This window comes from Allomuricauda sp. CAU 1633 (assembly GCF_017313225.1).
Taxonomy (GTDB): Bacteria; Bacteroidota; Bacteroidia; order Flavobacteriales; family Flavobacteriaceae; genus Flagellimonas.
Map to the genome: position 1 here is coordinate 115,343 of NZ_JAFLNE010000002.1, position 55,283 is coordinate 170,625.

The 55,283-nt window shown below is 42.1% G+C and carries 68 protein-coding genes (2 of these 68 running past the window's edge); 47 read left to right on the forward strand and 21 right to left on the reverse strand.

Translation table 11 applies throughout. The features are described from left to right. From rplD to J0X14_RS05565, 31 genes are all read left to right on the forward strand, one after another. On the forward strand, positions 1-583 hold the 3' portion of the coding sequence (gene rplD, locus J0X14_RS05415; RefSeq protein WP_207096763.1) for a 50S ribosomal protein L4. It extends 47 nt beyond the left edge of the window; 583 of the gene's 630 nt are visible here — the last part of the coding sequence; its start codon lies beyond the left edge, outside the window; its stop codon occupies positions 581-583. A gap of 7 nt (positions 584-590) precedes the next feature. Then, positions 591-881, forward strand: coding sequence for a 50S ribosomal protein L23 (rplW, locus tag J0X14_RS05420; protein WP_207096764.1), 291 nt, complete (start codon positions 591-593; stop codon positions 879-881). A 9-nt stretch (positions 882-890) separates the two neighbouring features. Then, complete coding sequence (gene rplB, locus J0X14_RS05425; RefSeq protein WP_207096765.1) at positions 891-1,715, forward strand: 50S ribosomal protein L2; 825 nt, start codon at positions 891-893, stop codon at positions 1,713-1,715. Positions 1,716-1,727: 12 nt separating this feature from the next. Further along, positions 1,728-2,006, forward strand: a complete 279-nt coding sequence (gene rpsS, locus J0X14_RS05430) for a 30S ribosomal protein S19 (protein WP_090293755.1) — start codon at positions 1,728-1,730, stop codon at positions 2,004-2,006. Between the two features lie 7 nt (positions 2,007-2,013). Continuing rightward, the gene (gene rplV / locus J0X14_RS05435) at positions 2,014-2,421 is read left to right on the forward strand and encodes a 50S ribosomal protein L22 (RefSeq protein WP_207096766.1); all 408 of its coding nucleotides are present in this window, start codon (positions 2,014-2,016) and stop codon (positions 2,419-2,421) included. A gap of 10 nt (positions 2,422-2,431) precedes the next feature. Next, positions 2,432-3,151, forward strand: coding sequence for a 30S ribosomal protein S3 (gene rpsC / locus J0X14_RS05440; RefSeq protein ID WP_207096767.1), 720 nt, complete (start codon positions 2,432-2,434; stop codon positions 3,149-3,151). Between the two features lie 19 nt (positions 3,152-3,170). Beyond that, a complete protein-coding gene (gene rplP, locus J0X14_RS05445) occupies positions 3,171-3,590 on the forward strand; it encodes a 50S ribosomal protein L16 (RefSeq protein ID WP_207096768.1) in 420 nt (139 codons plus the stop codon). Positions 3,591-3,609: 19 nt separating this feature from the next. Continuing rightward, positions 3,610-3,801 carry a 50S ribosomal protein L29 gene (gene rpmC / locus J0X14_RS05450; RefSeq protein WP_207096769.1) on the forward strand — a complete coding sequence of 64 codons (192 nt, stop codon included), beginning with the start codon at positions 3,610-3,612 and terminating at the stop codon, positions 3,799-3,801. Between the two features lie 13 nt (positions 3,802-3,814). Then, positions 3,815-4,072, forward strand: coding sequence for a 30S ribosomal protein S17 (gene rpsQ / locus J0X14_RS05455; RefSeq protein WP_014032003.1), 258 nt, complete (start codon positions 3,815-3,817; stop codon positions 4,070-4,072). Positions 4,073-4,074: 2 nt separating this feature from the next. After that, positions 4,075-4,443 (forward strand): 50S ribosomal protein L14, encoded by a 369-nt coding sequence (gene rplN, locus J0X14_RS05460; protein ID WP_036379836.1) that lies wholly within the window; start codon positions 4,075-4,077, stop codon positions 4,441-4,443. Between the two features lie 16 nt (positions 4,444-4,459). Next, complete coding sequence (gene rplX, locus J0X14_RS05465) at positions 4,460-4,771, forward strand: 50S ribosomal protein L24 (protein WP_242527933.1); 312 nt, start codon at positions 4,460-4,462, stop codon at positions 4,769-4,771. Positions 4,772-4,773: 2 nt separating this feature from the next. Then, positions 4,774-5,325: a 50S ribosomal protein L5 gene (gene rplE / locus J0X14_RS05470; RefSeq protein ID WP_207096770.1), complete on the forward strand. Its 552-nt coding sequence runs from the start codon at positions 4,774-4,776 to the stop codon at positions 5,323-5,325. A 1-nt stretch (position 5,326) separates the two neighbouring features. Next, positions 5,327-5,596 (forward strand): 30S ribosomal protein S14, encoded by a 270-nt coding sequence (gene rpsN / locus J0X14_RS05475; RefSeq protein WP_207096771.1) that lies wholly within the window; start codon positions 5,327-5,329, stop codon positions 5,594-5,596. An 18-nt stretch (positions 5,597-5,614) separates the two neighbouring features. Next, complete coding sequence (gene rpsH, locus J0X14_RS05480) at positions 5,615-6,013, forward strand: 30S ribosomal protein S8 (RefSeq protein WP_207096772.1); 399 nt, start codon at positions 5,615-5,617, stop codon at positions 6,011-6,013. Between the two features lie 19 nt (positions 6,014-6,032). Next, entirely contained in the window at positions 6,033-6,575 is a 543-nt protein-coding gene (gene rplF / locus J0X14_RS05485) for a 50S ribosomal protein L6 (protein WP_207096773.1), read from the forward strand. An 11-nt stretch (positions 6,576-6,586) separates the two neighbouring features. Continuing rightward, on the forward strand, positions 6,587-6,940 hold the full coding sequence (rplR, locus tag J0X14_RS05490) for a 50S ribosomal protein L18 (RefSeq protein ID WP_207096774.1): 354 nt from the start codon (positions 6,587-6,589) through the stop codon (positions 6,938-6,940). Between the two features lie 7 nt (positions 6,941-6,947). Beyond that, a complete protein-coding gene (gene rpsE / locus J0X14_RS05495; RefSeq protein ID WP_207096775.1) occupies positions 6,948-7,472 on the forward strand; it encodes a 30S ribosomal protein S5 in 525 nt (174 codons plus the stop codon). 43 nt (positions 7,473-7,515) lie between these two features. After that, positions 7,516-7,695 carry a 50S ribosomal protein L30 gene (rpmD, locus tag J0X14_RS05500; protein WP_067029297.1) on the forward strand — a complete coding sequence of 60 codons (180 nt, stop codon included), beginning with the start codon at positions 7,516-7,518 and terminating at the stop codon, positions 7,693-7,695. A 14-nt stretch (positions 7,696-7,709) separates the two neighbouring features. Then, positions 7,710-8,162, forward strand: coding sequence for a 50S ribosomal protein L15 (rplO, locus tag J0X14_RS05505; RefSeq protein ID WP_207096776.1), 453 nt, complete (start codon positions 7,710-7,712; stop codon positions 8,160-8,162). Positions 8,163-8,177: 15 nt separating this feature from the next. Then, positions 8,178-9,521 (forward strand): preprotein translocase subunit SecY, encoded by a 1,344-nt coding sequence (gene secY / locus J0X14_RS05510; RefSeq protein WP_207096777.1) that lies wholly within the window; start codon positions 8,178-8,180, stop codon positions 9,519-9,521. 3 nt (positions 9,522-9,524) lie between these two features. Next, positions 9,525-9,740: a translation initiation factor IF-1 gene (gene infA / locus J0X14_RS05515; protein ID WP_014031991.1), complete on the forward strand. Its 216-nt coding sequence runs from the start codon at positions 9,525-9,527 to the stop codon at positions 9,738-9,740. Between the two features lie 5 nt (positions 9,741-9,745). Continuing rightward, positions 9,746-9,862, forward strand: a complete 117-nt coding sequence (ykgO, locus tag J0X14_RS05520; RefSeq protein WP_010519235.1) for a type B 50S ribosomal protein L36 — start codon at positions 9,746-9,748, stop codon at positions 9,860-9,862. A gap of 2 nt (positions 9,863-9,864) precedes the next feature. Next, positions 9,865-10,239: a 30S ribosomal protein S13 gene (gene rpsM / locus J0X14_RS05525; protein WP_207096778.1), complete on the forward strand. Its 375-nt coding sequence runs from the start codon at positions 9,865-9,867 to the stop codon at positions 10,237-10,239. A 101-nt stretch (positions 10,240-10,340) separates the two neighbouring features. Next, positions 10,341-10,733, forward strand: a complete 393-nt coding sequence (gene rpsK / locus J0X14_RS05530; RefSeq protein WP_207096779.1) for a 30S ribosomal protein S11 — start codon at positions 10,341-10,343, stop codon at positions 10,731-10,733. 108 nt (positions 10,734-10,841) lie between these two features. Beyond that, positions 10,842-11,447 (forward strand): 30S ribosomal protein S4, encoded by a 606-nt coding sequence (gene rpsD / locus J0X14_RS05535; protein ID WP_036379802.1) that lies wholly within the window; start codon positions 10,842-10,844, stop codon positions 11,445-11,447. A 20-nt stretch (positions 11,448-11,467) separates the two neighbouring features. Next, complete coding sequence (locus J0X14_RS05540) at positions 11,468-12,460, forward strand: DNA-directed RNA polymerase subunit alpha (protein ID WP_067029307.1); 993 nt, start codon at positions 11,468-11,470, stop codon at positions 12,458-12,460. A 60-nt stretch (positions 12,461-12,520) separates the two neighbouring features. Further along, complete coding sequence (gene rplQ / locus J0X14_RS05545; protein ID WP_207096780.1) at positions 12,521-13,021, forward strand: 50S ribosomal protein L17; 501 nt, start codon at positions 12,521-12,523, stop codon at positions 13,019-13,021. 97 nt (positions 13,022-13,118) lie between these two features. Beyond that, the gene (carA, locus tag J0X14_RS05550; protein WP_207096781.1) at positions 13,119-14,231 is read left to right on the forward strand and encodes a glutamine-hydrolyzing carbamoyl-phosphate synthase small subunit; all 1,113 of its coding nucleotides are present in this window, start codon (positions 13,119-13,121) and stop codon (positions 14,229-14,231) included. 119 nt (positions 14,232-14,350) lie between these two features. Continuing rightward, on the forward strand, positions 14,351-15,643 hold the full coding sequence (gene eno, locus J0X14_RS05555; RefSeq protein WP_207096782.1) for a phosphopyruvate hydratase: 1,293 nt from the start codon (positions 14,351-14,353) through the stop codon (positions 15,641-15,643). A 121-nt stretch (positions 15,644-15,764) separates the two neighbouring features. Then, positions 15,765-17,303 (forward strand): glycogen synthase, encoded by a 1,539-nt coding sequence (locus J0X14_RS05560; protein ID WP_207096783.1) that lies wholly within the window; start codon positions 15,765-15,767, stop codon positions 17,301-17,303. Positions 17,304-17,429: 126 nt separating this feature from the next. Continuing rightward, entirely contained in the window at positions 17,430-18,713 is a 1,284-nt protein-coding gene (locus tag J0X14_RS05565) for a citrate synthase (RefSeq protein ID WP_207096784.1), read from the forward strand. Positions 18,714-18,768: 55 nt separating this feature from the next. On the opposite strand, the gene J0X14_RS05570 is transcribed toward J0X14_RS05565, so the two are convergent. Then, the gene (locus J0X14_RS05570) at positions 18,769-19,236 is read right to left on the reverse strand and encodes a hypothetical protein (RefSeq protein WP_207096785.1); all 468 of its coding nucleotides are present in this window, start codon (positions 19,234-19,236) and stop codon (positions 18,769-18,771) included. Between the two features lie 273 nt (positions 19,237-19,509). Between J0X14_RS05570 and J0X14_RS05575 the strand changes: the two genes are divergently transcribed. Both J0X14_RS05575 and ctlX read left to right on the forward strand, forming a co-directional pair. Next, a complete protein-coding gene (locus tag J0X14_RS05575) occupies positions 19,510-20,424 on the forward strand; it encodes a dimethylarginine dimethylaminohydrolase family protein (protein ID WP_207096786.1) in 915 nt (304 codons plus the stop codon). Between the two features lie 67 nt (positions 20,425-20,491). Beyond that, a complete protein-coding gene (ctlX, locus tag J0X14_RS05580; protein ID WP_207097496.1) occupies positions 20,492-21,397 on the forward strand; it encodes a citrulline utilization hydrolase CtlX in 906 nt (301 codons plus the stop codon). 207 nt (positions 21,398-21,604) lie between these two features. On the opposite strand, the gene J0X14_RS05585 is transcribed toward ctlX, so the two are convergent. The 3 genes from J0X14_RS05585 to J0X14_RS05595 all read right to left on the reverse strand — a co-directional run bounded on the left by J0X14_RS05585 (position 21,605) and on the right by J0X14_RS05595 (position 25,789). Continuing rightward, positions 21,605-23,071 (reverse strand): BCCT family transporter, encoded by a 1,467-nt coding sequence (locus tag J0X14_RS05585; protein ID WP_207096787.1) that lies wholly within the window; start codon positions 23,069-23,071, stop codon positions 21,605-21,607. A 134-nt stretch (positions 23,072-23,205) separates the two neighbouring features. Beyond that, a complete protein-coding gene (locus J0X14_RS05590; RefSeq protein ID WP_207096788.1) occupies positions 23,206-25,419 on the reverse strand; it encodes an Ig-like domain-containing protein in 2,214 nt (737 codons plus the stop codon). Positions 25,420-25,597: 178 nt separating this feature from the next. Next, a complete protein-coding gene (locus J0X14_RS05595) occupies positions 25,598-25,789 on the reverse strand; it encodes a hypothetical protein (protein ID WP_207096789.1) in 192 nt (63 codons plus the stop codon). 89 nt (positions 25,790-25,878) lie between these two features. Between J0X14_RS05595 and J0X14_RS05600 the strand changes: the two genes are divergently transcribed. After that, positions 25,879-26,418, forward strand: coding sequence for an RDD family protein (locus tag J0X14_RS05600; protein WP_207096790.1), 540 nt, complete (start codon positions 25,879-25,881; stop codon positions 26,416-26,418). Between the two features lie 32 nt (positions 26,419-26,450). Here the strand turns inward: J0X14_RS05600 and J0X14_RS05605 are convergent, their stop codons facing one another. The 3 genes from J0X14_RS05605 to J0X14_RS05615 all read right to left on the reverse strand — a co-directional run bounded on the left by J0X14_RS05605 (position 26,451) and on the right by J0X14_RS05615 (position 29,300). Next, positions 26,451-27,956, reverse strand: a complete 1,506-nt coding sequence (locus tag J0X14_RS05605; protein ID WP_207096791.1) for a carboxypeptidase-like regulatory domain-containing protein — start codon at positions 27,954-27,956, stop codon at positions 26,451-26,453. Between the two features lie 403 nt (positions 27,957-28,359). After that, positions 28,360-28,878: a DUF1648 domain-containing protein gene (locus J0X14_RS05610; protein WP_207096792.1), complete on the reverse strand. Its 519-nt coding sequence runs from the start codon at positions 28,876-28,878 to the stop codon at positions 28,360-28,362. Then, entirely contained in the window at positions 28,875-29,300 is a 426-nt protein-coding gene (locus tag J0X14_RS05615) for a hypothetical protein (protein WP_207096793.1), read from the reverse strand. Before J0X14_RS05615 ends, J0X14_RS05610 begins: the two co-directional genes overlap by 4 nt. A gap of 105 nt (positions 29,301-29,405) precedes the next feature. Here J0X14_RS05615 and argS point away from each other — a divergent pair, with 105 nt between their 5' ends. Continuing rightward, entirely contained in the window at positions 29,406-31,184 is a 1,779-nt protein-coding gene (gene argS, locus J0X14_RS05620; protein ID WP_207096794.1) for an arginine--tRNA ligase, read from the forward strand. A 27-nt stretch (positions 31,185-31,211) separates the two neighbouring features. Here argS and J0X14_RS05625 read toward each other — a convergent pair whose 3' ends face one another. The 4 genes from J0X14_RS05625 to J0X14_RS05640 form a co-directional block, all read right to left on the reverse strand. Beyond that, on the reverse strand, positions 31,212-31,613 hold the full coding sequence (locus J0X14_RS05625) for an endonuclease domain-containing protein (protein ID WP_207096795.1): 402 nt from the start codon (positions 31,611-31,613) through the stop codon (positions 31,212-31,214). A gap of 87 nt (positions 31,614-31,700) precedes the next feature. Beyond that, the gene (locus tag J0X14_RS05630) at positions 31,701-34,265 is read right to left on the reverse strand and encodes a carboxypeptidase-like regulatory domain-containing protein (RefSeq protein ID WP_207096796.1); all 2,565 of its coding nucleotides are present in this window, start codon (positions 34,263-34,265) and stop codon (positions 31,701-31,703) included. After that, entirely contained in the window at positions 34,243-35,157 is a 915-nt protein-coding gene (locus J0X14_RS05635; RefSeq protein ID WP_207096797.1) for a FecR family protein, read from the reverse strand. The genes J0X14_RS05630 and J0X14_RS05635 overlap by 23 nt, the downstream gene beginning before the upstream one ends. Before the next feature lie 146 nt (positions 35,158-35,303). Further along, the gene (locus J0X14_RS05640) at positions 35,304-35,804 is read right to left on the reverse strand and encodes an RNA polymerase sigma factor (protein ID WP_207096798.1); all 501 of its coding nucleotides are present in this window, start codon (positions 35,802-35,804) and stop codon (positions 35,304-35,306) included. A gap of 113 nt (positions 35,805-35,917) precedes the next feature. On the opposite strand from J0X14_RS05640, the gene J0X14_RS05645 reads away from it, so the two are divergent. The 3 genes from J0X14_RS05645 (at position 35,918) to folD (ending at position 40,085) form a co-directional block, all read left to right on the forward strand. After that, a complete protein-coding gene (locus J0X14_RS05645; RefSeq protein ID WP_207096799.1) occupies positions 35,918-37,684 on the forward strand; it encodes a hypothetical protein in 1,767 nt (588 codons plus the stop codon). Positions 37,685-37,792: 108 nt separating this feature from the next. Further along, a complete protein-coding gene (gene ffh, locus J0X14_RS05650) occupies positions 37,793-39,121 on the forward strand; it encodes a signal recognition particle protein (protein WP_207096800.1) in 1,329 nt (442 codons plus the stop codon). A gap of 76 nt (positions 39,122-39,197) precedes the next feature. Then, positions 39,198-40,085, forward strand: coding sequence for a bifunctional methylenetetrahydrofolate dehydrogenase/methenyltetrahydrofolate cyclohydrolase FolD (gene folD, locus J0X14_RS05655; RefSeq protein WP_207096801.1), 888 nt, complete (start codon positions 39,198-39,200; stop codon positions 40,083-40,085). Here folD and J0X14_RS05660 read toward each other — a convergent pair. Then, positions 40,082-40,240 carry a hypothetical protein gene (locus J0X14_RS05660; RefSeq protein ID WP_207096802.1) on the reverse strand — a complete coding sequence of 53 codons (159 nt, stop codon included), beginning with the start codon at positions 40,238-40,240 and terminating at the stop codon, positions 40,082-40,084. The two genes, folD and J0X14_RS05660, sit on opposite strands and share 4 nt — an antisense overlap. A gap of 118 nt (positions 40,241-40,358) precedes the next feature. On the opposite strand from J0X14_RS05660, the gene J0X14_RS05665 reads away from it, so the two are divergent. Further along, positions 40,359-40,985 (forward strand): DUF2306 domain-containing protein, encoded by a 627-nt coding sequence (locus J0X14_RS05665; RefSeq protein ID WP_207096803.1) that lies wholly within the window; start codon positions 40,359-40,361, stop codon positions 40,983-40,985. Position 40,986: 1 nt separating this feature from the next. Here J0X14_RS05665 and J0X14_RS05670 read toward each other — a convergent pair whose 3' ends face one another. Continuing rightward, a complete protein-coding gene (locus tag J0X14_RS05670) occupies positions 40,987-41,409 on the reverse strand; it encodes a VOC family protein (protein ID WP_207096804.1) in 423 nt (140 codons plus the stop codon). A gap of 33 nt (positions 41,410-41,442) precedes the next feature. Further along, on the reverse strand, positions 41,443-42,282 hold the full coding sequence (locus tag J0X14_RS05675) for an alpha/beta fold hydrolase (RefSeq protein WP_207096805.1): 840 nt from the start codon (positions 42,280-42,282) through the stop codon (positions 41,443-41,445). 97 nt (positions 42,283-42,379) lie between these two features. Between J0X14_RS05675 and J0X14_RS05680 the strand changes: the two genes are divergently transcribed. Further along, positions 42,380-42,802, forward strand: coding sequence for a winged helix-turn-helix transcriptional regulator (locus J0X14_RS05680; RefSeq protein ID WP_207096806.1), 423 nt, complete (start codon positions 42,380-42,382; stop codon positions 42,800-42,802). Here J0X14_RS05680 and J0X14_RS05685 read toward each other — a convergent pair. From J0X14_RS05685 to J0X14_RS05695, 3 genes are all read right to left on the reverse strand, one after another. Further along, entirely contained in the window at positions 42,799-43,266 is a 468-nt protein-coding gene (locus J0X14_RS05685) for a YybH family protein (RefSeq protein WP_207096807.1), read from the reverse strand. The two genes, J0X14_RS05680 and J0X14_RS05685, sit on opposite strands and share 4 nt — an antisense overlap. Before the next feature lie 71 nt (positions 43,267-43,337). Next, positions 43,338-43,889, reverse strand: coding sequence for a hypothetical protein (locus J0X14_RS05690; protein WP_207096808.1), 552 nt, complete (start codon positions 43,887-43,889; stop codon positions 43,338-43,340). 7 nt (positions 43,890-43,896) lie between these two features. Beyond that, positions 43,897-45,405: a helicase HerA-like domain-containing protein gene (locus J0X14_RS05695; RefSeq protein ID WP_207096809.1), complete on the reverse strand. Its 1,509-nt coding sequence runs from the start codon at positions 45,403-45,405 to the stop codon at positions 43,897-43,899. Between the two features lie 55 nt (positions 45,406-45,460). Here J0X14_RS05695 and J0X14_RS05700 point away from each other — a divergent pair, with 55 nt between their 5' ends. After that, positions 45,461-45,913 carry a Rid family detoxifying hydrolase gene (locus J0X14_RS05700; protein WP_207096810.1) on the forward strand — a complete coding sequence of 151 codons (453 nt, stop codon included), beginning with the start codon at positions 45,461-45,463 and terminating at the stop codon, positions 45,911-45,913. Between the two features lie 21 nt (positions 45,914-45,934). Here J0X14_RS05700 and J0X14_RS05705 read toward each other — a convergent pair whose 3' ends face one another. Then, the gene (locus J0X14_RS05705; RefSeq protein WP_207096811.1) at positions 45,935-46,621 is read right to left on the reverse strand and encodes a DUF4386 domain-containing protein; all 687 of its coding nucleotides are present in this window, start codon (positions 46,619-46,621) and stop codon (positions 45,935-45,937) included. Positions 46,622-46,730: 109 nt separating this feature from the next. On the opposite strand from J0X14_RS05705, the gene J0X14_RS05710 reads away from it, so the two are divergent. Next, positions 46,731-47,363, forward strand: coding sequence for a 7-carboxy-7-deazaguanine synthase QueE (locus J0X14_RS05710; RefSeq protein ID WP_207096812.1), 633 nt, complete (start codon positions 46,731-46,733; stop codon positions 47,361-47,363). Positions 47,364-47,371: 8 nt separating this feature from the next. On the opposite strand, the gene J0X14_RS05715 is transcribed toward J0X14_RS05710, so the two are convergent. Beyond that, the gene (locus J0X14_RS05715) at positions 47,372-48,172 is read right to left on the reverse strand and encodes a hypothetical protein (protein ID WP_207096813.1); all 801 of its coding nucleotides are present in this window, start codon (positions 48,170-48,172) and stop codon (positions 47,372-47,374) included. 43 nt (positions 48,173-48,215) lie between these two features. Then, positions 48,216-48,923: a class I SAM-dependent methyltransferase gene (locus J0X14_RS05720; RefSeq protein WP_207096814.1), complete on the reverse strand. Its 708-nt coding sequence runs from the start codon at positions 48,921-48,923 to the stop codon at positions 48,216-48,218. Positions 48,924-49,009: 86 nt separating this feature from the next. Between J0X14_RS05720 and J0X14_RS05725 the strand changes: the two genes are divergently transcribed. Both J0X14_RS05725 and J0X14_RS05730 read left to right on the forward strand, forming a co-directional pair. Beyond that, positions 49,010-49,504, forward strand: coding sequence for a YkgJ family cysteine cluster protein (locus J0X14_RS05725; RefSeq protein ID WP_207096815.1), 495 nt, complete (start codon positions 49,010-49,012; stop codon positions 49,502-49,504). Between the two features lie 21 nt (positions 49,505-49,525). Continuing rightward, positions 49,526-50,356: a sterol desaturase family protein gene (locus tag J0X14_RS05730; RefSeq protein ID WP_207096816.1), complete on the forward strand. Its 831-nt coding sequence runs from the start codon at positions 49,526-49,528 to the stop codon at positions 50,354-50,356. On the opposite strand, the gene J0X14_RS05735 is transcribed toward J0X14_RS05730, so the two are convergent. Next, a complete protein-coding gene (locus tag J0X14_RS05735) occupies positions 50,353-51,579 on the reverse strand; it encodes an exo-beta-N-acetylmuramidase NamZ domain-containing protein (RefSeq protein WP_207096817.1) in 1,227 nt (408 codons plus the stop codon). The two genes, J0X14_RS05730 and J0X14_RS05735, sit on opposite strands and share 4 nt — an antisense overlap. A gap of 3 nt (positions 51,580-51,582) precedes the next feature. Between J0X14_RS05735 and J0X14_RS05740 the strand changes: the two genes are divergently transcribed. The 3 genes from J0X14_RS05740 to J0X14_RS05750 all read left to right on the forward strand — a co-directional run. Continuing rightward, positions 51,583-52,824 (forward strand): ABC transporter permease, encoded by a 1,242-nt coding sequence (locus tag J0X14_RS05740; protein WP_207096818.1) that lies wholly within the window; start codon positions 51,583-51,585, stop codon positions 52,822-52,824. A gap of 84 nt (positions 52,825-52,908) precedes the next feature. After that, the gene (locus tag J0X14_RS05745) at positions 52,909-53,889 is read left to right on the forward strand and encodes a PLP-dependent cysteine synthase family protein (RefSeq protein WP_207096819.1); all 981 of its coding nucleotides are present in this window, start codon (positions 52,909-52,911) and stop codon (positions 53,887-53,889) included. A gap of 216 nt (positions 53,890-54,105) precedes the next feature. Then, positions 54,106-55,283, forward strand: partial view of a M20/M25/M40 family metallo-hydrolase gene (locus J0X14_RS05750; RefSeq protein WP_207096820.1) — the 5' portion only. 124 nt of this gene lie beyond the right edge of the window; only the first 1,178 of its 1,302 coding nucleotides appear in the window; its start codon is at positions 54,106-54,108; the stop codon falls past the right edge of the window.

Sequence of the window (55,283 nt, forward strand, 5' to 3'; positions counted from 1 at the left end):
GGTAGACCTTTCTGACGATGTTTTTGCGATAGAGCCCAATGAGCATGCCATCTATTTGGATGTGAAGCAATACTTGGCCCATCAAAGACAAGGTACGCACAAGGCAAAGGAAAGAGCTGAGATTGCTGGTAGTACCCGTAAGATCAAAAAACAAAAGGGAACCGGTACCGCAAGAGCAGGTAGCATTAAGTCTCCCGTGTTTAGAGGTGGTGGTAGAATCTTCGGTCCAAGACCTAAGGATTACACCCAGAAATTGAACAAAAACGTAAAGCGATTGGCCCGTAAATCGGCCTTGAGCCTTAAATCCAAAGACAAAGCTTTAGTAGTTGTTGAGGACTTTAATTTTGAAGCTCCAAAGACTAAGGATTTTGTTGCTTTCTTGACCTCTTTGGGCCTTGAAAACAAAAAGTCTCTTATTGTGTTGGGTGATACAAATAATAACGTATATTTGTCGTCGCGTAATTTGGAACGCTCCGAAGTTGTAACTGGCTCACAATTAAATACTTACAAAATAGTTAACGCTAACAGTTTAGTATTGACCGAAAGCGCTTTGGAAGGAATTGAATCGAATCTAAAGAAATAAGAATATCATGAGTGTGTTGATAAGACCGATAATTACGGAGAAAATGACCGCTGATAGCGAGCTTTTCAATCGTTATGGTTTCTATGTTGACCCAAAGGCCAACAAATTGGAGATCAAAGACGCAGTTGAAGCCACTTATGGTGTTTCTGTTGAAAAGGTAAGAACCATGAACTATGGTCCAACCCGTAAGAGTCGCTATACAAAAACCGGAATCCAACACGGTAAAACAAATGCCATGAAGAAGGCAATTGTTGATGTGGCCGAAGGTGATATAATTGATTTTTACAGTAATCTATAAAGACGAGAAATGTCAGTTAGAAAATTAAAACCGATAACCCCTGGACAGCGTTTTAGAGTAGTAAACGGATTTGACGCGATTACTACTGATAAGCCGGAAAAAAGCTTGCTTGCTCCGTTAAAAAAGTCAGGTGGTAGGAACAGTCAAGGAAAAATGACCATGCGTCACAGAGGTGGTGGTCATAAGAGAAGATATCGAATCATCGATTTCAAAAGGGACAAACAGGGAGAGGATGCCACTGTGGTTTCCATCCAGTACGATCCCAATAGAACTGCATTTATCGCCTTGGTAGAGTACAAGGATGGTGAAAAAAGATATGTAGTGGCCCAAAATGGCATGCAGGTCGGTCAGAAAATTAAGTCTGGTGCCGGAGCTGCTCCTGAAATTGGAAATGCACTTCCTTTGAGTGAAATTCCATTGGGTACCATTATCTCTTGCATAGAGTTAAGACCTGGTCAAGGAGCGATCATGGCGCGTAGTGCCGGTACTTTCGCACAGTTGATGGCAAAAGACGGTAAGTTCGTGACTATTAAGTTGCCTTCTGGTGAAACCCGTATGATTTTGGCCACGTGTTTGGCTACCATCGGAGCGGTTTCCAACTCAGACCACCAATTGTTGGTGTCTGGTAAAGCAGGTAGAAGCAGATGGTTGGGTAGAAGACCAAGAACTAGACCAGTAGCCATGAACCCTGTTGATCACCCAATGGGTGGTGGTGAAGGAAGGGCTTCTGGAGGTCATCCAAGATCTAGAAACGGTATTCCTGCAAAAGGATTTAGAACCCGTTCCAAGACCAAGGACACCAATAGATATATCATAGAACGTAGAAAGAAATAAAAGAAAAAGTAAATGGCACGTTCGTTAAAAAAAGGACCATACGTTCATTTTAGTTTGGAGAAAAAAGTCCAAGCCAATATAGAATCAGGAAAAAAATCGGTTATCAAGACATGGTCAAGAGCCTCAATGATAACCCCGGATTTTGTGGGACAGACCATCGCAGTACATAACGGGAGACAATTTGTTCCTGTGTATGTAACCGAGAACATGGTAGGTCACAAACTTGGAGAATTTTCACCTACGCGATCTTTTAGGGGTCATGCAGGGGCTAAAAACAAAGGTAAAAAGTAAGTAAGCTATGGGAGTTCGTAAAAGACAAATGGCCGAAAGGTTAAAGGAAGAGAAAAAGCAACTTGCTATTGCAAAGCTTAACAATTGCCCAACGTCTCCAAGAAAGATGCGTTTGGTAGCTGATTTGGTACGAGGAAAACAAGTAGAAATGGCTTTGGCTATTTTGAAGTTCAACCAAAAGGAAGCCTCAAGAAAGTTGGAAAAGCTTTTGCTTTCCGCTATCGCCAATTGGGAAGCCAAGAATGAGGAAGCCAATATTGAAGAGGCTGATCTATACATCAAGGAAATCCGTGTGGACGGAGGAACTATGTTGAAGCGTTTGAGACCAGCTCCCCAAGGTAGGGCTCACAGAATCAGAAAGCGTTCCAATCATGTTACCATGATCTTGGAAGCCAATAACAACGTTCAAAGCTAGAAAATAGAATATGGGACAAAAGACCAATCCAATAGGAAATCGCTTAGGAATTATCAGAGGATGGGAATCCAACTGGTACGGAGGAAACGATTACGGCGATAAGCTGGCTGAGGATGATAAAATAAGAAAGTACGTGCATGCACGTTTGGCCAAGGCCAGTGTATCACGAGTGATCATAGAACGTACTTTGAAATTGATCACCATTACCATTACCACGGCTCGTCCAGGTATCATCATTGGTAAAGGAGGTCAAGAGGTTGATAAACTTAAGGAAGAGCTTAAGAAAATCACCAACAAGGAAGTTCAGATTAATATTCACGAGATCAAGAGACCTGAGCTTGATGCCAATTTGGTTGCTGCGAGTGTTGCAAGACAGATTGAAAGCAGGATTTCATACCGTAGAGCCATTAAAATGGCCATTGCAGCAGCAATGCGTATGAATGCAGAGGGTATCAAGATTCAGATTTCTGGACGTTTGAACGGAGCTGAAATGGCACGTTCCGAGTCCTACAAAGAAGGAAGAATTCCATTGTCTACCTTCCGTGCCGATGTAGATTATGCCTTGCACGAAGCCCACACTACCTATGGTAGATTGGGTATCAAGGTATGGATCATGAAGGGAGAAGTTTACGGAAAAAGAGAACTTTCCCCATTGGTAGGATTGAGCAAGAGTCAAGGAGCAAAAGGCGGTAAACAAGATGGTGGTAAAAAACCACGCCGTAGAAAGTAATAAGATAAAGTAAGGTAAGATGTTACAGCCAAAAAGAACGAAATTTCGTAAGACCCAGAAGGGGCGTATGAAAGGAATCTCACAAAGAGGACACCAACTTTCCAATGGAATGTTCGGTATCAAGTCCATGGATTCACACTTCATTACTTCCCGTCAAATAGAGGCTGCGCGTATCGCTGCAACAAGATACATGAAGAGACAGGGGCAGTTGTGGATCAAGATTTTTCCAGACAAGCCTATCACCAAAAAACCTCTTGAGGTTCGTATGGGTAAAGGTAAAGGTGCTCCAGAATACTGGGTAGCTGTTGTAAAACCGGGAAGAATCATGTTCGAGGTTGCCGGAGTTCCCTTGGATGTTGCCAAGGAAGCTTTGAGACTAGCGGCTCAGAAATTGCCGGTAAAGACCAAGTTTATCGTAGCTAGGGATTATTCCGCTTAATTTTTAATTGAGAAGAAAGATGAGACAATCAGAAATAAAAGAACTTTCAATTGAAGAGCTAAAGGAGCGATTGGGCGAGTTCAAAAAGCAACACGCCGATCTTAAAATGGCACATGCCGTTACTCCTTTGGAAAATCCTTTACAGATCAGAAAAGTGAGAAGGACGGTGGCAAGACTTGCAACAGAATTAACTAAAAGGGAATTACAATAATTGGTTCTGCCTTATGGAAAACAGAAATTTAAGAAAAGAAAGAATAGGCGTTGTTACCAGCAACAAAATGGAGAAATCAATTGTGGTTTCTGAGGTAAAACGAGTGAAACACCCCATGTACGGGAAGTTCGTTTTGAAGACCAAGAAATATGTTGCCCATGACGAAAAGAACGATTGCAACGAAGGTGATACCGTCAAAATAATGGAAACCCGTCCCTTGAGCAAAACAAAATGCTGGAGGTTGGTTGAAATCCTTGAAAGAGCTAAATAATTATGGTACAGCAAGAATCAAGATTAAAGGTTGCGGACAATACTGGTGCAAAAGAAGTTTTGACCATCCGCGTATTGGGAGGAACAAAAAGAAGATATGCTTCCTTGGGTGACAAAATTGTGGTTACCGTAAAAGAAGCTACTCCAAACGGTACTGTAAAAAAAGGTTCTGTATCAACAGCAGTGGTTGTTCGTACCAAGAAGGAAGTAAGAAGACCAGATGGTTCTTACATCCGTTTTGATGACAATGCCTGTGTATTGTTGAACCCAACCGGCGAAATGAGGGGAACCCGTGTTTTTGGACCGGTTGCCAGAGAGCTTAGGGACAGACAGTTCATGAAGATTGTTTCATTGGCACCTGAAGTGCTGTAAAAGACATATCAGAGAGATGAAGTTGAAAATAAAAACAGGGGATACGGTAAGAGTCATTGCGGGAGACCACAAAGGCAGCGAAGGTAAAGTACTTCGCGTAGACCGTGAAAAGAACAAGGCCATCGTGGAAGGTGTCAATGAGGTGTCCAAACACGAAAAGCCAAGTGCCCAAAATCCTCAAGGAGGCATAACAAAGAAGGAAGCGCCTATCCATATTTCTAACCTATCGTTGATCGATCCAAAATCTGGTGACGCCACACGTGTTGGTTACGAAGTACGCGATGGAAAGAAAGTTAGGGTTTCCAAAAAATCCAATGAAGTACTATAGTCATGAGCTACATTCCAAGATTAAAGCAAGAATATAAAGAGCGCGTGATAAAGGCGCTTACCGATGAGTTCGGTTATAAAAACGTAATGCAGGTTCCAAAGTTGCAGAAGATCGTAGTGAGCCGTGGAGTTGGAGCTGCAGTATCTGACAAGAAGCTTATTGATCATGCTGTGGACGAATTGACCAACATTACAGGTCAAAAAGCAGTGGCCACCCTTTCCAAGAAGGACGTTGCAACCTTTAAATTGAGAAAAGGGATGCCCATTGGTGCCAAAGTAACCTTGAGAGGAGAGCGCATGTATGAGTTTTTGGACAGATTGATCACCAGTGCCCTTCCAAGGGTACGTGATTTCCAAGGAGTTCGTGCTACCGGATTTGATGGTAGAGGAAACTACAACTTGGGAGTTCAAGAACAGATCATCTTTCCAGAGATCAATATTGACAGAATCAACAGAATCAACGGAATGGACATCACATTTGTGACTTCCGCTGAAACTGATAAAGAAGCAAAATCATTGTTAACCGAATTGGGAGTACCCTTTAAAAAGAACTAGTATGGCCAAGGAATCAATGAAAGCCCGTGAGAGAAAAAGGGCGAAAATGGTTGAGAAATACGCCGAGAAGAGAAAAGCTTTAAAAGAGGCCGGAGATTATGAGGCTTTGCAAAAGCTTCCTAAGAATGCGTCTCCAGTGCGTATGCGAAACCGTTGCAAATTGACCGGAAGACCAAGAGGGTACATGAGAACCTTCGGTGTCTCTAGGGTGATGTTCAGGGAAATGGCCAACAAAGGCTTGATTCCAGGAGTTAAAAAGGCAAGTTGGTAATTTAGATATAGAAAAGAAATGCTTACAGATCCAATTTCAGATTATTTGACCAGAATCAGGAATGCCAGCAAGGCAGGCCATAGGGTAGTAGATATCCCTGGTTCAAACCTTAAGAGACAGATTACCAAAATATTGTTCGATCAAGGCTATATTTTGAGTTATAAGTTCGAGGAGGATAAAGTGCAAGGGAACATTAAAATAGCCCTTAAGTACGATAAGGCCACCAAAGAACCTATCATTAAAAAATTGCAGCGGGTAAGTAAGCCCGGTCTTCGTAAGTATTCCGGTTCCGGAGACTTGCCAAGGGTCTTGAACGGTTTGGGTATTGCCATTGTGTCCACTTCCCACGGAGTGATGACCAGCAAACAAGCCCAGCAAGAGAATGTAGGTGGTGAAGTATTGTGCTACGTATATTAATTGAGAAAAGAGAAGAAAAATGTCAAGAATAGGTAACAATCCAATCGCAATCCCTGAAGGAGTAACCGTAGAGGTTAATGATGCCTTGGTTACCGTAAAAGGTAAATTGGGAGAACTTTCCCAAGATTTCTCAGGAGTTGATGTAAAGGTTGAAGAAGGAAAGGTTTTGGTTGAAAGACCTTCTGACTCCAAAGAACACAAAGCAAAACACGGTTTGTACCGTGCCCTTTTTGCCAACATGGTAAAAGGTGTATCTCAAGGATGGACCAAGGAATTGGAGTTGGTAGGGGTTGGATATAGAGCCAGTAACCAAGGACAGAAGTTGGATTTGGCCCTTGGATTTTCTCACAACATCGTCATGGACATTGCGCCAGAGGTGAAAATTGAGACTATTTCAGAAAAAGGGAAAAACCCTATTGTAAAATTAACATCTCACGACAAGCAATTGGTTGGTCAAGTGGCCGCCAAGATCAGAGGTTTCCGTAAGCCAGAGCCTTACAAAGGAAAAGGTATCAAGTTTGTTGGTGAGCAACTAAGAAGAAAAGCAGGTAAATCAGCTTAATAATTAAGACTATGGGATTATCTAAGACTGAACGAAAATTACGCATCCGAAGAAGAATACGCAAAGTATCCTCCGGAACTGAAGCAAGACCAAGATTGTCTGTTTTCAGAAGCAATAAAGAAATTTATGCCCAGTTGATTGACGACGTTAAGGGTGTTACTTTGGCTTCCGCATCATCGCGAGATAAGGATGTCGACGCTAAAGGAAGCAAGTCTGAAGTCGCCACTGCAGTAGGCAAGGCCATAGCAGAAAAGGCCCTTAAGCTTGGTGTGGAAGCCGTGGCTTTTGACAGAGGTGGAAACCTTTATCACGGAAGAGTAAAATCATTGGCTGAAGGAGCTAGGGAAGCAGGACTAAAATTCTAATAAGACTATGTACCAGAAATACAAAAACGTAGAGATAGTTAAGCCAGGAGGACTGGAGTTGAAAGACCGTTTGGTTGGAGTGCAACGGGTTACCAAGGTAACAAAAGGTGGTAGAGCCTTTGGTTTTTCAGCCATAGTTGTTGTTGGTGATGAAAATGGTGTTGTTGGACATGGTTTGGGTAAATCCAAGGAAGTAGCTACTGCAATCGCTAAAGCTATCGAGGATGCCAAAAAGAACTTGGTTCGTATTCCTTTGACCAAAGCTACCCTTCCCCACGAGCAAAAAGGGAAGTACGGAGGTGCTAGGGTTTATATTAAGCCTGCATCCCACGGTACCGGGGTAATTGCCGGTGGTGCTGTAAGAGCGGTATTGGAAGCGGTTGGAGTACACGACGTATTGTCGAAGTCCCAAGGTTCTTCTAACCCTCACAACGTGGTAAAAGCTACTTTTGATGCCCTTTTGCAATTGAGAAGTGCAGAAACCGTAGCCCAGCAAAGAGGCATTTCTTTGGAAAAAGTCTTTAAAGGATAATAAAAAGTCGACAGTTCATAACTGAACACTGAAAACTGATACAATGTCAAAGATTAAAGTAACACAGGTTAAAAGCGCCATCAAAAAGCCACAGAACCAAAAAAGAACTTTGGAGGCACTTGGATTGCGCAAGATTGGACAGGTTGTTGAGCATGATGCAACTCCCAATATCCTTGGAATGGTAAATAAGGTAAAACACTTGGTTTCCACAGAGGAAGCTTAAAAATATAACGGCACATGGATTTACATAATCTTAAACCAGCGAAAGGCGCTGTGCACAAAGAAGGAAAACGTGTAGGTAGAGGAGAAGGCTCTGGAAAAGGAGGCACTGCCACCCGTGGACACAAAGGAGCCAAGTCTAGATCTGGATATTCCAAAAAGATTGGTTTTGAAGGAGGTCAGATGCCTTTGCAAAGACGTGTTCCCAAGTTTGGTTTCACAAACATCAACCGTAAGGAATACAAAGGGATCAACTTGGGCAAATTGCAAGAGTTGGTAGACAATGGTGTGATAAAGAAAGAAGTTACTTTGGACATCCTTGTTGAGAACGGTTTGGCCCACAAAAACGATTTGGTAAAGATTTTGGGCGATGGCGAATTGAAAGCCAGCCTAAAAGTGTCTGTACATAAATTTACTGCTTCCGCTAAAGCTGCCATTGAGAAAGCTGGAGGTGAGGCAATAAGTTTATAAGGAATATATTATAGCATGAAGAAATTTATAGAGACCATATCAAATATCTGGAAAATCGATGAACTGAGACAACGTATCATCTTGACCCTCGGGTTGCTTTTGGTATATCGTTTTGGTACCCGCATTGTACTTCCAGGTATAGATACTACCCAATTGTCCCAGTTGGCATCACAGACCGATTCGGGTATTTTGGGAATTCTTAATGCTTTCACAGGAGGCGCTTTTGCCAATGCATCTGTATTTGCGTTGGGAATTATGCCCTATATCTCCGCCTCCATTGTGGTTCAGTTGATGGGAATAGCCATTCCATATCTTCAAAAACTGCAAAAAGAAGGAGAAAGTGGCAGAAAGACCATCAACCAGATTACAAGATGGTTGACCATTGGTATCTGTATTGTTCAAGCCCCCGCCTATTTGTACGGTTTGGGTGCACTTGGTGTTCCAGACAGTGCGTTTGTTTTGGGTAAAGGCTTGGATTTTATCGTTCCATCGGTTATTATATTGGTGACCGGATGTGTGTTTGCCATGTGGTTGGGTGAAAAAATTACTGATAAAGGAATCGGAAACGGTATATCATTATTGATTATGGTCGGTATCATTGCCACCATGCCGCAATCCTTTGTTCAGGAATTCGTTTCAAGGACCACTAACAATACCGGAGGTATTATGTTCATGTTGATTGAGGTCATTGTTTGGTTCTTGGTCATTTTGGCCAGTGTACTTTTGGTAATGGCTGTACGTCAGATTCCAGTACAATATGCCAGAAGAACAGCTTCTGGTGGTTACGAAAAGAACATCATGGGAGCTCGCCAGTACATTCCGCTAAAATTGAATGCATCTGGAGTTATGCCCATCATTTTTGCCCAGGCAATCATGTTTGCCCCAAGCTTGTTGGGTAGAACCTTTAACAATACAGCCGCAGGACAATGGATGGAAGTACAGTTTGCTGATATTTTTGGATTGGCCTACAACATCCTATTTGCTGTATTGATTATTATTTTCACCTATTTCTATACCGCGATCACCGTGCCTACTAACAAAATGGCCGATGATTTAAAGCGAAGTGGAGGGTTTATTCCTGGTATTCGTCCTGGAAAGGAAACTGGTGATTATTTGGATAAAATCATGTCATTGATAACTTTACCTGGATCGGTATTCTTAGCTTTGTTGGCCGTTTTGCCGGCCGTTGTGGTAAAGTTGATGGATGTACAGGCCGGATGGGCGTTATTTTATGGAGGAACATCTCTGTTGATTATGGTAGGTGTGGCTATTGATACAGTTCAGCAAGTAAATTCATATTTGTTGAACAGGCATTATGATGGCTTGATGAAGACTGGAAAAAACAGAAAAGTAGCATAATACATGGCAAAGCAACCAGCAATAGAACAAGATGGGACTATTATTGAAGCATTGTCTAATGCAATGTTCAGGGTAGAACTGGAGAATGGACACGTGGTAACAGCACATATATCCGGGAAAATGAGAATGCACTACATTAAGTTGCTTCCCGGGGATAAAGTAAAGTTGGAAATGAGTCCATACGATTTAACAAAAGCAAGAATTACGTATAGATACTAGTTACAATGAAAGTAAGAGCATCAATAAAGAAGAGAAGTGCCGACTGCAAGATTGTTCGCAGAAAAGGCAGATTGTACGTTATCAACAAAAAGAATCCTAGATTTAAACAAAGACAAGGGTAATTATGGCAAGAATTGCAGGGGTAGACATACCTAAACAAAAGCGTGGTGTTATTTCGCTTACCTATATCTTCGGAATAGGCAAAAGTAGAGCGCAAGAAATTTTGGCTAAGGCCCAAGTAAGTGAAGATACCAAGGTTTCTGATTGGAACGATGATGAAATTGGACGTATCAGGGAAGCTGTTTCTGAGTATACCATTGAAGGTGAGCTTCGTTCTGAGACCCAATTGAACATCAAACGTTTAATGGATATTGGTTGCTACCGAGGCATTCGCCACAGAGCCGGGTTGCCATTGAGAGGTCAGCGTACCAAGAACAACTCTAGGACCAGAAAAGGAAAAAGAAAAACAGTTGCCAACAAGAAAAAAGCAACGAAATAATAAACACATAGTCATTAGTCTTTAGACGTTAGAAGAATCTGTTTGAAATGTAAAAGTCTAGGATTCCAATAACTAAGAGCTAACACTAGAAACTAAGAAATATGGCAAAGGCAAGTACCAAAACAACTAAAAAACGCAAGGTAATCGTTGAATCTACCGGCGAGGCACACGTTGTTGCATCTTTCAACAACATCATTATATCCCTTACCAACAAAAAAGGCGATGTAATCTCTTGGTCCTCCGCAGGAAAAATGGGATTCCGTGGTTCTAAAAAGAACACCCCCTATGCAGCTCAAGTAGCCGCTGAGGATTGCGCAAAAGTTGCTCACGAAGCAGGATTGAGAAAAGTAAAGGTTTACGTGAAAGGACCAGGTAACGGTAGAGAATCTGCCATCCGTTCCATTCACAATGCCGGGATTGAGGTTACTGAGATCATTGATGTTACCCCACTACCACACAACGGTTGTAGACCACCCAAAAGAAGAAGAGTTTAATCAAGTATAGTTTTTAATGGCCCCAAAAGGGTCTTCACCACGAAGGTGCAGTTTAGATTATCGAAGGATAAGCCTTAATTCATAATCGCACTTTCAAATTAATAGAAGATGGCAAGATACACAGGACCAAAAACAAAAATCGCTAGAAAGTTTGGAGAAGCGATTTTCGGGGATGACAAATCCTTTGAAAAGAAAAATTACCCTCCAGGACAGCACGGTAACAACAGACGCCGTGGTAAAAAATCAGAATACGCAATCCAGTTGATGGAAAAGCAAAAAGCCAAATATACCTACGGTATTTTGGAGAAGCAATTCCGTAACCTTTTCGCCGAAGCCAAAAGAAAAGAAGGTGTTACCGGTGAAATTTTGCTTCAATTGTGTGAATCCCGTTTGGATAACGTGGTTTACCGAATGGGTATCTCCCCTTCAAGAAGAGGAGCACGCCAGTTGGTTTCGCACCGTCACATTACCGTGAATGGAAATGTCGTGAACATTCCATCGTACACCCTTAAAGCTGGAGACGTTGTTGGTGTTCGTGAAAAATCAAAGTCCGTACAATCCATTGAGGATTCTTTGTCTGCAAACAGCAGCGTATACGAATGGATCACTTGGAATTCCGAAAAGAAAGAAGGTACCTATGTATCTGTTCCTGAAAGAATTCAAATCCCTGAAAATATCAAGGAACAGTTGATCGTCGAATTGTACTCTAAATAAAATTCAACATTAATCCAATTATGGCATTACTTAATTTTCAGAAGCCCGATAAAGTTATAATGATAGATTCAACAGATTTCGAAGGGAAATTTGAATTCCGCCCTTTGGAACCTGGCTATGGATTAACAGTTGGGAATGCGCTGAGAAGGGTATTACTTTCCTCCTTGGAAGGTTTTGCCATCACTTCTGTGCGCATAGATGGAGTTGAACATGAGTTTTCTGTTATCCCAGGCGTTGTTGAAGACGTAACTGAGATCATTTTGAACCTAAAACAGGTTCGTTTTAAAAGACAGATTGATGATGTTGAGAGCGAGACCGTTTCCATTTCTGTTAGCGGAAAGGAACAGTTGACCGCTGGAGATTTCCAAAAATTTATTTCAGGGTACCAAGTGCTCAACCCAGATTTGGTGATCTGTAACATGGATCCCAAAGTGAGCATCAACCTTGAGATTATTATAGAAAAAGGACGTGGTTATGTTCCTGCTGAGGAAAACAAAAAATCCAATGCACCTTTGGGAAGCATTGCGGTTGACTCTGTTTACACTCCAGTAAAGAACGTAAAATACAGCATTGAAAACTTCAGGGTAGAGCAAAAGACCGATTACGAAAAATTGGTTTTTGAAATCCTTACCGATGGTTCCATTCATCCTAAGGACGCTTTGACCGAAGCAGCCAAAGTATTGATTCACCACTTTATGTTGTTCTCCGATGAGCGCATCACCCTTGAGGCCGATGAAATTGCTCAAACTGAGACCTACGATGAGGAATCCTTGCATATGCGTCAGTTGTTGAAGACCAAATTGGTAGACATGGACTTGTCCGTAAGGGCATTGAATTGTCTTAAAGCTGCCGAAGTGGATACATTGGGAGATTTGGTTTCCTTCAATAAAAATGATTTGATGAAGTTCAGGAACTTCGGTAAAAAATCATTGACCGAGTTGGAAGAGTTGGTCATCAACAAAGGCCTACAATTTGGTATGGACCTTTCCAAATACAAATTAGATAAAGATTAATAATCATATTTTGCTCCCCAAGTAAAACTGGGTCTGGTAGCAAGATGATAAACTAGAAAGATGAGACACGGAAAGAAATTCAATCACTTAGGAAGAACATCCGCCCACAGAAAGGCGATGTTGGCCAACATGGCTTGCTCCCTTATTGAGCATAAGCGAATCAATACCACTGTGGCCAAGGCGAAAGCTTTGAAACAGTTTGTTGAGCCTTTGATCACTAAAGCCAAGATTGAAAACAACCAAACTACCGAAAAAGGTACGCACAACAGAAGGGTTGTTTTCAGTAACTTAAGAAGCAAGGAAGCCATCACTGAACTTTTTAGCACTGTTGCTGAAAAAGTAGCGGACAGACCAGGAGGTTATACCCGAATCATTAAGTTGGGTAACCGATTGGGAGATAACGCTGACATGGCCATGATAGAACTAGTGGATTTCAATGAGGTATACAACGCTGGTAAACCTGCCAAGAAATCAACCAGAAGAAGTAGAAGAGGAGGAAGCAAGAAAACGGAGCCTGTGGCACCGGTCGCTGAAACCAAAACTGACGATTCTGAAGAATAAGAACAATGTTATTAACTATTGTATTAGTGGAAAAAGGATAAGTGAGAACTTATCCTTTTTTTATGTTTTTTTGTAAACTGAAAAATTGGAACACTTCATGAAGTATCACGAAAAGAAAAAAGCACTGTTATTGTTGGCGGACGGGACCATTTTCTACGGGAAAGCTGTAGGAGGAAAGGAAGGTACAGCCGTTGGAGAAGTATGTTTTAATACCGGTATGACTGGGTATCAGGAAATCTTTACTGACCCATCCTATTTCGGACAATTGATGGTAACCACCAATGCCCATATTGGGAACTATGGAGCCCACTTGGACGAAATTGAATCCGATTCCGTAAAAATAGCTGGGCTTATCTGTAAAAATTTTAGCTACGAATATTCCAGACCCGATGCCAGCATGAGCTTGTTGGAGTTTTTGAACAACAATAATCTGTTTGCCATCTCTGATGTGGATACCCGCGCTTTGGTAAGTTACATTCGTGATAATGGGGCCATGAACGCCTTGATTTCCACAAGGGTCGATGAGATTGATGCACTGAAGGAAGAATTAAAGCAAGTTCCCAGTATGGAAGGATTGGAACTTTCATCTAAAGTATCCACCAAGGAGCCTTACTACTACGGCGATGAAAATTCTACTTACAAGATTTCCGCTTTGGATATTGGGATTAAAAAGAACATTTTAAGAAACTTGGCCAAAAGAGGTGCCTATATCAAGGTATTTCCATACAATACCTCGTTTGAGGAAATGGAAAAATGGAATCCGGATGGGTACTTTATTTCCAACGGACCTGGAGACCCAGAACCATTGACGGATGCCATCACTGCGGCCAAGAAAATGATTACTTCAGATAAACCCTTGTTCGGAATCTGTTTGGGACACCAAGTATTGGCCTTGGCCAATGGCGTATCCACCTATAAGATGCACAATGGACACCGAGGTATCAATCACCCTATTTTAAACTTGGTGACAGGAAAAGGAGAGATTACCTCCCAAAACCATGGGTTTGCCATCAACAGGGAAGAGACTGAGGCTCATCCAGAATTGGAGATTACACATACCCACTTGAATGACCATACTGTGGCAGGAATCAAAATGAAGGACAAGGATGTGTTTTCAGTGCAATATCACCCAGAAGCGAGTCCTGGACCCCACGATGCCGACTATCTGTTCGACCAATTTTTTGATGCAATTAAAACAGGAAAGAACTAAAACGTTATAGTTTTATTTTTAGGTTATCAAGCCCATAATATGGGCAGTTTCATACTGTTAAAAGGGTCTCCTTTTCGTATCTTAGTCGAATTAAATTACAATCATAAACTTTGAATACAATGAGCATTATTATCAATATTCATGCAAGACAGATATTAGATTCAAGAGGTAACCCTACCGTAGAGGTAGATGTAGTTACCGAAAACGGAATTTTGGGAAGGGCGGCCGTACCTTCCGGAGCCTCAACAGGAGAACATGAGGCTGTTGAATTACGCGATGGAGGAGATTCCTTTATGGGAAAAGGCATTGGAAAAGCTGTGAACAATGTCAACACTGTTATTGCTGAAGAGTTGGTAGGTACTTCAGTTTTTGATCAAAATGCCATCGACCAGACCATGATTGAGCTGGATGGCACACCGAACAAATCTAAATTAGGCGCTAATGCCATTTTGGGCGTTTCTTTGGCTGTGGCCAAAGCAGCTGCCAATGAATTGGGGATGCCATTGTATCGTTATGTGGGCGGGGTAAGTGCCAACACACTTCCGGTCCCTATGATGAACATTATCAATGGTGGGTCCCACTCGGATGCTCCCATTGCGTTCCAAGAGTTTATGATCATGCCCGTTAAGGCCAAGGATTTTAGTCACTCTATGCAAATGGGTACTGAAATCTTCCACAACCTTAAAAAAGTATTGCACGACCGTGGTTTGAGCACTGCTGTAGGTGACGAAGGTGGTTTTGCCCCAACCTTGGAAGGTGGTACCGAAGATGCTTTGGATACCATTGGAAAAGCAGTAGCAAAAGCAGGTTACAAATTGGGTGATGATGTAATGATTGCCTTGGATTGTGCCTCTGCTGAATTCTATGTGGATGGTAAATACGACTATACCAAGTTTGAAGGTGATAAAGGAATGGTACGAACTTCTGAGGAGCAAGCTCAATATTTGGCGGATCTTTGCGAAAAATACCCTATCATCTCCATTGAGGATGGAATGGATGAAAACGATTGGGATGGTTGGAAACTCCTTACTGATAAGATCGGGGATAAAGTACAATTAGTGGGTGACGATTTATTTGTAACCAATGTAGAACGTCTGTCCAGAGGTATTGAAAACGGCATCGCTAACTCCATTTTGATCAAGGTTAACCAAATTGGAACCTTGAGTGAAACTATTGCTGCAGTAAATATGGCCAAAAATGCAGGGTATACGTCTGTAATGTCTCACCGTTCTGGAGAAACTGAGGACAATACCATCGCCGATTTGGCCGTGGCCTTGAACACAGGTCAGATTAAGACTGGTTCTGCTTCACGAAGTGACCGTATGGCAAAATACAACCAGTTATTGCGTATTGAGGAAGAATTGGGAAGTATTGCCTATTATCCTCAAGAAAAAGCCTTTAAGATAAAATAAGGATAAAGATTATTTAGCATAATAAAAGCCTTTCTCAAATGGGAAAGGCTTTTTTTTGTTTCAATACTAAACTTTAGCTAAATTATAGCATCGAATCAGTAGTGCTAACTCACTTAACTATATGAATAATTTTCTTTTTGTTGCAGCGGAAAATGATGCCTTGGCCAACTGTAAAGCAGGTGGAATGGGCGATGTGGTACGAGATGTGCCCAGGCAAATTTCAGAACGTGGAGATAAAGTGCATGTCATTGTACCTTCATACTCCAGACTTCACAAAGATGGATTGTTCAAGACCAACCTGAATTTCTATTTGCGGGGATTGCGATATTCGGCAGAATTATATGAGGTAAAACCCAAGAAAGAATTTCCCAATATTGTGCATTATGTACTCCATCATCCAGAGATTGAGGCAGGGGACATTGCCCATATCTATCATAATGACCCTGAAGAGCCTTTCTATACGGATGCTATCAAATATTTCATTTTTTGTACTGCGGTGGCGGAAGCTGTAAAGCAAGGTGCGTTCGGGGAGTTGGATGTAATTCATTTGCACGATTGGCATTCCAGTTTGCTGTTATTTTTGAGGGAATACCATCCAGACTATGCAAATCTTCAAGACATACGGTTTGTATACAGTATCCATAATTTGGCCATTCAGGGGATACGACCTTTTGACGGAAACTATTCTTCCGTGAAAAACTGGTTCCCCAATGTACCCTTGGATTATCAAAAGTTGATGGATTACCGCTATCAGGATTGCATCAATCTTATGGCGGTGGGAATCCGTTTTGCGGATGCCGTTCACACGGTATCCCCTTCCTATAAAGAAGATGTATTGTTGCCCAGTTCGCCACCAGAGTTCATTGGAGGTGAAGGTTTGGAAAAAGATCTTCAAAAAGCCGATGAGGAGGGACGGTTGTTCGGTATTTTAAACGGTTGCAACTACAAGAACATTAACTCCGAAGCAAAGGGACATATTTATCGAAATACGGTAAAAGCACTTTTTGGATGGCTACAACAGGAAGATAAAAAGTACAAAGCCGATTTCTTGGCCCATACCGGCGAAAAAATCATGGAATATGTCGGCAACCGACCCAAGTTCATTGCGTCTAGTGTAGCTCGACTTACCGAACAAAAATTCTATTTCTTCATGCGTTCCCCGGAAGCGTTTGTTGAAATCCTGAAGCGATTGGAAAAGGTGGATGGCATTTTTATGTTGCTGGGGACAGGTGCGCCAGAGTATGAGGAACTCTTCCGAAAACTCAGTTACCAGCACAAAAATTTTATTTTCACCAATGGACAATCAGAAAAACTCATCGACTCAATTTATTTGGAATCTGACCTATACTTTATGCCCAGTCTTTTTGAGCCCTGTGGCATAAGTCAAATGTTGGCCATGCGCAATGGGAATCCCTGTTTGGTCCACCATACAGGGGGATTAAAAGATACGGTGGAACATATGAAAACTGGCTTTAGTTTTGATGGTGACAGCTACGATGAAAAAATAAAAAACATGCTGGAAGTGTTGGATGTAGCCTTGGATGTTTTTCAAAATGACAAGCCAACTTGGAAAAAAATACAAGCGACCGCCAAAAGAAAGCGTTTTACCTGGAAAAAGTCCGTGGACGACTACTACAAGCTATTGTATAATATGGCCTGATGACTTTTTTCTCCACCATTGATATTTTATTGTTAATAACCGCACAAATAGGAGCTGGAAATTGTTAATGGCTGCGCTTTTTCGTAATTTCCGCATTCTATTTTTACTAATCTATTAAAACATAAAATGTCGGATAAAGCTATACTCGAATATGGTGGAAAACAGTATGAATTCCCCGTAATCCAAGGTACTGAAGATGAATTGGCAATTGATATAAAAACATTAAGGGCCGCAACTGGAATGGTGACGATAGATCCCGGGTACAAAAACACGGGTTCTTGTGAAAGTGCTATTACGTTTCTGGATGGGGAAAAAGGAATTCTGAGGTATAGAGGATACTCCATTGAAGATTTAGCGGAAAAAGCCGATTTTTTAGAAGTGGCCTATCTCCTGATTTTTGGGGAATTGCCCAATAAAGAACAATTGGAAAAGTTCCATAATGATATTAAGGAGGAATCCCATGTAGATGAGGAAATGAAAAAGATTTTGGACGCTTTTCCAAAAGCGGCCCACCCTATGGGAGTACTTTCCTCATTAACGAGTGCTTTGGTGGCTTTTAATCCTATTTCCGTTGATGTTTCTTCTGAAAAAGCCATGTACGCCTCCATCGTGCGCATTTTGGCCAAATTCCCGGTGTTGGTGGCATGGACCCAAAGAAAGAAAAAGGGACTTCCGCTGGATTATGGTGATGATAGCTTGGGCTATGTTGAGAACATTCACAAGATGATGTTCAAAAAGCCCAACCAAGAGTACAAAAAAGACCCTATTGCCATTGAGGCCCTGGATAAATTATTGATTCTGCACGCGGACCATGAGCAGAACTGTTCCACATCAACAGTGCGTATTGTAGGATCTTCACATGCAGGGCTGTTCGCTTCTTTGTCAGCGGGAATCTCTGCACTTTGGGGGCCGCTACACGGCGGTGCTAACCAAGCGGTATTGGAAATGCTGGAGGCCATTGAAGCAGATGGTGGCGATACCAAGAAATATATGGCCAAAGCCAAGGATAAGGACGACCCATTTAGATTAATGGGCTTTGGGCACCGTGTCTACAAAAATTTTGATCCTAGGGCCAAAATCATTAAAAAGTCGGCCGATGATGTGTTGGGCAACCTTGGAATTGATGACCCCATTTTGGACATTGCCAAAGGGTTGGAAAAAGAAGCTTTGGAGGACAAATACTTTGTAGATAGAAAATTGTATCCCAATGTGGATTTCTATTCTGGAATCATCTATAGGGCGTTGGGAATCCCAACAGAAATGTTTACCGTAATGTTCGCTTTGGGAAGACTGCCTGGATGGATTGCCCAATGGCGGGAAATGCGATTGCGAAAAGAACCCATAGGAAGACCCCGACAAGTGTATATCGGGGAAAACCTAAGGTCCTTCGTTCCATTGGAAAAAAGATAAGATTTGGGGGGACAGTCAAAAAACTAGGGCAATTGCAAAATTGCCCTTTTCTTGTTTATAGGCTTTGAAGATTAGTTCCAGAGCCAAAATTCAAAGACTTGTCATGGTCATAGCATATACGCATGATCTCACGGTGGTAATGGGCACGTATCCACGAAAGATCATTGTTTTTTGAAAGGATGTTTTTTGATCGTTCAAACTCATGATGGAGAAAGTTGTGAGCATCAATGGCATTCAAGTTTTTTATGGTAGAATCGAGTGACTGACCATACCTATTGATAAAAGTGTTTACTTTCATCAAATCCCATTCATTATCTATTACTAAATTGTCTTGGCCTAAAGCTCCTTCGGGAAAGTCTTGCAGAGTAATGCAATCTTGATACTTTACAGAATACAAAGAATCCGTATGTTGGTCTATGGAGGAATAGGCATGCGTAACCTTTCTTTTTTGAAATGCATTCATTGGTCCCCACAGTGCAAAAGCTGCCAAGACCAATACCGACGAAACAATCAATTTCTTCATTTGTAGGAAAAATCTTAATACAAATGTAGTAATTAAAAATGTATAAGCAACATTTATTGCATAAAAATTCACATCAAATAGTGAATTTTAAAGCATTAACGTTCAGGGAGTTAAATTTTGAATATTTCTCGTTTTTATACTGGGAAAATCACATAAATAAAAAAGGTTATTTTGCCAATTTGTAGGAGGATAATAGGGGCCAAAACACTAGATTTGCCTTAAAATTTTTAGGGGAAACCCCTAATTGAATTAACACGTTTCAATGATTATCGTATGATGCAGTTGAACATTGTAGACGAAACAAGCCCGTTAAAGGCAGTGATTTTGGGGACAGCACACAGTTGTGGCCCAATTCCAAGCCCGGAAGAGGCCTATGACCCAAAATCTTTGGAGCACATTCTGGCAGGCACCTATCCAACAGAAGCGGATATGGTAAAGGAAATGAATGCCTTTGCACAAGTATTTCAAAAGTATGGGGTAAAAGTATACCGCCCGGAGGTCCTTGAGAATTGTAATCAGATTTTTTCACGGGATATTGCTTTTGTTATTGAAGACAAGCTATTTCATGCCAACATTCTTCCCGATCGCGAACGCGAGTTTGTGGCCATTCATGAAGTGTTGGATGAAATCGACCCCAATAACATCATTCGCCCACCCGAAGAAGTACACATTGAAGGTGGTGATGTCATGCCTTGGAACGATTACATTTTTATAGGCACTTACACGGGTTCGGATTATCCCGATTTTATCACAGCTCGTACCAACAAAGAAGCGGTGGAGTATATCCGAAAGATGTTTCCGCATAAAACGGTAAAATCATTTGAACTGCGAAAATCAAACACCGACGCTAAAGAAAATGCCCTCCACTTGGACTGCTGTTTTCAACCGGTGGGAAAGGACAAGGCCATTTTGCACAAAAATGGTTTCTTGGTGGAAGAGGAGTATCAGTGGTTGGTGGATTACTTCGGGAAGGACAATGTTTTTGAAATTACCAAAGACGAAATGTACCAAATGTTCAGTAACGTATTTTCCATTTCACCGGAAGTGGTCGTTTCAGAAAAGAACTTCATCCGGCTGAACAACTGGCTTCGAGATCAAGGTTTTACGGTAGAAGAGATTCCGTATGCCGAAATTGCCAAACAAGAGGGGCTGCTTCGGTGCAGTACCATGCCCCTCATCAGGGCATAACAATTACGCACTTACAACAACTAAACATACAAACAATTTGAGAGCACAGATTACCAACACCATTCTAATGATTCGTCCGGTAAATTTCCGGATGAATGAGCAGACTGCGGTCAATAATTATTTTCAGGAAGACTTGCATTTGAAAAATGCGGAGATCAACCGAAAGGCCCAAGAAGAGTTCGATGCCTTTGTAAAAGTACTTCGGGAGAACGGGGTAAATGTTATCGTGGTTGAGGATACCAAGGAACGTGATACACCAGATTCCATTTTCCCGAACAATTGGGTCTCCTTCCATGAGAGCGGTACTATTTGTGTCTATCCCATGTTTGCTGAAAACCGAAGAAAAGAACGCCGAGAGGATATTTTTGAGACCTTGGAAAACGAAGGTTTTGCCATCAATAATATTATGGATTACACTTCCGCTGAAGAGGAAGGCGTGTTTTTGGAAGGCACAGGAAGTATCCTAAAAGATAGAGCCAACCAAAAAGCATACTGTGCGCTCTCCGAACGGGCCCATGAAGAACTGTTTATTGAATTTTGTGAGGATTTTGACTGTTTCCCCGTCATTTTTACGGCCTACCAATCGGTGGATGGGGAGCGTTTGCCCATTTACCATACCAATGTAATGATGGCGATGGCTGAGACTTTTGTGGTCATTTGTTTAAAGTCCATCGACGATAAAAAGGAGCGCAAGAGTGTTGTGGAACATATTAAAATGGATGGTCGGGAGATTATTGAAATCACCGAGGAACAACTGTACCACTTTGCAGGGAACATGCTCCAAGTGATCGGGGCCAATGAACAACGTTTTATGGTGATGAGCACCCAAGCCTACAATAGCCTTCGGGATGACCAAATCAAGGCCATTGAAAAACATTGTCGTATCATTCATAGTCCATTGGATACCATTGAATCTTCAGGGGGTGGTAGCGCCCGTTGCATGATGGCGGAAGTGTTTTTGCCAAAGAAGTAATGTCCCCTTGAGGGGACCTTAGGGGTGTTTTTTCATGTGGACACGCCTGCCTGCCGCAGGCAGGAATTCCACCAATTTGCACGAATACCACCATCACCCTAAACCCGCCTAATTGGACGAGCGGGCTTATTTCAGGGCCACATCTCTTATGATGGGATGCCGAATCTAGTTCGGCATGACGAAATACATTGTCCCCTTGAGGGGACTTCAGGGGTGTTTATTGCCTCTGAACCCACTCAAAAAAACCGCAGCCATAAACACCATAAAAAAGGCAAAGGGCAGGGAGGTGATGATGAGCAATTTCTGAACAGCGGTAAGCACATCAATATCCGGTTTGGCATTGCCAAGGAGAATAAGCGCCAAGGTGGCCAATAAAATAAAGATGGACCAGATAAGTCGGTGCTTTTTCTGGGGATTGGGATTGCCCTTGTCCGTAAACATGCTCAACACAAAGACCGCAGAATCCACTGAAGTAACCAAAAAACTCACCAATAATAAAATGGTGATGCCATTCAGCAGCCCCGAAAGCGGATATTCCCCAAAAAAGAGAAAAATGGAGGAAAACACACTGTCAAATTCGTTCTGGTAGCTGCCCCAACTTTCAATGATTTCAAAGGTCGAAGTGCCAAATACCGAAAACCAAAAGAACGTTCCCAGCGATGGGATGATCAATACCCCCAACAACATTTGCCTTAGGGTGCGACCTCGGGAAATCCGGGCAATAAAGATACCCGTGAAAGGTGCCCAAGCCAACCAGAAAGCCCAATAGTAAAAGGTCCAATCGGTGAGGAATTCGATACCGGGGTTGTAACGCCCCACGGCGATGCTCATCGGAACAAAATCGATGAGGTACTGCAACGAAGCCTTTCCGAAGGAAATAAGGATATCTCCCATATTGCTATTGACAAAAACAAAGGCCAACAACAGCAGCGTCACCAAAATATTGAACTTGGAAATCTGTTTGATGCCCTTGTCCACCCCCAACCACACCGAGACAAACGCAATGGCGGAAATCAGGATGGCCAGTAGTAGGGTAACTGTTACCCCAAACTCGGACTGAAACACATGGTTAAGCCCTCCGGTAATCTGGGCGGTGCCCAAACCTATGGCGGCAATCAACCCGAAAACAGTGGTGATGATGGCCAGAATGTCCACCGCATTGGCGCGTTTGGTACCCTTGAATTTTTGTGGAATGGAACTGCTCACCAGCACTTTTTGGTGTTTGGCAAAGAGGGCATGGCCAATGATCAGGGCAAACAGTCCGTAAAAGGCCCAAGCGGTAAAGCCCCATTGGTAAAAGGTGAACTCCAATGCCAAGATTTCTGGGGTGGTATTGGTGGCAATGGGTGGGTTTTGCTGCATAAAAACGGGTTCCTGCACCGCCCTGAGCAGGATACCGGCTCCCATGCCCGTGCTATAGAGCATACTGGCCCACGCCCAAGTAGAATGTTCCGGTTTTTCATTGGGTTGGCCCAATTTAAGCTTGCCCCAGGGCGATACCGCAATGCCCAAGAGCAGTAGCACACAGCCGAGGCCCAGATACAGGTAAAAATATCCAAAGTGACCCCGTACCCAGAGCGAGAGCACCTCAATGGATTGGTAGCTCCACTCTGTAAACAGGAATACTACTGCGGAGAACAGTAACAGTAGCCCCGTGGAGACCGCCAATAGCATATTGTTTTTGAGAAAATTATAGATGTCAAAATTGGTTTTACCATTTGAAGGTAAACAAACTGATACAATTTCAAGTTTTCAACAAGGCCAGATAATGAATTTCCCTTGGGTAAACATTATTTTATTATCCTAACTTATCTGTACATGAAAAAATCTCCAATAATAAAGGCCCTTGTACGATCCTCACCCAATTTATATTTTGCTGTTTCCAAATCTCCTTGCGATTGATATGATTTATTAGGTTTCACAATTTGTTGAATGTAGTCATTGTATGAATTGATACCATCATATTTTGTTAGTTGAGTTTGAAGCAAAAAGTAATTTTCTTCTTGTAAAAAATCATAAAGTTGATAATCAGCGAGTTCATCCGGAAGCTCAGGTATCACAATTTGATTAGTGTTTTGGCTATCAAAAATATAAATCCAATCGATTGATCCTGTTGTTGGTGTTGCCCATTTTGTGATGACGGTTTTACCAACACTATGATTACCGGCGCCAATACTATAATTAATAATATTGTTGCTGAGTGAATGATCAATGGACCAGTCAGGTACTTCATAATAAGCTTGTGGCAAACCCCTTCCAACACTGGTGAAATCATAAGAAACAATTCTGTGTTTATATTCAGCAAATATATCCAACCAAAAATATTCTAGGGGGCCAGGGTTATTTGAGGTATTCTTGAACGATTCGTCAAGTTCATAATTCAAGTCCATGCGATAATCATCCAAAGAACTGTATCCAAAGATTTCCATGTTTACAAAGCCAGAATTACTGAAACTAGACGATGATTGCTGAATGTCGGTGTCGATGAAATCCGAAACGTCAATATTCGTGTCTATACCATCAGGAATTGGGTTATCATAAACAATGTATTTATATTGATTTAAGCAGCGAAAATCAAGAAATAGGTAAATTTTTTCTGATGCAAGGGAAGGATCACCAAGTGGATAAAATGTTTGGATGCTAAGGTCTTCGGAACCTGAACCGTGGGATACAGAATACCCAGGTCCCCATCCCAATGTGTTTTGAGCACAAGGGTCTAGACCAGTTATTTTAAAATCAGTTGTTACTGAATTCGATGAATTTATCTTTCTCGGCTGTAAATTATACACACCTGCGGTTCCCCTAGTCAAATTTCCAATGGAAAATATATCATTTGATTGGGTTCCATTAAGATACCCGGATATTTCCAGCAAAGTCAAAGTGAATTCTTGATGAATGGGAAACTCTGTGGAGGCATACAATTTTACAACTGAATTATCAACACCTTCCGTAAAGTCGAGTGTTTGACCTTCACTATCTGAAGCTAGATAAAATAACTTGGTTATGGTATATTCAGGAGGAAGATAACCTTCATTGATATTGATGGTTATCAACAACCTTTTAATTGTCACAGGAATGGTGGTTGAGGAAGTGTTCCCAAGAGTGTCCGAAGCCTCAAATACAAAATCATGTTGACCAACAGGATAACTTTCTGGGTCGAAATCAATGTTCAAATCGGCAAATGTCTCGAATTCTCCTAAGAGTTCATCATCCAAATAGACCTTAAGTGCACTAACTTCGGAATATTCATCTGATACTGTGGGTGTAATTTGAAGCTGCTCTCCTAGTATTTGATTAGCCGTGATACCCTCAACCATAACCTCAGGCCCACTATTGTCTGAAATAAAATCGACTTGGTAGGTAGCACTATTGCCTGCATAATCTTCAGCTCTGATTTCAAGAAGTTTTTCGCCATCTTCCCACAAAGTGGTATTCAACAGCAAGGAATATCCGGCAGTTTCTTCAACCACTTCCAAAGGTGCATTATCTACAGTGGCGGTTACTTCCTTTATTTCTTGTGCGTCCGATACCGTAAAGGTTACCGTTGTGGTTCTCCCATTCAATACAATCCCATTTTGAAGGGAAACATCTGAAATAGAAGGCAGGTCGTTGTCAATGTATAGGATTTGTTCAACTGAACTTACGTTGTTCGAAATATCCGAGACTTCAAGTTTTAGGGTATAACCTTTAAAATTCTGCGGGTTGGGGTCTTTGGATGCATACCCCGATAAATCTAGGGTAAATGTGAAAGGTGCAGTGGAGGATTGCGTCACAATATCTCCATTGATATACACCGTGGCCGATTTTAGCTTGTCATTATCGTTGGCATTGGCCCTTACTGTTATGGTGTTAGCTACTACCATTGGTCCAGTAAAATTCTTACCAAAGCCGCCAATTTCTAAATCAATTGTAGGAGGGGTGGTATCTATGACCTCAGGCTCTTCTGAGCTATCACCCTTGGAACAAGATGTAAATAAAATGGATAAAGAAAGGATGACTAAAATCGTAGGTAAATATCGCATAATAAGAATTTGCTCAAATCTATCAATATTGTGGAAATATGGAGTGTTAAAATCAAGGTTTTGGATAATAGGGTTTTATTTTCGGATAAACGAACCTACATGTTTTAACTATTTCATGGCACCATTTAATTTACTGGAGTGGTGATATAATTAGGTATGTATTATACTATTTTAATAACTATTTTCTCAACCCAACCACAATCCCCCTAATTGCTTCCACTACATCTTGCACCTCCCTTCGGGAGAAGGTATCTTCTTCTAAAAAGAACGTCATAAAAATACCTAGCTCCAAAATTTGAGCTAATTTTTCAGGAGAACCGTAGCTGTCTTCAATCCACCCTATAAAAGTGTCGGTTTGTCTATTTTCCATTTTCCATCAATTAATAGGTAAAGAAAAGAGGTATATTCACCGTTTTTAATGCCATATTTGACAAGTTTAATTTTAATGTCTTCATATAAATGACCGAAGAAATCATATACGGAAAATTTTGGGATAGAGTAGGAGCCTACCTCTTGGATACTTTAATTGTAGGGTTCGTTACTTTTGGGCTTAACTATGCAAACATCTTGCATTTTAAAAGTTTCTGGTTTTATTTACCTATAGCAGCTATTGGAATTCTGTACAAACCGTATATGGAGAGTTATTATGGGGCCACTTTGGGAAAAATGGCACTTAACCTAAAGGTTACGGATTTGGAATACAATCAAATAGATTTTAAAAAATCGCTGTTGCGAAGTTTGATCGTTATGGTGCCAGGACTTATCTACATTCCAGTTTATTATTTAGCTTTTAATAATCCGGCTGTAACCGAAACAGATGGCTTTATGAATTTTGCCACGGCTATGACCAATGCATATCCTGCGGCAAGAATCAGTACAAATCTTTTATCGCTAGTGTTCATCACAGATATTATAGTCCTATTGACTGAAAGCGGTAAAAAACAAAGATCTTTGAAGGATTTTATTGCAAATACTTATGTAGTTAAGGTCAAAAAGTAAAAGCACATCAGTTTAAAGTTTACCTAAAAAAATTATTCTTTCCCAACAGTAAATTCGCGAATGGCCTGATTGGGCTCCATAATGGTATGGCCTTGCCAAAACTCGGGGTCATAGGTGGGCATATAAGTGGCGCGCGCGGTCTTGTCCTCTGTAAAGTTGGTAAACTGGGCTTCGGGGACCACGGCTTGGTCAAATACCACCAGTTCCCATTTTTGGGTGGGGCTCATCCTAAAATCAATGTTCAGCGAGAGTTCGTTCTGCTTGCGGCGGCCCTTTACGTGCTTGTTCTTTTCAATCACTTTTAGGGGCCGGTCCACGGCAAAGTAGCGGCCAAAGGTAAAGTCCATAAAGCGGAGGTCGTACTTGCCATTGGGCAGTTGGGCAAAGCGCATGGTGCCCTTGTAGAGCACTTCGCGGTAGGTAATGCCCAACAGCCTAAAATTGCGCAGGCGCTCGGTGTTCTGCACATCCAACCGCATGATGGCGAAGTCCTCGATATTGATATAGAGGCGGCCCTTGAACTCGGCACTGCTGCGCTTGGGCTCAAAGTCGATGACGTAGACCCCGGCATCTTCAATTTCGGCATAGCCGGCGAGGGTAAACTCGTATTTTCGGGTCTTGGAGATGAGGTCCAGTTTGCTGTCCTCGTTGTAGTACAGCTCGTTGAGTAGTTCCTTGAAAGCACTGCGCTGACTGTCCACTAGTCCGGACTTCTTTTTCTCAAGGTTTTGTGTGAGCTCTTCGGCCTCTTTGGCCTGCTCTTTTTCCATATCGCTGAGGATGGAATCCACCTGCACCTTTTGGCTAAAGATGCCCGATTTGATCTTCAGGTAGGAATCTGGTTTTATGTTCCGGGTAAAAATGGTCTGCATGCGCTCGCCCAGTTCCTCAAAAGAGCCCACTTGGTTCTTGTCGTAAAGGTCGGCGGCCTTGATGATATCCAGTTTGTAGGTGCCGTTGTTTTTATAGAGGTCGCCCAGACTTTCGGTAAAGTGGTGGCCATTTCTGGGGATGGAAAGGGCAATGCTGTCCATAAGTTCCTTGTTGAGCTCCGCGATACTGGATTTCTCAAAACCAAAGTCCACCTTGTCGATGGTGGGAAACTCGGACTGCCGTAAAAAGAAACGTTGTTTAACGGGTGCTTTGTTGACGTTCTGCGGAACACGCTCCACCATTTTTTCAATAATATCGTCCACCGAAAGTTCCTTGTCGAAGACATACACGCCGCTAAGTTCAATGGCCTTGGGTTGAAGCAGCACCACACTGTCCTGCAATTGGGCTAGGGTGAAACCCTTTTTGGAGTACCCCATGGAGGAAATGTAGATGGAGTCGGGGGTGGCGGTTTCGTCCAACGAAAAACTAAAACGGCCTTCATCGTTGGTGATGACGCCCTTGTGTTCGCCATATTGGATGGTGGCATACGGAATGCCTTTTTGGGTCTTTGCATCCACCAATTTGGAGCTGATGGTCTGGGCGGTCATGGGCAATGCCATAAGGAAAAGTAACACTGGGAAGATCTTGGTGTTGGACAAGGTCATCTGTTCGTTTTTGATGTAATTACTATATAGACAATGCAAACTGCAAAAGGTTGCACATGGGTTAGACGAATCGGGGTGGTTTTTGTAACAGAATTTTCAGATTGTCCCCTTGAGAGCTTGCACTGAGCGCCCGCCTGCCGGACGGGCAGGAAGTCGAAGTGGGCCATAGGAGTGTTACTGGTCTGACACTAATTTCACGAATTTTCTCGTATGCCGCCGTCACCCTGAACTTGTTTCAGGGTCTCATGTGTTGGGGTGGGATACCGAAATAAGCCCGCCTGCACCATTCGGGCAGGTTCGGCATGACGTTTTAAACATTGAATTGTCCCCTTGAGGGGGCTTTAGGGGTGTTTGGGGTTTGGCAGGAATTGCCCCTTTCACCATTTACCTTCGTCCCTTTGTTTCATTCCCGCACCACCACAACCATCTTGTACACGTAATAAAGCGGAACCATACCATTGAGGACCCATAACCCAATGAGGAGTTGGACATCCCCGGCATCTATCCACCCTTTTATTCTGAGGAGGATAATTCCCGTAGTCATTAAAAAGGCCATTACAAAACAGAAATTCATGACCGCCAACATGCGCAGGGCCAGCGAATAGAGTTTAGGAGCATTTTCTTCGGTCACCTTTACCGGATAGTTCATAAGCCACGGTTTTAGTTTGGTGGCAACGAGTCCCAGAGCCAGATAGAGTCCGGCACTGAGCATGGGAATGGCCCAAAGGGCGGATTTATGTCCGTAGCCATCCACCCTGCCTAAAAAGTTGAAATGGGTGGGAATGGTTTCGGGGAGGTCAGCATAGACCCCAAGAACCAGAAAAATATTGAAGGCCACCACCATCCAACCCGCCCGGTAGAGCAGTACATCTGCTTGGGAAGGTTTTACTTCGACTCGTGGATGTTTCTTGAACCAGCTCATAGATCTTCAATGGAGGTTGGCGTATTATCCGCCTTGTGGTCCAACAATTTTTTGAAGAATTTCTGTATGGCTTCCGTGTCCGATTTCACTTTGATGAAATAGTGATCCATATAAACGGAATGGATGGTGCTCTCACCCTTGTATAGCTTTAATTTGTAGTAAGGGATGATGAGTCCGTAGGTTTCCAACAACGACCGAAACCGCAGAATGATGCCCTTGGGGCGGATTTCTATGTTGCAGGTGTTCAGATTGTTGTCCAAAATGAGGAGATTTTGGATTTCGATACTGGTTTCGGTAATATGCAATTTTGGTGAACCAATTCCGCCCATGGCAAAACGTTCCTTCAAGGAAAAGGGTTTGCCCACCGCCTCATCGATTTTTCGGGTGATGGTCTTATCGGAATAGGAAACATTTAGAAGCATGCCTAAAAATACTCAAAATACTAACTATCTATAGGTCAATGCTTCGGGAATTATGTTACAAAAGGGCAAAAAATATGTAGTTTTGCGGGCTGAAACGCTTTTTAGATGAGTTTGCAAAACGATTTGGGCCAAAAGGTCAAAGATGCTGTAAAGGAACTGTACCAAGTTGAACTTCCCACGGTTGAATTTCAACCCACCCGCAAGGATTTTGAGGGAGATGTTACTGTGGTGGTCTTTCCCATGCTTCGTTTTGTAAAAGGGAATCCCGTTCAGATTGGTACCCAAATCGGGGACTATTTGCAGGAACATGTAGCTGAGGTAGCCAAATGCAATGTGGTGCAAGGCTTTTTGAACATTGTGATCGAGGACAGCTACTATCTCAATTTTTTCAACAGTATCAAAGATGAAACGGATTACGGTTATGTGAAGACTTCCTCCAAAGGCGCCATTATGGTGGAGTATTCTTCGCCCAATACCAATAAGCCTTTACATTTAGGGCATATTCGAAACAACCTTTTGGGCTATTCCGTGGCGGAAATCTTGAAGGCCTCGGGAAGGAAAGTATACAAGACCCAAATCATCAATGACCGGGGCATCCATATTTGTAAAAGTATGTTGGCCTGGCAAAAGTTTGGTGAAGGGGAAACCCCAGAATCCTCACGTTTAAAAGGCGACCATTTGGTGGGGAAATACTATGTAGCTTTTGACAAGGCTTATAAAGAACAGATTGCTGAGTTAGTCGAGAGTGGTATGGAGAAGGAGAAGGCAGAGAAAGAAGCTCCCATTCTTTTGGAAGCCCAAAACATGCTCCGTAAATGGGAGGCTGGTGACGCTGAGGTGGTGTCCCTCTGGAAAAAAATGAACAGCTGGGTGTATATCGGTTTTGATACCACCTATAAAAATCTTGGAGTTGATTTTGATAAACTCTATTACGAAAGTGATACCTATCTGTTAGGTAGGGATGTGGTGAAGGATGGCCTGGAAAAAGGAGTCTTCTTTAAAAAAGAAGATGGTAGCGTGTGGATAGACCTTACCGATGAGGGCTTGGATGAAAAAATCGTACTTCGTTCTGATGGTACGGCGGTCTATATGACCCAAGATATTGGTACCGCCATTCAGCGGGTTACGGATTTTCCCGATATCAACGGGATGGTCTACACGGTGGGCAACGAACAGGATTACCATTTTAAGGTGTTGTTCCTCATCCTGAAAAAATTGGGCTATTCGTGGGCGGAGCAATTGTACCATTTGAGTTATGGGATGGTGGATTTGCCCAGTGGGAAGATGAAGAGCAGGGAAGGTACTGTGGTGGATGCCGATGACCTTATCCAAAATATGGAAGAGACTGCGGAGACCATTTCAGCCGAATTGGGGAAATTGGAAGGGTATTCTGAGGAAGAAAAGAAAAGCTTATATCGAACCATTGGTCTCGGCGCTTTAAAATACTACATCCTAAAAGTGGATCCAAAAAAACGGATTTTGTTCAATCCGGAAGAGTCTGTGGATTTTCAAGGGAACACCGGGCCGTTTATTCAGTATACGTATGCACGGATTCAGTCCATACTCAGAAAAGCAGATTTTGATGTCTCGACTCGGCTCGACATGACATTTGAACTGCACGAAAAGGAGAAAGAACTCTTGAAGGGGATTCAACTGTTTCCAGAAACCGTGCAATTGGCGGCAGAAAACTTTAGTCCGGCCCTTATTGCCAATTACACTTACGATTTGGTAAAGGAGTTCAATTCGTTCTACCAACAAGTATCCATTTTGGGGGAACCGGACGAGCAGAAAATGCAGTTCAGGGTGCAGTTGTCCCAAAAAGTAAGCGAAGTGATTCAGTCCGCTTTTAAGTTGCTGGGTATTGATGTTCCGGAGCGGATGTAGAACTGAACCCTCCGAGCTTTGACAAAATCAAAGCTCACCTCCCTTATTGAGGGAGGAACCTTCTGGGTTTTGTTGAAAATGTTCAGATATTTCGAGTAGCACTGAGTCTAGATTTTCAAATACCATTTTGTTTTCAAACCGGATAACGGTAAAACCAAGCTCATTCAATACTTCCGTTCTTTTACGGTCATATTCCTGTGCTTGTGGGGTAAAATGAACCGCACCGTCCAATTCTATGACTAATTTTTCTGCGGCACAATAAAAATCAACGATATAGTTTTTGATGCTGTGTTGTCTGTTGAATCGCCTTCCACATAATTTTTTGGCTTTCAAGTGTCGCCATAAAAATGCCTCAGCTGGAGTTAAATTTTTTCTGAGTTGTTTGCGGTAGGCCTGTAATTCCTTTCGGCTGTGAATTCTTTTTTTCATCAATCCCATTTTAAAGGTCCCCTCTTTGCCCAAGAGGGGTGATTCGGGCTGACCGAATCGGGGAGATTGAGTTTACAATATATACATTTAAAAGCGCACCCTAAAACTTACATTGGGGGTAATGCCCAACGAAACACTTTCCACCGTCTCAATCTGGTTTTCATCGTTGACGCGATAATAACGGTTAAGGCTGTTCTTCCGGTTGGTCATATTAAGTAGGGAGACCCCTGCATTTGCTTTGATGCCCCGAGTTAGGTTAAAACTATAAATGGCCGAAGCATCTGCCCTGAAATACTCGGGAAGTCGGCTGCTGTTAGGGGCTTCATAGTTGATTTGTGCTGGAAAAATAGTGATGTTCAGGGCCTCATCGCCTTCCAAAGGTTGGGTATACGGTTTTCCAGTCCGGTAGTTGACCCCTAGACTCAATTTTAGGTTTTTATAGGTATAGGTGCCCGCAAAGGTAATGGTATGGCGAATATCTAAATTGTTGGGGAACTTGTGCGGAACTATGGAATCAAAGGTGTAGTCATTTTTGTTGTAGGCATAGCTCAACCATGTGCTGTAGCGATCCCCTCTTTTGTTGATGAGAAATTCAATCCCTTTTACATCATAACTGCCAATCTCTCCATTAAACTGATCTTGATTTTGGAATCCTTGGGTACTGGTACTGATTCCATCCACATTTTTATAGAAACCTTCCAGGCCCACATAGAAATTGTTACGTTCATAGTTAATGCCCACCGAACCTTGTTTACTTTGGGTCACGGGAAGGGTGTCATCATCGGATAGAATCCATCTCCGTTTTTCAATACCTAGAAAATTCTGCTCCAAATCTATGACCTGATTGGTAGTCTGACTCTTGAATTCTCCCAAAACTTCGGCTCTTAAATAATTGGCCAACCTAAAGTTGAGGTTAAGACGTGGTTCCACTAAAAATGTATTGAAGGTGTTTAGATTTTCAATGAAATTGAATCGCGCTCCGAATTTTCCAATAAATCTGTTTTCATAGGAAGAATACCCAATTTCGGAATATGGGGCATGAATTCTGACAACGCCCTTAATGTCACTTTCAAATGGAGGTTGTGTGACATTGGTGGTGTTGGTGATCCCTGTCTCAATATATTGAAACCCGTTGGTCCATTGCAGATGGTCTGAAAATTCATATTCGGTATTGAGCTTTACGGCCCTTTCGTCCACACTATTTTTCTGATCCAACTGCCGAACTTGGTTGAACACACTCTGACCATCTAAATTGTATTTGGAGTAGTAGACATTCAAATGACTTGAGAATTGGTCTGTCCATTGACTTTGTAACTGCCCTCCGACGGAGAGGTTGGTTTGTTTCAACAAACTGATGGTGGTTTCGTTGTCCGTCATATTATTTTCCACATATCGCAGGTTGTTGTTCAGACTGATGGCACTAAATCTGAATTTATGCGCATCATTGATGTCATACAACAGTTTTCCTGAAAAATCGTAGAAATAGAAGTCTTCATTACGGGTAATCTCATCGTCCACGGCTACATTGTCCTCGTCGGTTACCTCACTATCCTGAAAGGCCCTGTCGAAAAACTTGTTGTAGGTGGGAGTGTTCAAAAAATCCGTTGTAGACCGGCGAGCTGAGAATTGGAAACCCAATTTGTCATTTAAGGGAAATTGCCCAAAAACATCACCGCTGATAAAGTTAAATCCAGCGCCACCCTCAAAACCTTCAGCTATACGATTGCTGGTTTCCATTTGGATGACACTGCTGACACCGTCACCAAAAGTGGCCGGTGTGCCGTTCTTTATCACCGAAATTTTATCCGTTAAATAGGGGTTGAAGGCAGAAATCAGCCCAAAGAAATGCCCGGATTGATACATTTTAATGCCGTTCCAAAGGATGAGGTTCTGGTCGTTTGTGCCCCCACGAACATTGATGTCGGAGACTGTTTCATCAATACTTTTAATGCCGGGCAATGCTTGAACGGTTTGTAGGATATCCGGCTCAATGAGTCCGGGAAGAATACCAAACTCGGCGGTGTTCATGGTAATACTTGCATCGGTTTCCTTGATGAGTCCTGTGGTCAGGAATTTGTATACAATGACTTCGTTCAATTGCTCGTAATGCTGGGCCATCAATATTTTTGGGCATCCGCCTTGCTGCAATAAACTTTCAACATTGACATATTTGGTGAGATACCCCAAATACCGAATTTTTAGCGAAGCGTCTCTAGGGACATCATCAAGAACAAAAGAACCATTTATATCCGTGGTCTGCGCATTTGTTGTCCCCAAGACCTCCACAGTGGCCCCCGGAATGGTGTTTTCCGCAAAATTGTCGAATACACTTCCACAGAGGGTTACCGAGCGAAGTTTTGTCAACGTAAAGTAACGGTCACTAAGTTTTTTGCTTTCAATCTGAAATTGGGATTCAACATAACTAAGGATATCATCCAGTTTCACAAAATTTTCAGGAACGGCAATGGAAATATCTTCCAAATCTTCATTGAGATATGAAAATTTGACGTCAAAGCGCTCTTCCAAGGTTTTTATATATGCAATAAGACCCATGGGGTCTTGCTGTTTTTCTTGGGCATAATTTGAACGGAAGAAGAACAGCAAAAAAACCAAAAAGAGGCCAATTTGGCTATTGCGGCGTATTCCCAGCATAGAAAAGTACGTTATCACCCTCAACCTTATAGTTTGTGCGAGACGGGGTACTTATACTTTTTAACGCCATATTGAGGTCTGTGTTGCTAAAGGTACCCGTAAAAAGTAAATCAGTGTTTACATTTTCGGTTTTTACCTTGATATTATACTGTCTTTCCAGCTCATTGAAGACATATTGGAGGGGAATACGTTCAAAACTACTTTCGTTGTTCATCCAAGTGGGTTGTTGACCATTGGGCTTGGAGGTGTCGATGACTTTTCCGTTAATGACCATAAAGGAAGTGCCCGCAGGCAATTGGGTTTCCATATTGTTGTGGGTAACACTCACCAATCCTTCGTAGCAAGTGACTTCGAAGAAGTTGCTTCTATTTTCCACATTGAATTGGGTACCCAAAACGGCCACGGTACCATGTTCGGTCTCCACCGTGAATTTTTTTCCTTTGGCGACTTTAAAGAAGGCTTCACCATTTAGGATAACATTTCGACTTTTGTCCCAATTCTTTTTACTGAAGGATACCTCAGAACCAGCATTGAGGAAAATTTCTGAGTCATCGGGAAGGATAACCTCGGAACGTTCGGCAAATTCTGTTGAAATGGATTCATCCAAGGTGTTCAAATAAAAATAGGAACCAGCCAACAATACGGCAATAACGGCAGCAACCCGTAGGAATTTTTTGAAAGGATTCAATGTAATGACCTTTGGGGCTTTGCCCATGCGTTCTTCTTTGATGCGCTCCAAACTTTGCTCCACATTAAACTCAGGGGCTTCCAATGTGCTGGAAACCTCTTTGAGCCTTTCATAAGAAGCATACTCCTCGGACTTTTTAAATTCCGCAAGTTCTGCTTCTGAAAGCTCTCCGCTAAGCCATTTTGCCAAGTAATTTTCTTGCATGGTTTCTATGCTTTACTTCCTTATAACAACTATAGTATAAAATACCCTACTTTTTTTCAATTAACAATTTACAATAAACAGTTTTCAATGGATTGTGGTCTCATAATTGGTCATTGTAAATTGTTTATTGCTAATTGTCCGTTGTTCTATATTCCATCAATTTGTTCCCGCAAACTTTTTAAGGCCAAGTGCATGCGTTTTTCAATAGCTTTTACGCTCACCCCTTCCATTTCAGCAATTTCCGCATATTTCTTTCCATCAATCCTATTGAGCAAAAAAGTGGTTCTTTGGTTTTCCGGAAGTGCGCCTAATGCATTGTCCAGTTTTTTCTTGTATTCCTGCTCCTCCATCAGAAACTCGGGGGACAGATTGGAAGACTGGTCATCAACACTTTTGGCGTATTTTAAGCGTACTTTTTCGGCCTTTATTACATTTAAGTACAAATTGTTGGCCACAGTGTATACGAATGATTTGGCTTTTTCCGGACTTACCTTGGCGCAATTCTCCCAAAGCTTCACAAAGGCTTCCTGTACAGCATCATTGGCCTTTTCCTCGTTGCCAAATTTGTAATATATATAGTTAAAAACCGTTTTGGAATGGGCCTTGAATAGGGAACTGAAGACCTGATCTTCACATACGTTGCTCATGGGAAAGGATTTGTTTCCTCTCCAAAGATATTTGAAAAAAATTAAGATTTGGTAGGGTTTTTTTTAACGCAGTTGTTTTAGAATTGAATTGTAACCCCAAAATTCAAATTGTTATGAAAAAGTTGATCAACAACTTAATGTATGCAGGGCTCATTCTTGCCGCCCTTAATTTTACCTCTTGCCAGAATGAGTTCGAAGAAGTAGGAGGTGCCGATGACCAAGAGACCATTCAAGCTAATTCTTCTGTAGCTAAACTAATTAAGGAAACCTCATCCCATGATGGTTCTTATGACAACATTGTGGATGGCGCCAGCTGTTTTGCTGTACAATTTCCGTACACGGTGGAAGTCAATGGTATCGAAATTACTTTGGATTCCAGAGAAGATTTGCACGCTATCGAAGAAATTTTTGATGAGGTGGATGGCGATGATGATATCTTGGATATCTTCTTTCCTATTACCATTACATTGGCTGATTTTACGGAAATCGTAATTGAGAACAAAGAACAACTACTGGCCAAAGCCGAGGATTGTTTTGAAGGTGGAGGTGATGATGATATTGAATGCATCGATTTTGTTTACCCCATTACGCTTTTCACTTTTGATGCCAACTTTCAGCAATCCAATCAAGTACAGGTTGAAAGTGATGAACAAATGAGAAAGTTCTTTGCCGAACTGGAAGATAATGCCATTGTAAGCATTGAATTTCCAATAACCCTCAAAAAATATGATGGAACAGAAATCGTAGTTGAGAACAATGCTTCATTGGATATGGCCCTAAGCTATGCCAAAGATGAATGTGATGAAGATGACGACAACGATTACAACGATGACGACTTCACCAAAGAACGTTTAGATGCTTATTTGGTAGAATGTCCATGGGAAGTTCGCGAGATGTACCGTGAGAACGTTAACCAAACCGATCAGTACTTGGAGTACCTTATGGTATTCAAAGAAGATGGTAGTGTAACCGTAAATGACCGTATTGGCAATACCTTAAATGGTACTTGGAGTACCAGAGCTACGGACGCAGGTATTCTTGTCGCCTTGGATTTTGATGTATTGGTGGATTTTAATCTGGAATGGGTGGTCTATGAATTGGACGAACATATCATCAAGTTCTATAATGACAATGGCAACAAGATAATCCTAAAACAACGTTGTGATGTTACCCCAGGCGAAGAGCCCAACCCCAATATTTTAAGAGAGATTCTCGGCGAGTGCGAATGGATCATCAAAAAAGTCAAGAATCAAGGAGAAGAGATCGATAGACTTTTGGGTTATGAATTTAAGTTCATGGCAGAAGGCGTAGTAACCTTGAGCAATGGTATCAACACTTCCGAAGGCACTTGGGAAATTGGACTGAACAGTGAGTTGGTACTGTCCTTGATGATCAACATTGGAGACGAACCGGGCGTAAGTTTTGAGTGGCCTGTGAGAGACCTCACTGATACCAGACTGAAGTTTGAAGTAGAAGAAATCGGTTATGAATTGATTTTGCTCCGAGTTTGTGACGACAGTGCCGATGATGGTGATATCACAGAAATCAGAAATATAATGATGGGTGGACCCTGGAATGTAGCGCTCTACTCAGAAGGTGAGGTTGATATGACTTCAGAATTTAACGACATGGATTTTAATTTTACTACCATGCACCAAGTTGAAGTATCCGAATTGGGTAATGTAACCGCTGAAGGTTTGTGGAGATTACTTAGGGATTCTGAGGAAGGTTTGAAGTTCTATATCAACTTTGATACCGCCGGTAGCTTGGGTGAATTGACCGAGGACTGGAAAATAAACATGGTCGAGTCCAACCGAATTGAATTGAAGAACGAGAGTGGTGATGGAACCCTAGAAACCTTGGTCTTCGAGAAACCATAACAAATTTTCCCCAATCTTTTTGATTTGAGAAGGACGGCTCTCCCCAAAGCCGTCCTTTTCTTTGTTATTATTCTTAACTTTGTCCTCCTTTTAAAATGAAGAGCACCTATGTTCGATAATTTAAGCGAAAAACTGGATAAGGCACTCCACTCCCTCAAAGGGCATGGACAGATAACCGAGATCAATGTTGCTGAAACTCTCAAGGAAGTTCGAAGAGCGTTACTGGATGCCGACGTCAATTTTAAAATAGCTAAGGAATTTACCAATAAGGTAAAGGAAAAAGCGCTGGGCCAGAATGTATTGACCACCTTACAGCCAGGCCAGCTTATGGTCAAAATTGTGAAGGATGAGTTGACCGAACTGATGGGCGGCGAAACCGAAGGTATTGACCTTTCTGGGAATCCCTCAGTGATATTGATGTCTGGTCTCCAAGGTTCTGGTAAAACCACCTTTTCTGGAAAACTGGCCAATTTCCTTCAGAATAAAAAGAGCAAAAAACCGCTTTTGGTAGCCTGCGATGTCTACCGTCCCGCTGCAATTGACCAGCTCCATGTGGTTGGTGAACAAATAGGGGTTGAGGTTTATTCGGATAGGGAGAACAACGACCCAGTGGCCATTGCCAAGGCTGGGGTTAAGCATGCCAAAAGTTTAGGGTGTAATGTGGTGATCATCGATACCGCGGGTCGTTTGGCTGTGGATGAGCAGATGATGACTGAGATTGCCAATATCCACAAAGCCATTGAACCGCAAGAAACCCTTTTTGTAGTGGATGCCATGACCGGTCAAGATGCGGTGAATACGGCAAAAGCGTTTAACGATGTTCTTAATTTTGATGGGGTCATATTGACCAAATTGGATGGTGATACCCGCGGTGGTGCTGCCATTTCCATTAAATCTGTGGTGGACAAACCCATTAAGTTCATCGGTACAGGAGAAAAAATGGAAGCCATTGATGTCTTTCACCCTTCGCGTATGGCCGATCGTATTTTGGGGATGGGTGATGTGGTTTCCTTGGTGGAACGTGCCCAAGAGCAGTTTGATGAAGAACAGGCTCGGAAAATCCAGAAGAAGATTGCCAAGAACAAGTTTGGATTTGATGATTTCTTGAGCCAAATCCAACAAATCAAGAAAATGGGGAACATGAAAGACCTTATGGGCATGATTCCTGGTGCTGGAAAAGCATTGAAAGGCTTGGATATTGACGATGATGCCTTTAAGCATATTGAGGCCATCATTCATTCCATGACCCCTGATGAGCGATCTACCCCCTCCAAATTGAACGCGAGCCGTAAAAAAAGAATCGCTGCGGGGAGCGGAACTTCGATCCAAGAAGTGAATCAGCTATTGAAGCAGTTCGACCAAATGAGCAAGATGATGAAGATGATGCAAGGTGGTGGTGGCAAAAAGATGATGCAGATGATGCAGAATATGAGATAACTTTAGTCAGTAGTCAGTAGTCAGTAGTCAGTAGTCAGAATACCTCTAAACAATAACCAAAACCAAATAGAAGACCATGGAAATCCTTGACGGGAAAAAAATATCCAACCAAATCAAAGAAGAAATCGCCGTTGAGGTGGCCCAAATGAAAGAAAGAGGTGAAAAAGTTCCTCACTTGGCCGCAGTTCTGGTGGGCAATGACGGAGCCAGTCTTACCTATGTGGGAAGCAAAGTGCGTTCCTGCAAAAAGATTGGTTTCGAATCCACTTTGATTCATCTTCCCGAAGAAACCACAGAAGAAGAATTGTTGCAACACGTGGCCGAACTCAATGCCAATTCAGACATTGATGGCTACATTGTTCAATTGCCATTGCCCAAACATATTGATGAGGAAAAGGTATTGATGGCTGTCGACCCAGATAAGGATGTGGATGGTTTTCACCCCACCAATTTCGGAAAAATGGCCTTGGAGATGGAATCCTTTATTTCAGCAACACCATTTGGCATCATGGAGCTATTGCGCCGATACAATGTGGAAACCGAAGGAAAACACACCGTTGTCATTGGAAGAAGCCATATTGTGGGGAGACCCATCAGCATTCTAATGAGCCAAAAGGGCAAAGCAGCCAATTCTACCGTGACCCTTACCCATAGCCGAACCAAAGATATTGCGGCACTTACCCGTCAGGCAGACATTGTGGTATCCGCATTGGGCGTTCCCAATTTTTTAAAGGCCGATATGGTTAAAGATGGAGTGGTCATCATTGATGTGGGCATCACCCGGGTACCCGATGAGTCTCGTGAAAGGGGCTATTACATCACCGGTGATGTGGACTTTGAAAATGTTAGTAAAAAAGCATCCTACATCACTCCAGTACCTGGTGGAGTAGGTCCAATGACCATTGCCATGTTGCTTAAAAATACGTTACTGGCCCGGGAGAGGCATAAGGAAAAAAGGGCTTAATCCTTATTCTCTTCAACTTGGGTTCCCATCAAAAGAACCTCTTCTTCGTCATTGGGAGCTAAGTAATCAAGATCGTTCTCGCCTTCATCATTGGTGCAGCTGGTTACGGCCATGGATGCTACCAGTACCGTGATCAATAGTAGAATAATTTTCATAATAGTACGATTTGGGGGCACTATTGCCTGTTCAACTTTTATTATAACGATTTAGGGTTGTGATTCTTGTTTTTTACCCCAAATATTCGATAACTTACCTTTCTGAAAATCAACTTGTATGGCATCTAGGGTAAGAAATAAAGTTGCTTGGATAGTGTTCGCTTTTTTGGCTATTGGGATTGGCCTCTACCCATTGCTATATTTTTTCACCTCTGAAGAAATTGGGTTGTTGGCCAGTAAGTCTGCCGAGTTATTGTCAAGTAAGGTCTGGAATATGGCCTTTTACGGTCATATCACCTTTGGTGGATTGGCTTTGTTGACTGGATGGTCCCAGTTCAGTCAAAAACTGCGCTCCCGAAATTTAACCTTGCACCGAAATCTGGGTAAAATTTATGTGATAGCTGCCTTAATTGGTGGTATCTGCGGGGTGTATCTTGGTTTTTTTGCCACAGGTGGAATCATTCCAGCTGTTGGTTTTATCTGTTTGGGGATTATTTGGCTCTATACCACATTGAGAGCCTATGTGGCCATACGTAAAAAGGACCTTTCCCTTCATCAAGGTATGATGATCTACAGCTATGCAGCTTGTTTTGCTGCCGTTACCCTCCGTATTTGGATGCCCCTTCTAATTATGGCCACGGGCCAGTTTTTAGTGTCTTACAAGATTGTGGCTTGGCTTTGCTGGGTGCCCAACATGATATTTGCCTTTCTTTGGGTACGAAGAAAGGGGCTTACGATAGACTGATTTATTTGGCAAACAATTGCCCCATATCCTTAAATGCTTTGAATTCAAGTGCATTTCCAGCGGGATCTAAAAAGAACATGGTGGCTTGCTCTCCAGGTTCACCTTTAAACCGAATGTAGGGTGCAATGACAAAATCAATTCCCTTTTCTTCCATTTTTTTGGAAAAAGATTGAAAAGTGTCCCATTCCAAAACTACACCATAATGGGGGACAGGAACATTTTTTCCGTCCACGGGGTTGGTGTGCAAGGCTTCTTCGGATTTGGGCTTGTAATGAATGACCAACTGATGTCCGAAGAAATCGAAATCCACCCAATGATCACTGCTTCGCCCTTCTTCGCATTCCAAGACATCGCGATAAAAAACGCGACATTCATCTAAATTATGGACTGGGATGGCGACGTGAAAAGGGGTAATGTTTTGCATGACGGATTTTTGCTGAAAAGTAGAACATCTTTTTTAAGCTTCCAAAAAAGAGATGATTTGGTTGTTCACATCTTCTTGATGCATGGAATGTCCCAACCCTTCGGTACTCACAAGTTGACTTCCTTTCCATTTTTGATGTACAGCTACAGACGCATGGTAGGGTGTAATGGCATCAAACCGATCATGGAAGAGCAATCCCTTTTTAGTGTTGGATTCTGCAAATTTCGAAGTGGAAAAATCATGGATTTTAAAGCCAAACCGATTCTGGACATAATGATCCAAAACGTTCATCACCCTATCATTGAAACGTAATAGGTCTTGATAATGTTCCATAATTTCGTGAAACTCCGAAGGCGCTCCAATGATGACCATTTTTTCAACTTCGGCATTTGGATTTTTAAATTCGTTGTACATCAATGTCATCCCACCAACCGAATGTCCAATCATGTTTTTAGGATTGAATTTTTTCACCATGTGCTGCAGTATCTTTTCATAGAGAGGGACATGCAAATATTTTCCGGATGAATAGCCATGGGCAGGGGCATCAAACGCAACAATGTTGAAATTAGCTTCCCTGAGTTTTTTGATGAGGTTCCGCCAGCGAAACGTATTGCTTTCCCAACCATGCACCAGCAGTATGGTCTCTTTTTCTCCTTTCCAGTGGTAGGTTTGAATCTGAATATTTTCAATGGATTCAATGGAAAGTTTGGCTTCCTCCAAATAATCTACCTGTTGGGGTTGCACACGACCTTTTCTAACGGTACAAAATAAATTGAATGCCTTATGGGCTGCTTTTTTTGGCGCAATGAGGGTATAGAAATTAAAGTATTGACCGTAAGCCAAGGGTATTATTTTGGTCAGAAGTTTTTTCATACGGTTACTTTTTGTAACTTACTCTTTAATTGTTACCAAAAGTACATATTCATTTTAGAAGGACAAAGAAGTCACCTTAACAAAACTAAGTAGGCATATGGAAACTGTTACTGAGAATCAGCAAGTTGGAACAGCAAAAAAATTAGAAAATATGTTTGGGCATATCGATTTCAGGAATCCACCTGAGCTTTGCCCAGTACGGGACGTGATGTCCGTGGCCTCTGACCAATGGAGTACCTTGATTATTTTGTGGTTGGGGTATTTTCCTGTACTTCGCTTCAACAAATTAAAAAAGTATGTGTACGGGATTTCCAATAAGGTGCTGAGCCAGCGGTTGAAAGTATTGGAAGCCGATGGATATATTTCCCGAAAAGCGTATGCCGAAGTGCCCATTCGCGTGGAGTACAGCCTTACCGAGTTTGGAAAGTCTTACGTTGAAAAATTATTGGAGTTGACCGAATGGATGCAAACCAATAGTCCAAAAGTACTTGCCAATCGGGAAAAATACGGATTGTTCTAATCTCGAATGCGATTCCAAATATCCAAGTACATTTTCCAATTACCATCCTCTTTTTTCCAAACAACAACATATTTTCCTCTCCAATTGGCAATGGAACCATCCTTATTTTCTGATTTCCCCTCAAAGTAACCATAATCGTGGGCGTAGTCTCCAAGGAAGGTAATCTCCTGAGGGATTATTTCATGATGCAGGATTTTTGTTCCTGCACCCAATAGCCATTGCTTTTTAATAGCCGCTCTTCCAGCGATAATATCCGTGTTGTTCGGGAAAATTTTAGCATCTACAGTGTAGCTATTGGCTATCGTTTCAAAATCTCCATTCATATAAGCTTTTGAAAATGTTTTGGTGGCCGCAATGATTTTTTCCTTTTCATCTGGATTGGGATGCCCATCAGTAGGTTCAAAATTGGATTGCGCATATAACAGACAGGGAAGTAAGGCAACTATAAACAACAGATTTTTCATTGGAATGGCTTTAGGCCATAAATTAACCAAATGAAAAGGCTTATACTCCTGTTTAGCAATAAATTAACATCTTATTCCCAACCCAGCATCAAGTACTTTATTTTCGCTTCATCTGGAATCTGTACCGCCTCAATGTTCGATGAAGAAAAACGAAGATTGGAAGGCAGCTCTTCTTTGTCAATGGTAAAATAGAGGTTACTTTCCTTGGGAAATAGCACAATGCTGTTTAAAGTGGTCACTATTTTTTTGAGGGTATACTGTTTTTGAATATCCCCAAAAGTGCTTTGCAGCCCAATGCCCTTATTTGTAGCATAGCGCTTGTCCAATATCCTAACATTTTCAATGGTTTGGATGCTGTCCGTACTTGGGGTCAACGTCAACAAATGTTTCCCTCCCTTTTCAAAAACCTCAATCTTTTTGGATGAAATGGCGCCAATATCAAGATTTGTGGTGTCCTTAACAATGGAATCATTGGGGAAAAGAGTTTCCAACTCCGAAACTTTGGAGCTTTTTAGCAGTAGCCCAACACTGTCTTCAGTAATTAAGTAAGGAGTGTCTTTTTCACAAGATTGTATAAATACCAAAAGGCAAGCTATAATAGCAAGGATAGTTTTGTTTTTCATAAAATTTTTATCGAATCACTTTTTTTAATACACCAAGAACACCACGGATAAAGGTTGCGCTGGTGAGTACTTTTACCACAGGGTTCATTCTGGTGCTTCTTCTGGTTGATGTTGACCTACGGGAACGGGTATCCTCTTTCTCTTTTTCGGCTTCTTTTTCTGCCTTTTCAATTTTTTCGTTCAAAATCTCATAGGCACTTTCCCGATCAATCTCCTCATTGTACTTTTTGATCAACTTGGATTTACCCAGCGTCTCTTTAAGTTCAGCTTCAGAAAGAATATCCATCCTACTCATAGGTGCCCGCATTAGGGTAGCAGCCAATGGGGTAGGTCGTCCCTTTTCATCCAACGCAGAAATCAGTGCTTCTCCGGTTCCCAGTGAAGTTAGAATTTCAGCGGTATCGTAGAATTCGGTAATGGGGTAGTTTTGAGCCGTTAGTTTTATGGCTTTTCGGTCTTTGGCAGTAAATGCCCGTAGGGCATGTTGCACTTTCAATCCCAATTGCGCCAAGACATCATCTGGAACATCGGTAGGGTTTTGGGTGACAAAATACAGGCCAATGCCCTTGGAACGAATCAATTTGACGATACTTTCAATTTGGTCCAACAAAGCTTTGGAAGCATTGTCAAAAATCAAATGGGCTTCATCAATAAAAAGAACCAGCTCAGGTCGTTCGCTATCACCCTGTTCGGGAAAAGTGGAATATATTTCGGCCAAGAGACTCAACATAAAAGTTGAGAAAAGTTTGGGTCGGTCTTGGATATCGGTCAAGCGGATAATGTTCACAAACCCTCTTCCATTTTCATCGATTCGAACCAAATCCTCCACATCAAACGACTTTTCTCCAAAGAAAAGCTCGGCGCCTTGCTGCTCCAGTTCAATGATTTTTCTCAAAATGGTACCCGTTGAACTCGTGGAAATTCGCCCGTATGCCTTTTGGAACTCTTCTTTGCCTTCTCCTGTGGCATATTGAAGCACTTTCTTAAAATCTTTTAAATCAAGAAGCGGAAGTTTGTTGTCGTCACAGTATTTGAATACCACGGCAACAATGCCCTCTTGGGTCACCGAAAGGTCCAGAATCCGCGAAAGCAAAACCGGTCCAAATTCTGAAACGGTGGCTCGCAAGCGAACTCCATCTTGTTCCGATAACGATAAAATCTCCACTGGAAAACCTTTGGCTTCAAAAGGGAGACCTATTTTTTCATGTCGTTCATCAATTTTGGGATGACCTGGACTGGGTTGGGCAATCCCACTTAGATCTCCTTTAAGGTCCATCAACAAAACAGGAATTCCTTTATCCGAAAGATTTTCGGCCAACACCTGAAGGGTCTTGGTCTTTCCGGTTCCCGTAGCACCGGCAATAAGACCATGGCGGTTTAGGGTTTTAAGGGGTACTTTTACATAGGCATTGGTGATGGTCTCGCCTTCCAACATGCCAGCACCCATAATAATGTAATCTCCTTTTGTGGTATAGCCCTGCTCTATATGTTCAAAGAATTTTTCTTTGTTGCCCATCACATTCAATTTCCGATAAAAATAGGGTAATTTTAAGCAAATCTAAAAACCAGTTATGAAACCTTATCCATACGTTTTGTTATTTGTTTTGACATTGGGAACAATGGGGTTTGCCTACGCCCAAAAAAAGACCGAACTAATTTTCCATAAATCCCACGAAGTCAAAAAGCAAGATGCGCCATTTAGTGATGCCGTTCAGGCAGGGAATCTTTTCTTTTTAGCCGGACAGATTGGTATGGACCATTCCACCCGTAATATGGTTGAAGGTGGCATCCAAGCCGAGACCGAGCAGGCCATCAAAAATATCAAAGATGTTTTGGCGCAACACCAGATGGATTTGGGCAATGTGGTAAAATGTACTGTGATTTTGAGCACAATGGACGATTTTTCCAGTTTTAACGAGGTTTATACCCAATATTTTACCAACAAACCAGCCCGAACGACTTTTGCCGCCAGCGGATTGGCAAGGAATGCCAAGATTGAGATTGATGTGATAGCAGTAAAATAACCTATCAAGCAATATTTCCTTTTACAAAGTCTTGGGAGTCTTTTCTTTGGCACCCATGATGACCAACCATAGGCAGGTTCCAATCTCTCCAATGCTGGCTGGAATTGTCATGTAACTTGAGATGGCAAAATCTGAATAATTGGGGAGTGCTACTTTCCCTAGAAAATTAAGATAGTATCCAACGCTGCCTATCATTAGGATTAGCCCCAATACTTTGGGCAGAAAACCGGATTTAAAGACCAAATATCCAAAAGGGAAAAGCCATAAGGCCCAAAAGTTCTGGCCAATGAGGTTGCCCTTATTGAATTGTCTTAAGTAGAACATCACTTGATCGGCTATGGGCCAAGTTGTTTCTCCAACCCCATCGATCAGTGATAAAACCGCAAATTTGTTCAAGAGTATGCTAAAAAAGATGGGAACCGTAGGTAAGGCAAGGGTTACCATAGCTACGGCAAAAGATTTGTTTACGGTGTGCAGTAACTTGTATAATACTGGGAGCAATAACAGAAAAGCCGTAAAACTGATGGATTCCGACACTATTCCCAATCGGAAAAGTCTTTCGGAGGCTACGATGTTATCAAGCGTTTGTTGGGCGTTGTCCCACACAATGAGTTGAGACGGTACATACAGCAGGGAAAAAATTCCGGCAAGAACCACAGTTAGATAGAGGAATCCGGCTAGACGGGCTGTTGCTTTATTGGTTTTCATATGGTAGTTTTTTGTGAGACGATGGAAGAGAAGGTTTGTTACAGCCAATGATTATTTTATCGTGTATTTTATAGGAAATAAGTACACTAAGGAATCTTATCTTTGCAGCATGGTAAAAGACAATGTCATGGATTTGGTGGAAAAGGGCTTGATGCTTCCTTTAATGGAGGAGTTCTACACCATTCAGGGAGAAGGATATCATAAAGGAACCGCGGCTTATTTTATTAGAGTGGGTGGTTGCGATGTGGGATGCCATTGGTGCGACGTCAAGGAAAGTTGGAATGCGGAGACACATCCTCCAACAGCAATTGAAAGTATCGTTGAAAATGCTGCCAAATATTCTGATACCATTGTAATTACCGGAGGTGAACCCCTGACCTGGGATATGGGTCCCTTGACCGCTGGTTTAAAGTCCAAAAACCTGCAAATCCATATTGAAACTTCTGGAGCGTATCCACTAACGGGGATTTGGGATTGGATATGTCTCTCCCCCAAAAAAAATAAGCTTCCAGAGGAAGATATTTACCAGAAGGCACATGAATTGAAGGTGATTGTCTACAACAAGCATGACTTTATTTTTGCTGAGGAGCAAGCGGCCAAAGTCAACAACGATTGCATTCTTTATCTACAGCCAGAATGGAGCGTTCGGGATAAGATGGTTCCTTTGATTGTGGACTACGTTATGAAACATCCCAAATGGAAAGTTTCACTTCAGACCCATAAATATTTGAATATTCCCTAGTTTTGGGATTAACGACCGCCATTACTCTGAAGGTCCAAAAGACACTCTGCATCCAGATTTGGGATGGTGCCCAACCCTTTTGAGGCATTACGTTGCATCTGTTTTACCATGGGTCCTCCAAACTGAAGCTCAGCGCGCATTAGGCAACCTTCTGTTGTGCAATGACTATCTGCTTCGGGGTCTTCATGATTGTTGACAACTGGAGTTCCTAGGTTTACAAGCCCCAATAAATGTCCAAATTCGTGATTAAGCGTTGCGGATTCCACATCGGCAACAGATACAAAAGCGCTGTTTCCTACTAAATCTCGAATAGTAGCTTCATAGATGACCATGGAAGTGTTTCGGTATACCACGCCCAAGGTTACCAAGTTTTCGCTTTCATCATCCGAATCTGACGGAGCATCGGCAAAATAGATGTATAGGGCCAATGTTGATCCATCATTATAGGCAGTGCGGTTTTCCTTTTCCAAGTCTGCAACCTCTTCCTTAGTAAGGGTTTCTTCATTGGGAGAAGGAAGTTGTTTATAGGTAAATGTAATCTCTTCCTTAAAAGTTCGTGCTCTTATAAATTCCTCAAAAGTTGCAATGGCTTCGGCTGTAGGGCGAAAACCTGAAACGTATGCAATTTCTATCAGTATTTCATCAAACTTGGTATTGGCCAAGAGATCTTGGGCAGATGCTCCTGTTCCCAGAAGATTGGCAGATTTGTCAACTTTTGAATTTGGGTCGTCATCATTTCCAGAATCTTTGGAGCAGCTTAAAAGCAGTCCAAGGACAAGTAAAGAATAAACAGCGATTTTCTTTTTCATAGCAATCGATATTGTATAAAACGTTCCGTTTCAGAAACTAGTATCATTTTTTTGTCACTCTGGCCAAATAATCAAAATGATCACCCAATAAGACCAGTTCACAATCCAAATCATTGGTCCAACACACATTTTGCAAGGTATTGAAATCAAGATAAAGCCAATTAAAAGACTCCCCTTTTTCACCTTTGTATTCCATGGTAAAGGTTACCTCACCATAATACTTGTCATTGTTGGGAATCCAATAACCCCCATCCTCATCCTGTTCAAACATATAGATGATGTCGCTGGAATCCAACAGAATCTGCCCATTGGGCAGCAATAATGAGGCCAAATGCTGCAAAAAATCATCCAAATTGTCCAAGGACCCTGCCAATCCAACGCCGTTCATCAGCAGTAGCAAGGTATCAAATCTTTCTTTATCATAGTCGAGGACAGCAGTGTTTACCAATGATTTAACACCTCGTTCCTTACATACGGAAATAGCGCCGGTGGAGTTGTCCAGAGCGGTTACTTTGTGCCCTTTGTTTTGAAGATAAAGCGCATGGTTTCCTGCTCCACTACCAATATCCAACACTGTACCGCGGGACAGTTGCAGGGCTTTTTGTTCCAGTTTGGGCATATCTTTAAAGTTTCGGAACAAATACGGAAGTGGAATGACATCCTCCTCGTCCAACGACGAGTAAGTCTTAATGTCTTCGGAATAATTTCCATGATGGTAGTCCATCAGGGCTTTACCAAGAATATCCGCCATGTTTTTTAGTGATGATCAATGACAAAGGTGTGACTTTAATCCCAAACTAAGGTTTAATTGGATTCTCTTTTTTAAGTTTGTCCACTATGGATTTGGAATTGGAACAGCTACCCCAAAAGACTCGAGAGAAACAGGCAGAGAACAAAAAATTCTTTGCGAAGTTAAAGAAGCGACCACCCAAGGATTTGGACTATACCATGCAGGAACTGCACCATGCCGAATTTGAAAGAACGGATTGCCTTACGTGCGCCAATTGCTGCAAGACCACAGGGCCACTGTTTACCAATACCGATATTGAACGAATCGCCAAGCATTTTAGAATAAAACCTTCAGAATTGATTGACCGATACCTGAGAATTGATGAGGAAAACGACTATGTTTTGCAATCCGTACCCTGCACTTTTTTGGGAGCCGACAACTATTGTTCCATCTATGAAGTGCGGCCCAAGGCGTGTCGTGAATTTCCCCATACGGACCGAAAAAAGTTTCATCAAATCAGCAATCTTACCCTAAAAAATGTTGCTATTTGTCCTGCAGCTTTCAATATTGTAGAAGAGATGAAAAAGAGGGTGAAAATGTGACGTTTTGTTATATTTGGGAATATGGAACAGGTCATTACCTACTTTGAAACCATTCCCTCTTGGCACCGAAGTCTCATTTTGGTAGGTGGAATCACCTTCTTTTGGATTTTGGAAGGGATTATGCCGCTTTTTAGTGTCCCTTACAAGAAATGGAGGCATTCCGTTCCCAACTTTTTCTTTACGCTTACCACTATTATTATCAATTTTCCATTGGCCTTTTTGTTGCTGAAAACTTCAGATTGGGCTATGGAAAACCAGTTTGGGGTTATTAATTGGTTACCCGAAATGCCTTTATGGCTTTATGTACTCCTTGGTGTGATGCTTTTGGATTTAATTGGAGCTTATACGGCACATTGGGTGGAACACAAGGTAAAGCCATTGTGGATGGTGCATTTGGTGCACCATTCCGATCATAATGTGGATACCACTACGGCCAATAGGCACCACCCCTTGGAAAGCCTGATTAGATATACCTTTACCTTGATTGGGGTTTTTATAGTGGGTGCACCCATTGGGATTATTATGTTGTATCAAAGTTTGTCTGTGGTCCTGTCCCAGTTCAACCATGCCAATATTCGATTGCCCAAAAAAGTGGACACTGCCATTAGCTGGTTTATTGTCAGTCCAGATATGCACAAAGTGCACCATCATTATAAATTACCTTATACGGACTCTAACTACGGGAATATTTTTGCTATTTGGGACCGATTGTTCGGCACCTACATGAGTTTGGATGTGGATAAAATTGTGTACGGGGTGGACACTTTTCCTGATGAAAAGGAGAATAGCAGCATCAAAGGATTGCTAAAGCAGCCCTTTCATAAGTACAGAAGACCGACTACCGAAGGTTAGTTGTAAATCAAGTACTTTTCCCGAATTTTTTTAAAGGCCTCTAAGTCCTCCTGCCAAGTGGCCTTTATTTCTTCTTCGGAAAGTCCACTCTCAATCTGTTGTTGTAAAAGCGCCGTTCCTGCATGTTTGGTAAAGCCACTGGTGAGGAAAAATTTGGACTTATCCATAGTGTTTTGATAAGCATCTATCACCCATTGTAGTGAGACCTCATCCATCCGAGGAGATTTTGATAAGTCTTTTCCAAAACAAGTTTTACCCTCTTCTTTGGGGCTTTTCGACCCAAAATTGGGTTCAGGCACATAGCTAAAATCGTATTTTGTGCTGTCCATAAAAGAGGCGCCATATCTTTGAAATTGGTATTCGGTTCCTCGACCCGCATTTACGTTGGTGCCTTCAAACAAGCCCAAACTGGGGTAAAGCGTAATGGAAACGTCATTCGGTAAGTTGGGAGAGGGGCGAATAGGTAAATGATATTCGGAATGGTGTGTATAGTTTTCCAATTGGACTACGGTCAAATCTGCATTGATGCCATTTTCCAGCCAACCTTCACCATTAAGTAGTTGCGCATATTCACCAATCGTCATCCCATAAACCAAAGGAATGGGGGTCATCCCCAAAAAACTGGTATGCTCCTTTTCCATGGTTGGGCCATCCACATAATGGCCGTTTGGGTTGGGTCGGTCCAAAACAATCATGGGTGTATTGTGCTCTGCACAGGCTTCCATCACCAATTGTAACGTGGCAATAAAAGTGTAAAAACGAACCCCCACATCTTGAATGTCAAAAACAACCACATCCAGTCCATCCAACAATTCTTGGGAAGGTTTTCGATTCTTTCCATACAGTGAGATAATGGGAAGCCCTGTTTGGGTATCCACACCATCCTTCACATGCTCACCAGCATCGGCCTGACCACGAAATCCATGTTCCGGGGCAAAGACTTTTTTCACATCAACATTCAGCGATACCAAAGAATCCACCAAATGCGTATAGCCTTGGTTATTGAAAATGACACTGGTTGGATTTGCCACAATTCCAACTTTTTTGCCTTTCAAAAGAGGAAGGTAATTTTCGGTTCTATTGGCGGCCACTTTGATTTCTGGAACCACCTCCTTGGAGGGTTCGGTCTGTAAAGATTTTGCTTCTTTTTGCTGTCCCTTGCAAGAAGAAAACACCAAAACCAACAATAAAACTGTACTTTTGAATATCGATAAAATGGGCATTCGTTGAATTTAGAATTGTTTATTGCCAAACGCCTGATTACAGGGAAGGAGCATAAAATTAGTATTTCCGCCCCTATAATAAAAATTGCCATTGCCGCAATTGCCATTGGTGTGGTCATGATGCTTATTGCCATAGCTACGGGTGTTGGCCTTAAGCGCAAAATTCGCGAAAAAGTTTCTGCATTTAACGGGCATATTCAAATTTCCAATTACGATAACAATACTTCCGATGTTTCCCTATCTCCCATTGCCTTGAACCAAGATTTTTATCCGGAGTTCGGAAATGTAGACGGGGTAAAGCATGTTCAGGCGGTGGCCACCAAAGGTGGAATCATTCGTACCGAAGACACTTTTGAAGGCATTTTGGCCAAGGGTGTGGGCAAGGATTACGACTGGTCGGCTTTTGCAGAATATATTGTTGAGGGGCGGTTACCAGATTATTCAGGAAAACTCAATGAAGAAGTGTTGATTTCCCAGATGATGGCCAATCGACTCCAATTGGGAGTAGGGGACAACTTTTTTTCCTTCTTCCTGAAAGATGGTGATGCTTCAAAACCCCCAAACACACGTAGGTTTGACATTGTAGGCATTTACGACAGTGGTTTTGAGGAGTTTGATGCTACTTATGTTTTTGTCGACATTCGACATATACAACGCATGAATCAATGGGAAGAAGACCAAGTGGGCAGTTTTGAGGTCTTTTTGGATGATTTTGACCAGTTGGAGGAAAAAAGCGATGAAATTTATGGGAAAACCGTTTCCAGTTTGGATGCGCAGAACATCAAAACCAAATACTATCGCATATTTGAATGGATTGGACTTTTTGATTTCAACATCGCCCTCATTATTGGAATTATGATTATTGTAGGGGGTATTAATATGATTACCGCCCTTTTGGTTTTGATTTTGGAACGTACCCAAATGATTGGCATCTTAAAAGCGCTTGGTTCTGCCAATTGGAGCATTCGAAAAGTGTTTTTGTACAATGCCGCCTACTTGATTGCTATCGGATTACTCTGGGGCAATGTGTTGGGGCTGGGGCTGCTATTTTTGCAAGACAAGTACCGAATGTTCAAGTTTCCCAATCCAGAGGAATACTATATAGATTACATTCCCGTCTTTTTGGATGTTCCCACTGTAGTCATCTTAAATTTAGGCGTGATGTTGCTATGTCTATTGATGCTTCTGGTTCCCTCCTACATTATCACCAAGATTACCCCAGTAAAAGCCATCAAGTTCGAGTAAGGATTTTAAAATTGGGAGAACTAAGCAAAGAGTTTAACTCCTGATGGTTGCCATTTGCCATCCATAAAAAGTATCTTTATAGCAATGGAATACGCAGAAAACATATTGGGGACCATAGGGAACACCCCTTTGGTAAAACTGAATAAATTAACAGCGGATTTACCCTGTTTGGTCTTGGCCAAATACGAGACTTTTAACCCTGGAAATTCGGTGAAGGACCGCATGGCCCTTCAAATGGTGGAAGATGCAGAGGCCGCAGGGATTTTGAAACCCGGCGGAACCATTATTGAGGGAACTTCGGGCAATACTGGAATGGGTTTGGCCTTGGCCGCAGTGATCAAAGGATATAAAATGATCTGTGTGATCAGTGACAAACAATCCAAGGAAAAAATGGACATTCTCAAGGCCATGGGAAGCGAGGTCCATATTTGTCCCACCGATGTGGCTCCTGACGACCCGCGTAGCTATTATTCCACCGCAAAGCGCCTGTCCACCGAAATTCCCAATTCGTGGTATGTGAACCAATATGACAATCCAGGAAACACCAAAGCCCATTATTTGAGTACCGGCCCCGAGATTTGGAATCAGACCGATGGAAAAATAACCCATTTTGTGGTGGGTGTGGGTACGGGTGGAACCATATCGGGCGTAGGAAAGTACCTCAAAGAGAAAAATCCCAATATTAAGGTTTGGGGTGTTGATACCTATGGCTCCGTCTTTAAGAAATACCATGAGACTGGAATTTTCGATGAAAATGAGATTTACCCTTACATCACTGAAGGTATTGGGGAGGACATCTTGCCCAAGAATGTGGATTTTGACATTATTGATGGCTTTACCAAGGTAACAGACAAAGATGCTGCCATATATACGCGTCGTTTGGCTCAAGAAGAAGGCATGTTCTTGGGGAATTCCGCAGGGGCTGCCATCAAAGGATTGTTGCAATTAAAGGAACATTTCACCGAGGATGATGTGGTGGTGGTACTCTTCCATGATCATGGAAGTCGGTATGTGGGTAAAATGTTTAATGATGATTGGATGCGGGAGAAGGGATTTATCGAGTAAAATTTGATAAATTGATTCCGAAAAGCACTTAGTGCTCTAACGTCAATTCGAGTGATTTTTCAGAATGAAATGAGGAAAAATTGCCTGCCTGCGGCAAAGGCAGGTATCGAGAATGATTTTTTGGAAATTCCATACAGTTCTCGATACAAAATCCTTTCAGAATTTCACTCGAACTGACGCTAATAATCAATAATTAAGATATTCAAAATGATAACTATGCCAGTCAAGTACCTTTTTACCGTCTTATCCCTTTTGCTCACCGTTTCAATTACCGCTCAAAAACTTTCCAGAACCGAGAAAAAGATTGTCGCTTCCATAGAAAGCAACAATTCTGAAGCTATTGATTTTTTAAAAAAAGTGGTGAATATCAATAGTGGTACTCTAAATGCCAAAGGGGTCAAGGAAGTGGGGATGGTCTTCAAGGATGCGTTTGACAATATTGGTTTTGAAACCAAATGGATAGAAATGCCCAGCGAGATAGGTCGAGCTGGCCATCTTTTTGCTGAAACTTCAGGTGGTAAAGGCAAAAAGCTATTGCTGATAGGGCATTTGGATACGGTTTTTGAGGAAGATAGTCCTTTCCAAACCTTTGAAATGGTCAATGATAGTATTGCGCATGCTCCTGGAGGCAATGATATGAAAGGGGGTGATGTCATTATGTTATATGCTCTAAAGGCTCTGCAAGAGAATGGTTTATTAAAGGATGCACAAATCATTGCTGCATATACAGGAGATGAAGAAAGTACCGGGAAGCCCTTGTCTATTAGTCGTAAGGATTTGGTGGATGCCGCAGAGCGAAGTGATATTGCGCTAGGTTTTGAAACTTCTACAGGATTTAATTATGCCACGGTGGCTCGAAGAGGTGCTTCTGGTTGGGAAGTGGAAGTGGAGGGGAAACGTGCCCATTCCTCCGGAATTTTTAGTGAAAACACCGGAGCTGGGGCCATTTTTGAAATCTCCCGTATCCTTCATGAATTTTATACCGATGTAAAGGGTGAAGATCTTTTGACCTTCAATCCAGGAACACTGTTGGGAGGTACTTTTGTGAATTTTGATGCGTCAACGAGTAAAGGCGATGTATTTGGAAAAACCAATGTAGTTGCCCAAAAAGCAATGGTTCGGGGAGGCCTCCGATTTATTTCCGAAGAACAAAAGGAAAGAGCAAGAGTAAAAATGCGTGAAATTGTGGACCAAAATCTGCCAATGACCTCAGCGACTATAAGTTTTACTGATAGCTATCCGGCCATGCAGCCTACCGAAGGGAATTTGCAATTGTTGGAAACCTTGAATCAGGTAAGTATGGATTTAAAACAAGGCGAAGTGTTGGCGTATGACCCAGGAAAAAGAGGAGCCGCAGATGTGTCCTTCGTGGCCCAATATGTAGACTGTTTGGA

Coding starts and splice junctions, on each gene's coding strand:
- rplW (WP_207096764.1), top strand. CDS start 591: ATGAGTGTGTTGATAAGACCGATAATTACGGAGAAAATGACCGCTGAT.
- rplB (WP_207096765.1), top strand. CDS start 891: ATGTCAGTTAGAAAATTAAAACCGATAACCCCTGGACAGCGTTTTAGA.
- rpsS (WP_090293755.1), top strand. CDS start 1,728: ATGGCACGTTCGTTAAAAAAAGGACCATACGTTCATTTTAGTTTGGAG.
- rplV (WP_207096766.1), top strand. CDS start 2,014: ATGGGAGTTCGTAAAAGACAAATGGCCGAAAGGTTAAAGGAAGAGAAA.
- rpsC (WP_207096767.1), top strand. CDS start 2,432: ATGGGACAAAAGACCAATCCAATAGGAAATCGCTTAGGAATTATCAGA.
- rplP (WP_207096768.1), top strand. CDS start 3,171: ATGTTACAGCCAAAAAGAACGAAATTTCGTAAGACCCAGAAGGGGCGT.
- rpmC (WP_207096769.1), top strand. CDS start 3,610: ATGAGACAATCAGAAATAAAAGAACTTTCAATTGAAGAGCTAAAGGAG.
- rpsQ (WP_014032003.1), top strand. CDS start 3,815: ATGGAAAACAGAAATTTAAGAAAAGAAAGAATAGGCGTTGTTACCAGC.
- rplN (WP_036379836.1), top strand. CDS start 4,075: ATGGTACAGCAAGAATCAAGATTAAAGGTTGCGGACAATACTGGTGCA.
- rplX (WP_242527933.1), top strand. CDS start 4,460: ATGAAGTTGAAAATAAAAACAGGGGATACGGTAAGAGTCATTGCGGGA.
- rplE (WP_207096770.1), top strand. CDS start 4,774: ATGAGCTACATTCCAAGATTAAAGCAAGAATATAAAGAGCGCGTGATA.
- rpsN (WP_207096771.1), top strand. CDS start 5,327: ATGGCCAAGGAATCAATGAAAGCCCGTGAGAGAAAAAGGGCGAAAATG.
- rpsH (WP_207096772.1), top strand. CDS start 5,615: ATGCTTACAGATCCAATTTCAGATTATTTGACCAGAATCAGGAATGCC.
- rplF (WP_207096773.1), top strand. CDS start 6,033: ATGTCAAGAATAGGTAACAATCCAATCGCAATCCCTGAAGGAGTAACC.
- rplR (WP_207096774.1), top strand. CDS start 6,587: ATGGGATTATCTAAGACTGAACGAAAATTACGCATCCGAAGAAGAATA.
- rpsE (WP_207096775.1), top strand. CDS start 6,948: ATGTACCAGAAATACAAAAACGTAGAGATAGTTAAGCCAGGAGGACTG.
- rpmD (WP_067029297.1), top strand. CDS start 7,516: ATGTCAAAGATTAAAGTAACACAGGTTAAAAGCGCCATCAAAAAGCCA.
- rplO (WP_207096776.1), top strand. CDS start 7,710: ATGGATTTACATAATCTTAAACCAGCGAAAGGCGCTGTGCACAAAGAA.
- secY (WP_207096777.1), top strand. CDS start 8,178: ATGAAGAAATTTATAGAGACCATATCAAATATCTGGAAAATCGATGAA.
- infA (WP_014031991.1), top strand. CDS start 9,525: ATGGCAAAGCAACCAGCAATAGAACAAGATGGGACTATTATTGAAGCA.
- ykgO (WP_010519235.1), top strand. CDS start 9,746: ATGAAAGTAAGAGCATCAATAAAGAAGAGAAGTGCCGACTGCAAGATT.
- rpsM (WP_207096778.1), top strand. CDS start 9,865: ATGGCAAGAATTGCAGGGGTAGACATACCTAAACAAAAGCGTGGTGTT.
- rpsK (WP_207096779.1), top strand. CDS start 10,341: ATGGCAAAGGCAAGTACCAAAACAACTAAAAAACGCAAGGTAATCGTT.
- rpsD (WP_036379802.1), top strand. CDS start 10,842: ATGGCAAGATACACAGGACCAAAAACAAAAATCGCTAGAAAGTTTGGA.
- J0X14_RS05540 (WP_067029307.1), top strand. CDS start 11,468: ATGGCATTACTTAATTTTCAGAAGCCCGATAAAGTTATAATGATAGAT.
- rplQ (WP_207096780.1), top strand. CDS start 12,521: ATGAGACACGGAAAGAAATTCAATCACTTAGGAAGAACATCCGCCCAC.
- carA (WP_207096781.1), top strand. CDS start 13,119: ATGAAGTATCACGAAAAGAAAAAAGCACTGTTATTGTTGGCGGACGGG.
- eno (WP_207096782.1), top strand. CDS start 14,351: ATGAGCATTATTATCAATATTCATGCAAGACAGATATTAGATTCAAGA.
- J0X14_RS05560 (WP_207096783.1), top strand. CDS start 15,765: ATGAATAATTTTCTTTTTGTTGCAGCGGAAAATGATGCCTTGGCCAAC.
- J0X14_RS05565 (WP_207096784.1), top strand. CDS start 17,430: ATGTCGGATAAAGCTATACTCGAATATGGTGGAAAACAGTATGAATTC.
- J0X14_RS05570 (WP_207096785.1), bottom strand. CDS start 19,236: ATGAAGAAATTGATTGTTTCGTCGGTATTGGTCTTGGCAGCTTTTGCA.
- J0X14_RS05575 (WP_207096786.1), top strand. CDS start 19,510: ATGATGCAGTTGAACATTGTAGACGAAACAAGCCCGTTAAAGGCAGTG.
- ctlX (WP_207097496.1), top strand. CDS start 20,492: ATGATTCGTCCGGTAAATTTCCGGATGAATGAGCAGACTGCGGTCAAT.
- J0X14_RS05585 (WP_207096787.1), bottom strand. CDS start 23,071: ATGCTATTGGCGGTCTCCACGGGGCTACTGTTACTGTTCTCCGCAGTA.
- J0X14_RS05590 (WP_207096788.1), bottom strand. CDS start 25,419: ATGCGATATTTACCTACGATTTTAGTCATCCTTTCTTTATCCATTTTA.
- J0X14_RS05595 (WP_207096789.1), bottom strand. CDS start 25,789: ATGGAAAATAGACAAACCGACACTTTTATAGGGTGGATTGAAGACAGC.
- J0X14_RS05600 (WP_207096790.1), top strand. CDS start 25,879: ATGACCGAAGAAATCATATACGGAAAATTTTGGGATAGAGTAGGAGCC.
- J0X14_RS05605 (WP_207096791.1), bottom strand. CDS start 27,956: ATGACCTTGTCCAACACCAAGATCTTCCCAGTGTTACTTTTCCTTATG.
- J0X14_RS05610 (WP_207096792.1), bottom strand. CDS start 28,878: ATGAGCTGGTTCAAGAAACATCCACGAGTCGAAGTAAAACCTTCCCAA.
- J0X14_RS05615 (WP_207096793.1), bottom strand. CDS start 29,300: ATGCTTCTAAATGTTTCCTATTCCGATAAGACCATCACCCGAAAAATC.
- argS (WP_207096794.1), top strand. CDS start 29,406: ATGAGTTTGCAAAACGATTTGGGCCAAAAGGTCAAAGATGCTGTAAAG.
- J0X14_RS05625 (WP_207096795.1), bottom strand. CDS start 31,613: ATGAAAAAAAGAATTCACAGCCGAAAGGAATTACAGGCCTACCGCAAA.
- J0X14_RS05630 (WP_207096796.1), bottom strand. CDS start 34,265: ATGCTGGGAATACGCCGCAATAGCCAAATTGGCCTCTTTTTGGTTTTT.
- J0X14_RS05635 (WP_207096797.1), bottom strand. CDS start 35,157: ATGCAAGAAAATTACTTGGCAAAATGGCTTAGCGGAGAGCTTTCAGAA.
- J0X14_RS05640 (WP_207096798.1), bottom strand. CDS start 35,804: ATGAGCAACGTATGTGAAGATCAGGTCTTCAGTTCCCTATTCAAGGCC.
- J0X14_RS05645 (WP_207096799.1), top strand. CDS start 35,918: ATGAAAAAGTTGATCAACAACTTAATGTATGCAGGGCTCATTCTTGCC.
- ffh (WP_207096800.1), top strand. CDS start 37,793: ATGTTCGATAATTTAAGCGAAAAACTGGATAAGGCACTCCACTCCCTC.
- folD (WP_207096801.1), top strand. CDS start 39,198: ATGGAAATCCTTGACGGGAAAAAAATATCCAACCAAATCAAAGAAGAA.
- J0X14_RS05660 (WP_207096802.1), bottom strand. CDS start 40,240: ATGAAAATTATTCTACTATTGATCACGGTACTGGTAGCATCCATGGCC.
- J0X14_RS05665 (WP_207096803.1), top strand. CDS start 40,359: ATGGCATCTAGGGTAAGAAATAAAGTTGCTTGGATAGTGTTCGCTTTT.
- J0X14_RS05670 (WP_207096804.1), bottom strand. CDS start 41,409: ATGCAAAACATTACCCCTTTTCACGTCGCCATCCCAGTCCATAATTTA.
- J0X14_RS05675 (WP_207096805.1), bottom strand. CDS start 42,282: ATGAAAAAACTTCTGACCAAAATAATACCCTTGGCTTACGGTCAATAC.
- J0X14_RS05680 (WP_207096806.1), top strand. CDS start 42,380: ATGGAAACTGTTACTGAGAATCAGCAAGTTGGAACAGCAAAAAAATTA.
- J0X14_RS05685 (WP_207096807.1), bottom strand. CDS start 43,266: ATGAAAAATCTGTTGTTTATAGTTGCCTTACTTCCCTGTCTGTTATAT.
- J0X14_RS05690 (WP_207096808.1), bottom strand. CDS start 43,889: ATGAAAAACAAAACTATCCTTGCTATTATAGCTTGCCTTTTGGTATTT.
- J0X14_RS05695 (WP_207096809.1), bottom strand. CDS start 45,405: ATGGGCAACAAAGAAAAATTCTTTGAACATATAGAGCAGGGCTATACC.
- J0X14_RS05700 (WP_207096810.1), top strand. CDS start 45,461: ATGAAACCTTATCCATACGTTTTGTTATTTGTTTTGACATTGGGAACA.
- J0X14_RS05705 (WP_207096811.1), bottom strand. CDS start 46,621: ATGAAAACCAATAAAGCAACAGCCCGTCTAGCCGGATTCCTCTATCTA.
- J0X14_RS05710 (WP_207096812.1), top strand. CDS start 46,731: ATGGTAAAAGACAATGTCATGGATTTGGTGGAAAAGGGCTTGATGCTT.
- J0X14_RS05715 (WP_207096813.1), bottom strand. CDS start 48,172: ATGAAAAAGAAAATCGCTGTTTATTCTTTACTTGTCCTTGGACTGCTT.
- J0X14_RS05720 (WP_207096814.1), bottom strand. CDS start 48,923: ATGGCGGATATTCTTGGTAAAGCCCTGATGGACTACCATCATGGAAAT.
- J0X14_RS05725 (WP_207096815.1), top strand. CDS start 49,010: ATGGATTTGGAATTGGAACAGCTACCCCAAAAGACTCGAGAGAAACAG.
- J0X14_RS05730 (WP_207096816.1), top strand. CDS start 49,526: ATGGAACAGGTCATTACCTACTTTGAAACCATTCCCTCTTGGCACCGA.
- J0X14_RS05735 (WP_207096817.1), bottom strand. CDS start 51,579: ATGCCCATTTTATCGATATTCAAAAGTACAGTTTTATTGTTGGTTTTG.
- J0X14_RS05745 (WP_207096819.1), top strand. CDS start 52,909: ATGGAATACGCAGAAAACATATTGGGGACCATAGGGAACACCCCTTTG.